We start from the raw sequence: 57,671 nt of genomic DNA on the forward strand, positions 1-57,671 counted from the left end.
TGCTGCCGAAGATGGAGGGCTGTCTGCGGGCCGTCCGGGGCGGCGTACGCGGAGCACATGTGCTCGACGGCCGGGTGCCGCACGCGGTGCTGCGCGGCGCCCTCGGCGAGACGGGCCACGGCACCACCGTGGTGCCGGACCGCAGCCCCGTGACGCCCCACCGCTGACGCCGATTCCGGTCACAGGCTCCGCGCGAGGATCCGCGCATTGCGCCGGGGATCCAGCGACTCCGCCCAGGACGGAGGCGCCAGGCGCACGGCCGTGGGGACGAATCCGTACCGGAGGAACAGGCCGCCACCGCCGGTCGTCGCCGTGAACAAGGCATCGAGCGACTGGGCGCGCGCCCTGGCCAGTACCGCGCGCAGGAGCGCGGCTCCCACACCGCTTCCCTGCCTCCGCCCGGACACGCAGAAGTTGTACACGACGCCCACGGATCCGCGGCCCTCCCCCGGCGCGGCGGAGTGCACGCGCAGGCCCACGCAGCCCTCGACGGTGCCGTCGCGGGCCTCCGTCACGAGGAAGTCGGCCGCGTGGGCGGCGTAGAGCGAGACGGGCCGCTCCCGCAACGCGCCCGAGCGCACGAAGGGCCCGGACAGCGCGGCGAGTTCGGCGGCGTCCTCCGGACGGGCGGTGCGCACGTGGAACATCGGCGCACGGCGTACGACCACCGCCGACGTAGCGCTCACGACGCCGACTTCCCGGTCGCCTCGCGGCCGTCGACGTACGTCGCCACCACCTCGATGTCCCCGATACGCGAAGCGCCCACCCGCCGGGGGTCGTCGCCGAGCACCACCAGGTCGGCGCGCTTGCCCGGGGTGAGGCTTCCCACGCTGTCCTCCAGGCGGCAGGCGAACGCGCCCGCGACCGTGTACGCGTACAGGGCCTCGTCGACGGTGATGCCCTCGTCCGGGCCGATCACCTGGCCGGACCCGGAGGCCCGCTCGACCATGAACTGGACGGCCCGCAGCGGAGATCCGTCCGTGACGGGGCGGTCGGAGCTGCCGACGAGGGGGATGCCGTGGTCCAGGAACGCCCTGCCGCGGTAGAGCCAGGGCGCCCGCTCCTCGCCCATGATCGCCGCGTAGTCGTCGCCGAAGGAGCGCAGGAAGTGGGGCTGGACGACCGCGCTGACGCCGAGTCGCGCGAAGCGCGGGAGCTGGTCGGGGCGGATCAGACCCGCGTGCTCGATGCGGTGACGGGCGCCGGGGCGGGGGCGGAGCCGCTGGGCCCGCTCCAGGGCATCCAGGGCGATGTCGGCCGCGCGGTCGCCGATCGCGTGGACGGCGAGCTGCCACCCGGCCAGGTGGCCGTCCACGATCGTGTCCGCGAGCACCTCCGGGTCGTCCTGCACCTCGCCCGCGTGGTCCAGCCCTTCGTACGGGCTGCTGAGCGCGGCGGTCCGGGCCATCATCCCGCCGTCGGTGAAGACCTTCAGCGCGCCCACCGAGAGCCGGTCGTCGCCGAACCCGGTGCGCAGGCCCAGGTCGAGGGCCCGGGGAATGCCGTCGGCTTCGTGCGCCGCGACCGTACGCAGCCGGTCGGCGGACACCATCAGCTGGACCCGCAGCGGCAACAGACCCTCTTCGCGGGCGAGTTGATAGGCGCCCAGCTCGACCGGGCTGTGGCCGAAGAGGGTGCCGCCGATGCCCGCCTCGGCGCAGGTGGTGACGCCCTCGGCCAGGCAGGTCCGGGCGGCGCGCCCGATCGCCTCGGCCAGGTCCGCCTGGGAGTGCGGCAGACGCAGCGCGCGGGCGGCGCCCATGGCGGCCTCGGCCAGGAAGCCGTTCTCATGCGGAAGGCCGGCCGGGAGCAGCTCCAGGACGGCGGAGTTGACGACGCAGCCGTGGCCGGAGTCGTGCAGCATGAACACCTTGCGCCCGTGGCTGACCCGGTCCAGTTCGGCGGCGGTCAGATGGCGGCCCAGGGCCCGCTGGTCGTAACCGGCGATGCTCACCCAGTCGCCGGGCTCGCCCCGCCGGGTGACGGTCTCCTCCACGAGGGCGAGCACCTCCTCGACCCGTGTGCACCCCGCGATGCTCGGAGTGTTCCGCTTGAAGCCCGTCCAGGCCAGGTGCACATGGGCGTCGATGAACCCGGGCAGTACGGTGGCGCCCTGAAGGTCGATCACCTCGCGGGCGGGGAGGGAGGTCACGGCCTCGTCCAGGCCCACGATCCGGCCCCGCCACACGCCCAGGTCGTGGGCGACGGGATGGTCGGGGTCCATGGTGACGAACCGCGCGTTCGTCAGTCTGGTGCAGAGCATCGGTCAGGGTTCTCCTGATGTGAACGCAACCTTAGGTTAGGCTCGCCTAATTGTCAGGAGCTTATCTGTGTCCCTTCCCTCTCACAAGGAGACGTTCATGCGCCTGGGCACGTCCGGCAAGGAGAGCACCTTCGTCGAGTTCGGACTGCCCGGCACACCCGGCACCGACGAGTTCTGGGCGGCGGCGGGGACACCCGCGTCCTTACCCGCCGACGGCGGCGGCTGGGTGACCCTGTTCCTGTGGCGCGGGTCCCCGGCGGTCCTCGGCTTCGAGAGCTGGTCGGAGCCGGTACCCCTGCGCCGGTGGGGCGACACCGACTGCTGGTACGCCGAGGTGCGCATGCCCGCGCGGCTGCGGGTGACCTACCAGTTCCTCGTGGACGACGCGGCGCACGCCGATCCGTTCAACCCGGTCGGCACCGGTGGCGACCGGTCCATCGCCGCGACCCCGGACGCCCCGGCCCAGCCACACTGGCCAGCCGTCGGCGCCACGGACGTCCTGCCCCTCCCCCGCACCCGGATCCGCTGGAGCAGCGAACGGCTCGGCGGGCGGCGCACCGTGCGCGTCCACCCGGTGGGCGGCGGCGGGCCCGTGGTCCTGCTGCTCGACGGGGACGACTGGCTGTATCTGCACCCGGCCATGACGGCGTTCGACGCGGCCCACGCCGGTGGCGAGATGCCCGCCGTCACGCTCGTCTTCCTCCCGGCCACGGACCGGGAGGCCGAGTTCGCGTGCCGGCCCGAGCTGTGGGAGGCGATCCGGGACGAACTCCTGCCGCTGGTCGCGGAGTCCGGCGTGCCCGCCGACCCGGACCGGCTGGTGGTCGCCGGGCAGAGCCTGGGCGGGCTGAGCGCGGTGTACGCGGCGCTGGAGTTCCCGGACCTGGTGTCCCGTATCGCCTGCCAGTCGGGGTCGTTCTGGTGGACGCCCGGCGCCGCGGAACTGCCGGACCCCTTGGGCGGCCCGGTCGGCGGCACCCTCGCCGCGCGCCTGCGGGAGCGCCCTGACCTGTCCGGTCTGCGCGTCGCGTTCGACGTGGGGGAACACGAAACCGCGATGCTCCCCCACTGCGCGCTGACCGAGACCCTGGCCGAACGCGGCGGCGCGACCGTACGGGTCTCGCGGTCGGCGTCCGGCCACGACCGGGCGGGCTGGCGGCAGGCCCTGCTCAGGGACGTCGCCTGGGCGCTGGGCTAGGCGCGTCCTGGGCTCACCTCGCCACCGCCGCGCAGTACCCCTCGTCGGTGGCGAGGAGACGGCGATGGGTGTCCTCGGCGGTGATGACGCCGTCGTCCAGCACGAGGACCCGGTCGGCCGCGTCCAGGAGGGCCGGGCTGCTGGTGATGACGACGGTGGTGCGGCCCCGGCGCAGCTTCGCCACGTTGCGCGCGATGAGCTGTTCGGTGACCGCGTCGACCGCCGTCGTCGGATCGTGCAGGACGAGGACGTCGGTGTCGGCCGCCAACGCCCGTGCCAGGGACAGCCGCTGGCGCTGGCCGCCCGAGAGGTTCGCGCCGCGGTCGCGGACGCCGTAGTCGAGCCCTTCCCGGTGGAGGGCGACGACATCGGTCAGCATGGACGCCTCGACGGCCTCGGGCACCATCCCGCTGGTGCCCGACGGGTCGATGTTCGTGCGGAGGGTGCCCGCGAAGATCTCCCCGTCGTACGGGTTCACCAGCAGGTACCCGCGGACCTCCTCGATCGACAGGTCCGCCAGTTCCTCCCCGCCGACCCGCACCACGCCCTCGTACGCGCCGGGCGGGACGTTGACGGCCAGGACCGACGCCAGGTCGGCCGCCGCGCGCGGCTGGTAGGGGGCGATGGCCACGAACTCGCCCGCGGCCACCGTGAACTTCAGCCTGCGCAGGGAGCCGTAGCGGACGCAGTCGACGTCGAGGTCCCCGCCCGCGGCCGGGTGCCCCGGCCCGGGGGCCGTCACCGGCGGCGCGGCCAGCACCAACGCCATCCGCTCGGCCGAGGCGCGCGCCATCATCACGTACTTCGGCATCTCAGAGAACAGCTTGAGGGGTTCCATGATGAACTGCGCGAGCCCCACGGCCATGACGAGTTCCCCGATGTTGATCCGGCCGCTCCACGCCAGCGAGCCCGCCGTGAGGGTGACGGCGGCGGCGAGGACCGCGTTGAGGGCCAGCGCGGTGCCCGCGTAGACGCCGTTCACCTTGGCGACCGTGATGGCCTGGTGCTTCGCCTCCGTGCTGACCTTGCGGTAGGAGCGGAACGCCGCGTGGTTGCCGCCGAAGCCGTGCAGCGGGCGCAGGCCCGTGATCAGGTCGGCCACCTTGGCGCCCGCCCGCGCCACCCGGGCCTGCTGTTCGCGGGTGCTGGAGCCGATCCGCTTGGACAGCACGCTCAGGACCGACAGGATCGCGACGGTGCCCACGATCACCAGCAGGCCGAGCCGGACGTCGGCCAGGCCCAGCGCGACCGCCGCGACCAGCACCGCGACCAGCGAGCTGATCAGCAGCGGCACCACCTCGATGATGTCGGCGGTCTGGTCGGCGTCCTCGGTGGCGATGGTCAGCACCTCGCCGGACTTGAGGTCCATGTCCCTGGCCACCGGCTGGAGTCCGCAGCCCGCGACCTTCACCCGCCAGCGGTGCGCCTCGGTGGTGTTGGCCTTCTGGAGGATGCGCATCCCGAACCGCCACGACAGCGACACCGTCGTGATGATCACCGCAAGCGCGGCGATCGACAGGCCGAGCGCGCCGAGGTTCCGGTCCCGCATCGTGTGTTCCACGATCAGGCCGAGCGCGATGGGGAAGGCCGTCTCACCCGCCTGGTACAGGCCCATGAGGACGGTGCCCCCGGCCATGGCGCCGATGTTGCGGCGCAGGGCGGTCCGGAGGATGTCGGACCCCGGCCGGGGCCGCTGGGTGTCAGGAGTGGTCATCGAGGACTCAGGCATCGTTGTGACGGGCATCGAGGTGGCGAGCCATCGCTTCCGGGGTTCGCAGGGTGAACAGGTCTCGGATGGTGATCACGGGGCCGTACTCCCGGCGGAGCAGCCCGATCAGCCGCACCGCCAGCATGGAGTGTCCTCCCAGGGACACGAAGTCGCTCACCGCGCTCACCTCATCGTCGTCCAGGTCCAGTGCCTCGGCGAAGAACTCGCACACCACGGTCTCGGTCCCGGTCTCGGGCCCCCGCTCCCCCACCGTGGTCAGCGCGCCCAGCGGCTTGGCCTCCGGCAGTGCCTTGGTGTCAGCCTTCCCGTTGACCGTCAGCGGGATGCTGTCGACCTGGGCGTAGTGCGTCGGCCGCAGGAAGTCCGGCAGCCCGGCGCCCACCTCGGACGCGACCGCCGCCAGCTCCGCCCCCTCCAGCACCAGATAGGCGGCCAGCCGGTACGCGCCGTCGACCTGCGGATCGGGCTGGGCGACCGCGGCGACGAACCGCACCGCCGGGTGTGCGGCGAACGCGGCCTCGACCTCGCCCAGTTCGACCCGGTGCCCTCGGATCTTGACCTGCTGGTCGGTGCGGCCCAGGTACATCAGGTTGCCGTCGGGCCGCCGGATCACCAGGTCCCCGGTGCGGTACATGCGCTCGCCGGGTGCGCCGAACGGGCACGCCACGAAGCGGTGGGCGGTCTGGGCGGGCTGCCCGAGATAGCCGCGCGCGATGCCGATGCCCGACACGTACAGCTCGCCGGGGACCCCGTCGGGAAGCGGCCGCAGCCACGGATCCAGTACGTAGACATCGGTGTTGTCGATGGCCACACCCACCACCGGGTCCTCGCATTCGAAGGTGCCGACGCCGAGGGTGTTGATGGTGTACTCGGTGGGTCCGTACAGGTTGTAGCCGACCGTCCCCTCGGTCTCGGCGAGCCGCTGCCACAGCGTGGGCGTGACGGCCTCGCCGCCCAGCAGCACCAGTGGCGGCCGTCGCTCCGGGTTGTCCAACAGGCCCTCTGCGACGAGCTGTTGGGCGTAGGTCGGGGTCACGTTGATGACGTCGATGCCGTGCTCCAGGCAGTACTCGACCAGCCGGGGCGCGTCACGGCGCAACTCCTCGTCGCAGATGTGCACCTCGTGGCCGTCGGCGAGCCACAGCAGCTCCTCCCACGACATGTCGAAGGCGAACGACACGGTGTGCGCGATCCGGAAGACCCGGTGGCCGTGCTCGGCCAGCACCGGTTCGAAGATCCGGCGCTGGTGGTTGATCAGCATGTTGGTGAGCCCGGCGTACTCGGTCACCACGCCCTTGGGCTTCCCGGTCGAGCCGGAGGTGTAGATCGTGTACGCGGGGTGCCGCAGCCGGTCCGGGTCGTCCGGCGCGAACGTCACGTACGGCTCGGCGTCCGGCAGCGGACGGTCCAGCTCGATCAGCTCGCCCGTCAGGCGGGGAGATACGGCGCTCACGGTGAGGAGCACCTCGGGGCGGGCGTCCGCGACGATCGCGGCGATCCGCTCGTCCGGGTGGTCCAGCTCCAGCGGCACATACGCGGCGCCGACGCGCAGCACGGCGAAGAGCGCCACGATCGAGTCGAGGGAGCGCGGGATCGCGAGACCCACGGTCGTCTCGGGGCCGATGCCGCGCTCCGCGAGCACACCGGCCACGGCGCGGCTGCGGTCCCGCAGTTCGGCGAACGTCATGGTCGAGCCGTGGGCGACGAGCGCCACCCGCCGCGGGTCGCGGTCCGCCGCCTGGTCGAACCGGTCGACCACGGTGTCCGTGCCGATGTCCGTCCGCTCCCCCCGCGCGGGCTCCGGTCCCAGGCCGCGCAGCGCGCCGACCGGCCCGGTGGCCCGGGCCAGGTCTTCGAGCACACGCAGATAGTCGCCGAGGAGGCGGTGGGCGTTCGCGCTGTCCTCGTCGCGGTACTCCAACTTGACCGTGAGCCGGTCGCCGGGGGTGACGACCCAGGTGAACGGGTAGTGGGTGGAGTCGTCGGCCTTCACCGAGGTGATGCCGTGCCGGGCGTTCATCTCGGCGAACCGGTCCATGTCCAGGAAGTTCTGGAGCACGAACAGGTTGTCGAACAGGGTGTCGTGCCCGCTGGCCCGCTGGATCTCGCCGAGCCCCAGGTGCTCGTGCTCCATCGCCTCGACCCTGGCGGTCTGCACGGCCGACAGATACGCGCCGACCGTGTCGTCGGGCCGGGCCCGCGTCCACTGGGGCACGGTGTTCAGGAGCACGCCGACGATGCCGTCCAGGCCCTCGCCCTCCCGGCCGGAGACGGTCACGCCGAACACGGCGTCGCCGCGACCCGTATGGGCGCCGAGCAGCAGGCCGAACGCGCCGGTCAGCACCGAGTTCAGCGTGACGCCGTACGCCCTGGCCGCGTCCCGCAGCAACTCCGACAGCTCGGCGGACAGCGTGTGCACGAGCGTGGCCGGGAGGCCGTCGGTGAGGGACGGCGCCGCTCCGGCGAGCAGCGTCGGGCCGGGGAGCCCAGCCAGGTGCTCCGCCCAGAAGCGCTCCGATACGGCGGGGTCCCTGGCGTCGAGCGCCCGGGCGTGGTCCTCGAAGCTCGGCGTGGCCGGGGTCGGCTCGGGCAACTCGCCCGCCAGGACGGCCTGGTAGGCGTCGAACAGCTCCCGCAGCACGATCTCGCGGGACCAGCCGTCCCACAGCAGCAGGTGGTAGCTGAGCAGCAGCCCGTCACGGTCGTCGGGCAACCGCACCACGGTCAGCCGGATCAGCGGCGGCTCCCCCGGATCGAATCCGGTGTCGCGGTCCCCGGCGCGCAGGGCGTCGACTTCCGCGTCCGTGGCGAGTGAGACCGTACGGACGTCGACTCGCCGTCCCGCTCCCAGGACCTGGACCGGGTTTCCGTCGTCGTCGGTGGCGAATCCGGCACCCACGACCGGATACCGCGCGATCACGTACGCCATCGCCTCGGCCAGCGCGTCGGTGTCCAGGCGCCGGTCGAAGGTGAACCAGCTCTGCGCGACATAGTGTCCGGCCGGGCCCGCCATCTGCGCCTGGAAGAACAGGCCCCGCTGGAGCGGGGTGACGGGCGCTGTGCGCTCGGCCGTCACGGAGGCGTCCGCGAGGTGTTCCAATGCGCTCCGCCAGTGCTCGGCGATCTCGTCCGGGATGCCCGCGGCGAGGGTGAAGTCCGCGTGCAGGCTTCCGGTGGCCGCGTCGGTCCAGGCGTTGACCTCGACGGCGTACGGGCTGCCCTGGTCACCGCCGATGACACGCGGCGCCTGGGACTCGTCGCCCCGGCCGAGGTAGTTGAACAGCACCTGCGGGCGGGCGTTCAGCAGCGGGGCCGTCTGCGGGTTGAGGTATCTGAGCTGCCCGTAGGCGAGGTGTCCGCGCTCGTCCGGCTGGCGTTCGGCCACCTCGTACGCCGCCGCGACGGGGTCGGTGTGCGCGCTGAGCCGTACGGGCGCGATGGAGGTGAACCAGCCGACGGTGCGGGTGTAGTCGTGGTGTTCCAGCGCCGGGACCCGGCCGTGCCGCTCCAGGTCGACGGCGAGATCGGCGGGCGACGGCTGGACGCGGGTCAGCGCGGTGCGCAGGGCGCCGCACAGCAGCTCGGTGAGACCGACGCCGAGGGCCGCGGGCGCGGTGCGCGTCACGCGGTCGCTCACCTCGGGCGCGAGCACGACGATGGTTTCGCGCAACTCGCCTATGGTCGGCAGCAGTTGGGGCGCCTGGAGCGCGTTCACCCACGTCCCGAGGCCGTCGATGTCCTGGACGGACCGGAGGGTCAGCGCTTCGGCGTACTCGGCGTACGACGTGGTCGGCGGGGCCAGAGGCGCCCCGCGCAGGGCGGTGGCCAGGTCGTCCAGCAGGATCAGCCAGGACACCGCATCGACGGCGAGGTGGTGCGCGGTGACCACCAGGGTCCGGCTCGCCTCCTGCCACGAGAACGCGACCACGTTCCCGGACTCGGGGTCGAGCCGTCCGGCGGCCTCGTTCGCCACGGCTGTGGCGTCGGTGGTGTCCGTCGTCACGACGGTGATCTCGGGGGCGGGCTCGGTACGCAGGGCCCACACCCCGTGCTCGACGCGCAGCCGCAGCCGGAGGGCCGGGTGTGCGGCCACGATGGCGTTCGCGGCGCGCTCGACGTCGGCGAGCCCGGTGCCCTCGGGTGCCACCAGCGTTCTGGCCTGGGCGAACCGGGCGAGCGATCCGCCCAGTTCCCGCTGGCGCAGGATGATCGGCGTCGGCGGGAGCGGGCCGTCCGCGCGGCGGACGGAGGCGGGAGCTTCGGCCTTCGGGGTACGCGTTCCCAAGTGCTCGGCGAGTGCGCGCGGTGTCCGGTACAGGAACACGTCCCGTGGCACGATCGGCAGACCGAGCGCCCTGGCCCGGTTGATCACGGTGATGGCGACGATGCTGTCGCCTCCGGCGCGGAAGAAGTCGGTGTCAGCGTCCACGGCGGAGCCAGGCAGGCTCTCGGCGAAGATGTCGACGAGCACGGGCAGTGCGGCCACAGCAGCGTCTTCGTCCGCGAGTGCGTCGTGGCTGGTCGCGCCCCGCGGCGGAGCCGCATTCGGATACAGTCCCGCGCCCCTTCGGGCGCGCTCGATCAGGGCCTTACGGTCCAGCTTGCCGTTGACCGTCAGCGGCAGGGCGTCGACCGGCAGCACCCGGGCTGACACCATGTGCACGGGCAGCTTCGCGGACAGCGACTCGGCAAAGTCACCCGGCACCCGGCCCACGACATGGGCGACCAGATGGTCGCCGCCGTCCGCCACGGTGACGGCCACGTCGACCACGCCGTCGAGCCCCCTGACCGCCGACTCCACCTCGCCCAACTCGATGCGGAAACCCTTGAGTTGGACCTGGTCATCGGCGCGGCCGGTGAACTCCAGCTCGCCGTCGAGGGTGCGGACGGCGAGGTCGCCCGTGTGGTACATACGGGAGCCGTCGCCCGCGAACGGGTCGGCCACGAACCGGCCCGCGGTGAGCCCCGGCCTGCCCAGATAGCCGAGCGACACCTGATCGCCGGCGACGTAGATGGCGCCCACCCGGCCCGGTGGCACCGGCCGGAGCCGGTCGTCGAGCAGATAGGTGACCAGGCCGGGGATCGGGCCGCCGATCGGGCTGACGTCGCCACCGGCGCCGAAGTCCTCGTCGGTCAGCACCCGGTGGGTGACATGGACGGTGGTCTCGGTGATGCCGTACATGTTGACCAGCTCGGGCGATCCGGTGCCGTGCCGCTCGACCCAGCCGCGCAGCCGCCCGAGGTCCAGTGCCTCGCCGCCGAAGATGATCCGGCGCAGTGCGGGCAACGGCTCGTCGGCATACCGGTCGGCCTCGATGAACTGGTAGAACGCCGACGGGGTCTGGTTGAGCACGGTCACCCCGCGTTCGCGGACCAGCCGGTGGAAGTCGACCGGCGAGCGGGTCAGCCCGTATTCCGGCACCAGCAGCTCACCCCCGTGCGCCAGCGCGCCCCACAGCTCCCACACCGCGAAGTCGAAGGAGAAGGAGTGGAACTGGACCCATACGTCCTGCGGGCCGAAGTCCATGTCGGACCGCGTGTTCGCGAGCAGCGACACCACGCTCGAGTGCGGGACGACGACGCCCTTGGGCCTACCGGTCGATCCGGAGGTGTAGATCACGTACGCGGGGTCGTGCCAGGTGGCCTCCGGCCCGGGCTCGGTGATGGCCGGTGGCCGCTCGTCCCCTTGCACCAGCACACGGGCCGCCACGCCTGCCCGGGTCAGCAGCCGGGTGAAGCGGTCGCGCTGCTCACGGTCCACCAGGACGACCTGCGGGGCGGCATCGGCGAGGAGGTACTCCAGCCGGTCGTCCGGGTACGCCAGGTCCAGCGGTACGTACGCGCCGCCCGCGCTGACGATCGCGACCAGGGCGACGACCTGCTCGACGGAGCGCGGGACCGCGACGGCGACCCGCCGGCCCGGCCCGACCCCGGCCGCGCGCAGGGCCGAGGCCAGCGCGTTCTTCGCGTCCGCCAGTTCGCCGTAGGTCAGTGACCGGGTGCCGCCGTCGAGATCGCACCGGGTGACGGCGGTGGCGGCCGGGTCGCGGCGTGCGGCGGCGTCGAACAGCGCGCCCAGGGTCGTCGGGGTGACCGGCGACGCGGGACGCCGGGCGTCGCCCTCCGGCGCCAGGTCGTCGACCGGGGTGTCCGGCCGAGTGAGCAGGCCGGTGAGGGTCCGGGTGAACGTGCGCAGGACCGCCCGGGCGGTCGCCTCCCGCAGGAGTTCGCCGTCGTAGATCAGGTTGAAGCGCGGACGGCCGTCGAGCGCGCGCTCGACCACCAGCGTCAACGGGTAGTGCGGGGCGCCCTCGTTGACGATGTCGGCGATGACCAGCGTGTCGCCGGGCCGTCGCAGCGCGGCCACCTCGGTCGCCACGTCGAACACCACCAGGGTGTCGAACAGCGTGCCCGCCCCGGCCTGACGGCCGATCCTCGCCAGCGAGACATGCTGGTGCGGCAGCACCGCGCTCTGGTGTTCCCGCACGGCGGCGAGCAGCTCGCCGGCCGTGGTGGCACCGGCCCAGCGGGCGCGCACGGGGATCGTGTTGATGAACAGACCCACCATGTCCTCGATGCCGGGCACCTCCGCGTCCCGCCCGGACACCGTGGAACCGAACACCACGTCCCGTCCGTGCAGAATGCCGCCCAGCGTCACCGCCCAGGCGCTGTGCACGGCCACGCTCAGCGGCACCCCGGCCGCCCGGACGGCCGCGTCGATGTCGTCCTCCGGCACCATGGCGGTATCAGCGAACCGGTCGGACGGGGTGTGACCCTCGGCGATCAGCGAGGGGCCGGGCAGTTCGGCGAGCTGATCGCGCCACACCCGGTCGCTCTCGTCGTCGTCGCGTCCGGCGAGGTGGCGTACGTAGTCGGGGAAGCCGCCGCGCGGGTACCCGGTCCCCGGCGCGTGGTATTCGGCCAGCAGCGCACGGAGCATCGGCGGCACCGACCAGCCGTCGGCGATGATGTGGTGCACGGTCTGCACCAGGATGTTCCGGCCGGAGCCCCCGCGGATGAGCGTGTAGCGCATCAGCGGTCCGGTGGCCAGGTCGAATCCGGCGCGGCGGTCCCGCTCGGCCAGGGCGCGGACCTCGTCGTCGGTGATGCCGGGACGGTCCAGCGTGGTGAAGGGCGCCTCCGCACCGCTCTCCAGTACGGAGACCACGCGGCCGTCGGCGAGGGCCGTGAACCGCGCGGCCAGGTTCGGGTACAGCGTGAGCAGCCGGGTGGCCGCCGCCGCGAGCCGGTCCGCGTCCACCTCGCCGTCCAGCGTCAGCAGCTGCTGCTCGACGTACGCGCCCGCCGAGTCGTCGTAGACCGAGTGGAAGTACAGGCCCTCCTGCAACGGGGTCAGCGGCAGGATGTCGCGCAGCGCCGGGCCGTCCAGGGCGTCGACATCGGCCTGGGTCAGCGCCACCGGGGCGAAGTCACTGGGCGAGTGGCCGCCCCGGTCGAGCGCGGCGAGCCCGGCCAGGGCGCCCCGGAAGTACTCGCCGAGCGTCGCGATGTCCTCGTCGGTGAACATCCCGTCGGGCCAGGAGATGGTGGTGACGAGTTCGTCGTCGCCGGACGAGGCGGGTTCGGTGATCGCGTTGAACTCCAGGGCGCGGGGCAGCCGCATCCTCGGGTCGCGCTTCTCGCCCAACTGACCGGTGGCACCTGTGAGTTGCCAGTCGCCGGAGGCGCCCGCGTCGAAGCGGCCCAGGTAGTTGAAGAGCACCTGCGGGGCGGGCGCGTCGAACTCGGTGCCGTGCAGATAGCGCAGGGCACCGTAGGAAAGGCCGTTGCCCGGCACGCGGGCGAGGTCTTCCTTGACCGCCTTGAGCGCCGCGGCCAGGTACGCGGGCGCGGTGAAGTCGGCTGCCGCGCCGGGGTCCACGGTCACCGGGAACAGGGTGGTGAACCAGCCCACGGTCCGCGACAGCTCCGGCTCGAATCCGGCGGCGTCCGCCACGAAGCGTCCTTCGCGGCCGTGGCCCTCCAGTTCGATGTGCGCGAACGTCTGGTCCTGTCCGAGGTCGCGGCGCCACCGGGCGAGGGCGACGGCGAGCGCGGTCAGCAGCACATCGTTGACGCCCGCGTGGAACTTCGCGGGAATCTCGCCCAGCAGCGCGGCCGTGACCTCGGGGTCGAGCGAAACGGTCCGCACCCGCTCCCGGGCCACGGTGTCGGCCCCGGACAGCGCGCGCCTGCCCACGGGTCCGTCCGCGCCCGGCAGGGGACGGCGGTAGTACGCGGGGTCGGCGTCGAACGCGGTCTGCTCCAGCAACTGCGTCCAGCGCCGGAACGACGTGCCCACCCCGGGCAGCTCGATCGGCGCGCCCGAGGCGAACTGCCGCCACGCGGTGGCCAGGTCGTCCATGAGGACGCGCCAGGACACTCCGTCGATCACCACATGGTGGACGACCACGACCAGCTGCCGTGACTCGCGTCGCCAGACGGCACGCAGCATCACGCCGCCCGCCGGGTCCAGCCCGTCGGTGGCGAGTGCGACACATTCGTCGAGTGGCCGGTCGCTCTCCTGCCACGCGACGGCCTGACCCGCCTCCGGGATGTCGAAACTCCAGCGGTCGCCGCGCACCAGCCTGGCGCGCAGCATGTCGTGCCGCCCGATCACGGCGGTGAGGAGAGCATCGAGGGCGTCGGCGGTCAGGTCCGCGGGGGTGTTCAGCACGACCGACTGCACGAAGCCGTCGATCGCGTCCGTGGTCTCGGCGAGCCACTGCACGATGGGCGATCCCACGACGGCACCGGTCGCGACATCACCGTCGTCCACGGTGGCGGTGTCCTCATCGAGCGCCACCGCCGCCAGCGCTCCCACGGTGCTGTGGGTGAAGATGTGGCGTGCCGTTAGGTGCAGGCCCGCGTCGCGCACCGCGCTCAGCAGCGAGATCGCCAGCAGGCTGTCCCCGCCGAGCTGGAAGAAGTCCTGGTCGACGCCGACCTCGTCCAGCCGCAGCACCTTGGCCACCGCCGCGCACACCACGCGCTCGTTCTCGGTGGTGGGCGGGACGAGCGAGCCCCGCCCGATCTCGGGCTCCGGCAGCGCGCGGCGGTCGAGCTTGCCGTTCGCGGTGAGCGGGAACTCCTTCATGACGACGACGTGGGCGGGCACCATGTACTCCACCATGTGCTCGGTGGCCCACGCCCTGACCTCGTCCGCGCGCAGCTCCTCGCTCCCGGCGGCCGGGATCACATAGCCCACCAGGTAGGTGCCGCCCGCCGCGTTCTTCTTCGCGACGACGCAGGTGTGCCGTACCCCGGGGTGCTCCGCGAGACCGACCTCGACGTCCTCGATCTCCAGCCGCATACCGCGGATCTTGATCTGGTTGTCGGCCCGGCCGAGGAAGTCCAGCGATCCGTCCGGGGCGAACCGCGCGAGGTCACCGGTCCGGTACAGCCGGGATCCGTCCGTCGCGAAGGGGTTGGCCACAAACCGGGACGCCGTCAGCCCGGGCGCGCCGATGTACCCTCGCCCCAGCAGGAACCCTCCCACGTACAGTTCGCCGCCGACCCCGACCGGGACCGGGCGCAGTTCGTCGTCCAGTACGTACAACTGGGTGTTGGGGTTGGCCTTGCCGATCGATGTCGACAGCCGCTCCGCGGCGCCCCGGTAGATGACGTGCGAGACGCCGATCGTCGTCTCGGCCGGGCCGTAGCCGTGGTACAGCGGGATGTCGAGCCGGGTGCGGAACCGCTCGTACAGCTCCGGGGTCAGCACCTCTCCGCCGCACCACACGTGCCGCAGGCTGTCCAGCCGTCCGGAGTCACCCGCGATCTCCAGCAGCACGTCCAGCATGGACGACACCAGATAGGTGAAGGTGACGCGCTGCTCGGCGATCACGCTCAGCAGATGGTGCGGGTCGCGTTCGCCGCCGGGGCGCAGGACCACCAGTCTGCCGCCGGACGCCAGCGGCAGGAAGATCTCGTTGATGGAGATGTCGAACGACAGCGGCGCCTTGAACAGGGACGCGTCGTCGTGGCCGAAGCCCAGGATCTCGTTCACCTGCCACAGCAGGCGTTCGCTGATCGCCTCGTGCCGGATCATCGCGCCCTTGGGCCGCCCGGTCGAACCGGACGTGAAGATCACATAGGCCAGTGCGCTGCCGTCGACGGTGACCCCGGTGTCCTCCGCGGGGCGGGAACCGAAGCGCCAGTCGCCGAGGTCGACGGCCACGGCCTCCGGTTCGCCCGGGGCGTGTTCGCCCGAGTCGTTGAGCTGCATCACGACCCCGGCATCGGCGATGACGACGGCGCGGCGCGCGGCGGGCCACTGCGGATCGAGGGGGACGAACGCGCCCCCGGCCTGGAGGACGCCGAGCAGCCCGATCACCATGTCGGCGGAGCGGCCGAGGGAGATGCCGACGACCTGTTCGGGGCGGAGTCCGCGGTCGAGCAGCTGGCGGGCAAGACCGCCCGCCAGGTCGGCCGCCTCACGGTAGGTCAGCGAGCGGTGCTCGTCGACGATGGCGATGGCGTCGGGCCTGGTCCGCGCCTGCTCGTGGAACATCTCCACGATGGTCGGGCGGACCCGGTCGGCGTGGGTGTCGTTCCACTCGGCCAGGGTGTTGAGCCTCGCCGCGACGCTGGACGGGCCGATGGTGCCGAGGGGCCGGTCCGGGAAGTCGGCCAGGTCGTCCAGCGCGAGCTGCGCGTCGGCCGGTACGACGCCCTCCGGGAGGGTGATGCTCCGGCCGTCCGCGCCGACCTCCCATTCGCCGGGCGTGGCACCGCCGTTGGCGACCCATCCGAGGACGTCGGCGAACAGGGTGGCGGGGGTGAGGTCGATGCCGTCGGGGCTGCGGCCCGTCGCCCAGTACGACAGCCCGATGGCGCACGCCGCGGCGATGGTCCGGTCGGAGAAGTCACCGGTCCGGCGGCGTACGTCGGCAACGCGCGTGGGAGAAAGCCGTACGCGACGCGCGCTCGGTTCCCTCATCGAAGACTCGGCCATCGAAGACATCGAAGACTCAGCATTCCTTCCGCGTCATGAAAACCTCATCTGAATCCGGGGGCTGAATCCGGGGGATCCCGGGGGCGTCCCGGTGGCCTAGCTGCCTTCGCGCCAGGCCCGCCACAGCCGCGCGTACCGCCCGCCCAGGGCCACCAGCTCCTCGTGCGTCCCCTGCTCCACCACACGTCCCGCGTCCAGCACCGCGATCCGGTCCGCCGCCATCGCCTGGGTCAGCCGGTGCGCCACGAACAGCGTGGTCCGGCCCGAACAGGCGGCCAGCACGGCCCGGTCCAGTTCGGCGGCGCCCTCGCTGCCCGCCTCCGCGGTCGACTCGTCCAGCACCACCACCGGCGCCCGGCCCAGCACCAGCCGGGCCAGGGCGATCTGGGCGACCTTGGTGACGTCCAGCCGCTCGCCGCCCTCGCCGACCATGGTGTTCAGCCCGTCGGGCAGCGCGTCGACCCATCCGTCGGCGCCGACCGTGCTCAGCGCGTCCATCAGCTCGGCGTCGGTCGCCTCGGGCGCGGCCAGCCGCAGGTCGTCGGCGAGCGGACCGGAGAACACGTGGGTGTCCTGCGTCAGGATGCTCACCAGGGCCCGGGCCCCGGCCTCGTCCAGACCGGCGAGGTCGGTCGGCCCGATGTGCACCGATCCGGCCTGCGGGGTTCCGATGCCCGCGATCAGCGCGGCCAGGGTCGACTTGCCCGCGCCCGTCGCGCCCACCAGCGCGAGCGAACCACCGGCCGGGATCGTCAGGCTGACGTCCCGGAGGACGGTCTCCTCGGCGTCGGGATAGCGGTACGTCAGCCCCTTGACCGCCACCGGATGCGGCACGGCGTCCGCCGGGGCGACGGCCGCGCCGCCCACCAGCCGGTCCTCCGCGCCCTCCCCCAGCACCCCGACCAGCCGGGTCAGGCTCGCGCCCGACTTCTGCGCCTCGTCGAAGGTGAACATGATGGAGCCCAGCGGGGTGAACAGCCGGTGGAACATCAGCGGGGCCGACGACACCTCGCCCAGACTGGCGGCATCGGCCTCCAGCAGGGCGTACCCCACCACGATGATCAGGACCAGCCCGATGAACTCGGCGCGGTTCTCCCTGCCGACGAACCGGCCGAAGAACCGGAACACATCGATGCCGAGGTTCCGCACCCGCCACGACTCGCTGGTGACCTTCTCGCGGAAGGCGCCCTCCAGGCGGTACGCCCGGACCGTGTCGATCCCGTTCAGGCCGCTGATCAGCGCCTGCGCGCGGTCCGCCTGCGCCGCCCGCTGCTTCTGGTAGAGCGGGGCGGAGCGGGGCAGGTACCAGCGCAGGGCCAGCGCGTACGCGGGCAGCGCCCCGGCGCCCGCCAGGCCGAGCCGCCAGTCCAGCCCGAACATGCCGACCGTGGCGATGACGACCAGCACGCCCGCCGAGAACACCGTGGGGACGGCCGTGCGGATGCCCTTGGACAGCACGGCCACGTCGTCACCGACCCGGGACAGCACGTCTCCCCGGCCGACCTGTTCGATCCGTGCGCTCGGCATCCCCAGCACCGCGCGGACGGCGCCTTCCCGCAGCCGCGCGAGCAGATCCGCGCCCAGCCGCCCGATCAGATACGTCGACACCGCGGTGGGCCGCCGCGCCCAGCAGCGGGGGGGGCCCCCATCAGCACCCCGATCGTGACCAGGGCCGAGCGCGGTTCGCCCTCGGCCACCCCGTCGACCACCCGGCCGAGGAGGAGCACCGGAAGCACCTGGAGCGCCGCCCCGGCCACCGTGGTGAGCACGGTGGCGGCGGTCAGCCAGGGCACCTCGCGGCAGTGCGCCGTGACCCATCGGGTGGCCACGCGTCCGGTGGCCGTGCGCAGGGTGGCCGGGGCCGGGGTGGCACGCGCGTCGGTGACGCTCACCCCCGGCCGGCCGACGTGACGAGCTGGTCGATCGCGTACGGCAGGGACAGCAGGGTGCTCTGGGACATGGCCGCGCCGACGGCCGGGCCCTCGCTGTCCAGCAGGTACGACACCTTGCCCTTCTTCACGGCGTCCAGGTTGGTGAACAGCTTGAACTTCTTCAGCGCCCGCTGGTCCGCCTTGTCGTTGATGACGAAGACGCGGTCCACGTCGACCAGGTCGACGCGCTCGGGGGAAAGGGCGGTGAAGAACTTTCCGTCCGCGACCTTGTCGATCTCGGTCTGGTAGCCGAAGCCGATGCCCGTCACCAGCCGTCCGCGCACATCGGTGGAGGTGAACGGCGCCACCGAGTTCTCGTACCAGGACAGCGCGACAGCCTTCTGGTCGGCGAACTTCGGATGCGCCTTCTTGGCCGCGTCGAGCTTGTCCTGAATGCCCTGCACCAGCTCGGTGCCCTTGTCCTCCTGGCCCAGCGCCTTGGCGATCTGCACCGCATTGTCCTGCCAGGGGGCGCTGAACGGCTCCTTCTCGCCCTTGGTGCGGCCCACGGTCGGGGCGATCTTGGAGAGCTTGTCGTAGGCGGCCTTGTCGATCTCGGAGTACACCGCCACGATCAGGTCCGGCCGCAGGGCGGCGATCTTCTCGTAGTCGGGGCCGGAGTCGCCGTTCTTCATGACGACCTCGGGCCGGGTGTCGCCCCACTTGTCCTTCACCCAGGGCCACTGGGTGTTGATGTCGGGCTTCTTGCCCGCCGGGTTCGGGTACTGGTCGACCATGCCGACCGGCTTGACGCCGAGCGCCAGCATGGCCTGGTCGTCCGTGTAGCCCAGGGAGACCACCCGCTTGGGCGCCTGGCTGACCTTCGTGGATCCGAACGCGTGCTCCACGGTGACCGGGAAGTCGCCGGAGGCGGCGGCCGGGGCGTCGTCGTTCGACGTGTCCGCCGAGTCGGAACCACATCCCGCGAGGAGGCCGACGCCGAGGGCCGCGGCGGAGAGTGCCGCCGCTAACCGCCGCCCGGGCGTCATACGCGTCGTTCTGTGGAGGAGCATCCGGAATCCCTTGCTGTCGCGCTGTCCGTTACGCCCCGTCTCAGGGCAGACACACTTTATCCCGGCAAGTGAGGCTAGCCTAGCCTTACTTGCGCATTCCTTTACGGGATCTGGTCGAGCTGAACGTGGGTGCGGCCGATCGGCACGATGAGCGGCCGGTCGCCCACCGGGTCGTCGACCACCGCGGCACGCAGGCCGAACGCCTCGTCCAGCAACTCGGCGGTGATCACATCGCGCGGATGCCCCTGCGCCAGGATCGAACCCGCCCGCATCACGATGAGGTTGTCGCTGTACCGCGTGGCCAGGTTGAGGTCGTGCAGCACCATGACCACGGTGCAGCCCGACTCGTGCAGGTCGTCCACCAGGTCGAGCACGTCGATGGCGTGCGCCAGATCCAGGTAGGTGGTCGGCTCGTCGAGGAGCAGCAGATCGGTGCCCTGGGCCAGGGTCATCGAGATCCACACGCGCTGCCGCTGCCCGCCGGACAGCGAGTCGACCGGGCGGTCCGCCAGATCCGACACCCCGGTCATGGCCAGCGCACGCTCCACGACACCGGCGTCGTCGGACGACCACTGCCGCAGCCAACTCTGGTGCGGATGACGGCCCCTGGCGACCAGGTCGGACACCGTCAGCCCCTCCGGCGCTACCGGCGCCTGCGGCAGCAGCCCCAGCTTCTTGGCCACGTCCCTGGTCCTGAGCTTGACGATGTCCTCGCCGTCCAGCACGACGGTCCCCCTGGACGGCTTGAGCAACCGCGTCAGGGTGCGCAGCAGGGTTGATTTCCCGCAGCCGTTGGGGCCGATGATCGTGGTGATCACGCCCGGCGGGATCGCCACGTCCAGGCCGTCGATGACGTTCCGGCCGCCGTACCCGACCGTGACGTCCTTGGCCGCCAGCCGTGCGAGGCCCTGGGCCCCGGCCTCGGTCTCGGTGATGCACTCGGTGCTCACAAGCCCCCCTGTATGCGGGTTTACCAACGTATTCATCATCTACCGCAGGTTCGCCCGCACCAGCAGATAGACGAGGAAGGGGCCGCCGATCGCGGCGGTGACCACGCCCACCGGGAGAGCGATCGGCAGCGCCGTGCGCGCCACCAGATCCGCGCCGATCAGCAGCAGCGCGCCCACCAGACCGGAGGCCACCATCGGCGGCGTCGGACATCGGGCCAGACGCATCGCCACCTGCGGCGCCACCAGTGCGACGAACGGGACCGGGCCCGCCGCGCTCACCGCCACACCGGCCAGCAGCACCGCGCACAGCAGCAGGACGGCCCGCACCGCCGTGTACCGGACGCCCAGGCCCGCGGCGACCTCGTCGCCCAGGTGCATCGGCTTGAACTGGAACGCGGCACACGACGCGACGACCAGGAGCACGAGCGTGCACCACAGCGCCGTACGGACCTCGCCCCACGACCGGTCGTCCAGCGAGCCGACCAGCCACGCCTGAGCGCGGGCCACGTCCTTGATGTCGGCCGTGACCAGCAGCCATGTCGTGATCGCCTCCATCACGGCGCTCACCGAGATGCCGATGAGGATGAGCCGGAGCCCGTCGATGCCGCGCCGCCACGCCAGGAAGTACACCAGCAGCCCCGTGCCGAGCCCGCCCGCGAGCGCCGCCGCGGACAGCCCCACGGTGCTTTCGACCGCCGCGGCGGCCCCGCCCGACACCGTCACCAGAAACACCGAGACCGCCCCGGCGCCGCCGGTGATCCCCAGAATGTCCGGGCTGGCCAGCGGATTGCGCGCGATGGACTGCGTCAGCGCCCCGGACACCCCCAGCGCGATCCCCACGACGAGCCCGGCCAGGGCACGTGGCATCCGCAGGTCCATGATGACGAACTGGTCGACGCGCTCGCCCCCGCCGAGGACCGTGGCGATCACCCGGGACAACCCGATGGGGAACTCCCCCACGCCGATGGACAGGCAGAACACCAGGAAGGTCGCCGCCACCAGCAGCAGCGTGACGCCTACCAGCCAGGGCCGCCACACGAACGACACCTGGCCGAGCCGCACACCCGGCGCGACCACCGATCGCTTCACTTCTGTTCCGCTCATGCTTCCTTGAACTTTCCGCGCCACACCAGAACCGCGAAGAACGGGGCGCCCAGGAGCGCCACGACCACACCCGCCTCCAACTCCCCCGGGCGCACCACCAGACGGCCCACGATGTCGCAGACCAGGAGGACGACGGCCCCGAGCAGACCCGCGTACGGCACCAGCCAGCGATAGTCCGGCCCGGTCAGATACCGCGCCACATGGGCCACCATGAGCCCGAGGAACGCGATGGGTCCGCACGCCGCCGTCGCCGCGCCCGCCAGCAGGGTGATGGCGACGATGCCGACGGCCCGGCTCAGCCCGATGTTCACGCCGAGGCCCCGCGCCACGTCGTCCCCGAGGTTGAGCAGGTTGATGGCGGGCAGCGTTATCAGTGCCAGCACCAGCCCGACCGCGATGAACGCGGTCACCGGCCAGATGACGTCGAATCCGACACCGGCCACGGAGCCCGCGTTCCAGAACCGCAGCGCGTTCAGCGACTTCTGGTCCGAGAGCGCGACCGCCGTGGTCATCGCCGCCAGGAACACCGTGATCCCCTGCCCGGCCAGGGCCAGCGTCAGCGGATTGCCGGCGCCCCGGCCGATGCTCGCCAGCCCGAACACCACGACACCGGCGACGGCCGCGCCCAGGAAGGCGAACCAGACGTACTGAAACGGATCGGAGAGCCCGAACACGGCGATCACCGACACCACGGCGAACGAGGCGCCGGAGTTCACCCCCAGCAGCCCCGTGTCCGCGATCGGGTTGCGCGTGTATCCCTGGATCAGCGCCCCGCCGACCCCCAGCGCGATGCCCGCCACGATCGCGAGCACCGTCCGGGGCACCCGCACGGTGCGCACGATGAGCCTGATCTCGGTGAGCCGCTGGTCGGGGTCCGGCCCGGCGAACAGCCCGTGCCACACCTCGGCCGGGCTCAACGCGCGTGCGCCGACGGCCAGCGACAGCGCCGCCACGGCCACGAGGACCACGACGAGCGCGCCGAGCCCCATCCCCCGCCGCCGACGGACCTCTGTGGCGCCCCCGGATACGGGGCGTTCGATTGCAGTCGTGCCCATGTCTCAGTACGTCATCCCTACCGCGCCGTGCTGCCGACTCCGTCGGCGACCGGCCGGGCCTGACGGGAAGCGGAGGTGACGCCCCGGTCGAGGAGCGAGTCCAGGATCTCGCCGACCCTGATCGCGGTGTTGGACAGCAGGGACGAGGTGATGCCGTGGGTGTGCTCCGTACCGCCCTGGAGGTAGATGCCGCAGCGCAGACCGGGATCCGTCGCGATGCGGTAGTCGCGCTCGACGCGCACCCGGCCCTCGTCGTCGCGGAGGCAGCGGTCGGCGACCTTGCCGAGGAGGTCGAGGGGGTCGACTTGGCCGTACCCGGTGGCGAAGACCACGACGTCCGCGTCCAGGAATGTCTCCTCGCCGGTGACGAGGGACCTCACGGTGGCACGGACCTGGGCGGGGGTCTCCTTGACGTCGGTGAGCCGGGACACGTTGAGGAAGCGCAGCCGCTCGGCGCCGAGGACCTTCTCCCGGTAGCTCTGCCGGTACAGGTCGTCGATGAGGTCGATGTCCACCACGGAGTAGTTGGTGTTGCCGTGGTAGTCCATCAGCTGCCGCTTGACGTCCTCGGGCGCGGCGAAGTAGTCGTCGACCGCCTCGGGGTCGAAGATCCGGTTGGCGAAGCCGCTGTCGTCGGCGGGGCTGTAGCCGTAGCGGGAGAAGACCGCGCAGACCTCGGCCTCGGGGAAGCGGCGGTGGAGGTACGCGACGTTCTCGGCGGCGCTCTGCCCGGCGCCCACGACGATGAACCGGGAGGGCGACGTGCCCTCCAAACCGTCGGCCTTCGCCAGCAGTTCGGAGGTGTGCCAGACCCGGTCACCGCGCTCCACGCCCTCCGGCATGAGCGGGCGCAGCCCGGTCCCGATGACGAGGTTGCGGGCCCGGTGGACCTCGAGCCCCTCCTCCGACCGGACCGTCACGTCCAGGTACTCCACGGCCCCGTCACGGACGACGGGCGCGACGCCGACGACCTCGTGGCCGTAGGACACCATGTCCTCGACCTTGGCCGCGGCCCATTCGAAGTAGTCGTGGAACTCCACCCGCAGCGGGAAGAGGTTCTTGTGGTTGATGAAGTCGATCAGCCGGCCCTTGCTCTGCAAGTAGCAGAGGAAGCTGAACTCGCTGGCCGGGTTCCGCAGCGTCACCAGGTCCTTGAGGAAGGACACCTGCATGGTCGCGTCGTCGATCAGCATGCCACGGTGCCAGCCGAAGCGCGGCTGCTGCTCGAAGAAGTGAGCGCTGATCGCCTCGTGTCCGCCGACGCGTGCGTTGTGCTCGTCGAGTGCGATCGCCATGGCCACGTTGGACGGCCCGAAGCCGATGCCAATGAGGTCCCGGACCGGTAAGTCGCGGACCGGCAATGCGTCACCAGGAAGAACCCGTGACATGTCACTCCCATCGTGCGGGGCAATCGCCTGTCAGGCGTGCGGAAGGTGCGAAGGGCGGGCACGCCGACGGAACGACACGCCCACAACTTAGGCGAGCCTAAGCTAAACCAGTGAGGCTGTCGATAGGTCACGACGGGGAATCGGATGTCCGCACTCGCCAACTAAGAGATCACATAGGTCCGTTGCGAAATAAGGTAAGCCTTGCTTTACTTTCCCCTGGTCATCCCCTGCTTCGAGGAGGAACCCCATGCGGGTCGTCATGTTCGGTTACCAGACCTGGGGGCACCGCACCCTGCAAGCCCTCCTGGACTCCGAACACGACGTCTTACTGGTCGTGACGCACCCCAAGAGCGAGCACGCGTACGAGAAGATCTGGAGCGACTCCGTCGCCGACCTCGCCGAGGAGCACGGCGTCCCCGTGCTGATCCGCAACCGCCCCGATGACGACGAGTTGTTCGAGCGCCTCAAGGAGGCCGACCCGGACATCATCGTGGCGAACAACTGGCGCACCTGGATCCCGCCGCGCATCTTCGACCTGCCGCGCCGCGGCACGCTGAACGTCCACGACTCGCTGCTCCCGAAGTACGCCGGGTTCTCCCCGCTGATCTGGGCCCTGATCAACGGCGAGTCCGAAGTGGGCGTCACCGCACACATGATGAACGACGAACTCGACGCCGGTGACATCGTCCGGCAGGAGGCGGTCCCGGTCGGGCCGAAGGACACCGCCACCGACCTCTTCCACAAGACCGTCGACCTCATCGCCCCGGTCACGATCGGAGCGCTCGACCTCATCGCCACCGGGCAGACGGAGTTCGCCCAGCAGGACCGGTCCCAGGCGAGCTTCTTCCACAAGCGGTCCGTCGAGGACATCCGCATCGACTGGACCTGGCCCGCGGAAGACCTCGAACGCCTGGTGCGCGCCCAGTCCGAGCCGTACCCCAGCACCTACGCCTTCCACAAGGGCAAGCGCCTCGAGATCCTGGCCGCGGTCGTGTCCGAGGGGCGGTACGGCGGCACTCCCGGCCGCATCTTCTACCGCGAGGGCGACGGCGTGGTGATCGTGGCCGGAGCCGACGCCCGCACCGGCCGCAACCACGGCCTGGCCATCACGCGCGTACGCACGGAGGAGGGCCACGAGCTGGCCGCCACCGAGTACTTCACCTCCATGGGCGGCTACCTGACCAGCCACCCCTGAGTTCGGGCACTTCGGGAGGGGTCCCGGGACCGCCGCGTTACAAACTCCGGGCAGCAACCCCTTGGAGAACCGGAGGTTCCATTGATGAGTACGGGCATGCGGCGGCGCGCCGCAACGACGGCCGCGACGCTGACCATGGCGGGCGCGCTGGGAGTCGGCCTGATGACGCCGGTGGCGTACGGGGCCGGGCACGGGCCCTGTTACGACGGGCGGTGCACCATCACCGTGTCGAAGCCCGGGACCATCAAGGTCAACAGCCATAAGTTCGGGTTCGGGAAGCTGAAGGTCACCCACATCAGCTCCCGGACCGTGAAGTTCTCGGCGACCAGCGGTGGTACGCGCCTGGGCGGCAGCACCAGTCCGGGCGGGACCGTCAAACTCAACAACCTGAAGATCTGGGTGAAGTCGGCATCCGGCCACAAGGCCAGGCTCGCCCTGTTCCCGACGCGGTACTAGATCCCCGACAGGCGTGGCCCCGTACCCGCTCGGAGCGGGTACGGGGCCATGTGCGCGGTGCGGTCAGAGGTCGGCCGCGGCGCTGTGCAGGTTCTTGGCGGCCAGGGCGAGCCCCTCGGTCTGGGAGTAGGCCGCGTCCTCGTGCTCGATGTTCACGGCCATGTCCGGGTTCACCTCCGCGAGGGCGCGCAGGAACTCGGTCCAGTAGGCGGTGTCATGGCCGAGGCCGACGGCGACGAACTTCCACGCCGGGTTCTCCGGCCAGGCGTTGCACCAGAAGCCGTAGCCGGTGGGCACCTTGCCGGGGGCGTCGGCGGGCACGCGGGTGAACGACGAGTCCAGTACGCCGCGGATGTCGGCGCCGGGGCAGAGCGTCGCGTCCTTGGCCGCGGCGTGGAACACCAGCGGGCCGAGCCACTTGATGGAGGCCACGATGTCCATGCCCTGCCACATCAGGTGCGAGGGGTCCATCTCCGCGCCGACGTTGGTGGCGCCGGTCTCGTCGACCAGCCGCTTCAGGGTGACCGGGGAGAACACCAGGTTGTGCGGGTGCATCTCGACGGCGACCCGGACGTCGTTCTCCCGGGCCAGCGCGTCGATCTCCTTCCAGAACTCGACGGCCACGCCCCACTGGTAGTCCAGGACGTCCATGTAGACGCCGTCCCACGGGTTCACGACCCAGGAGGGGTACTTGGCGTCGGGGTCGGAGCCCGGTGTGCCGGACATGGTCACCACGTGCTGCACCCCGAGCAGCCCCGCGAGCCGGATGGTGCGGCGCAGGTCGTCGGCGTGTTTCGGGCCGACCCCGGGCAGCGGGTTGAGCGGGTTGCCGTTGCAGTTGAGGCCGGTCAGCTCCATCCCGCGGTCGGCGAAGGTGGCCAGGTACTCCTCCCGTGCGGTGGCCGAGGACAGCAGCAGGTCGACCGGGCAGTGCGGGGCGGGGATGAAGCCGCCGGTGTTGACCTCCACGGAGGTCAGACCGTTCCCCTTGAGGATGTCGAGGGCCTCGGTGAGCGTGCGGTCGTGCAGACAGGCGGTGTAGGCGCCGAGCTTGAGAGCCATGGGGGTGTCTCCTCTCGTATGGGGGTGGTCAGGAGGTGGCCGGGATGGTGACGGCGGCGCCGTCGTGCTGGGAGGACTCGACGATGGCCCGGATGATCTCCATGGTCCGCAGCCCGTCGGCGAAGGTGGCGCAGGCCGGCAGCGGGTCCGCGACGCCCGCGACCTGGTCGAGGAAGGCGCGCGCCTGGTAGGTGAACATCTCGGCGTTGCCGCCGCCCACGCCCGGCGCCTCCATCGGGTAGCCGCCCTTGAAGTACGGCATCTGCGGGCCCGCGATGATGTGGCGCGCGCCGCGGGTGCGGGCGTCCGGCTGGGCGTCGTCGAAGAGGTACTCGGCGGGCCGGTGCTGGTCGAACGCCGCCCGGCCGCCGAGCCCCACGATGTCGAAGCCGAGCCCGTTGGGCAGGCCGAAGGCGGTCCGCGACAGCGAAAAGGTGCCCACGAGACCGGATTCGAAGCGCGCGGTGAAGGACGCGGTGTCCTCGTTCTCGACCTCGCCGAACTCATCCGAGACGGGCGCGGCGTTGTGGCCGACGACCGCGCCCAGCGGCAGCGGGCGCTTGGGGATCTGCGTCGACAGCGAGGCGCCGGAGACCGCGGCGATGGGACCGGCGATGTACTCGGCGGTGTCGATCACGTGCGCGCCGACGTCCCCGAGCGCGCCGGAGCCGGGTCCGCCCTTGAAGCGCCAGCTCAGCGGGCCGTTCGGATCGGTGGCGTAGTCACACCAGTAGCGGCCGCTGAACAGCGTGAGGTCGCCCAGCTCACCGCGCTGGACATGGTCGCGGACCGCGGAGATGGCGGGCGAGCGCCGGAAGGTGTATCCGACGGCCGTCACGACATCGGCGGTGCGCTCCAGCTCGGCCATCGCGCGGGCGTCGTCGAGTGATCCGGCCAGGGGCTTCTCGCACAGCACGTGCTTGCCCGCGGCGACCAGGGCCTCGGCGATCGGGCGGTGCAGATCGTTGCCGACGACGATGCTGACGGCGTCGATCGTCGGGTCCTCGGCCACCGCCTCCCAGCTGGGGAGCGCCTTCTCGTAGCCGTACCGGCGGGCGGCGTCCTCGCCGAGTGCGACGTTGGCGTCGGCTATGGCGGCCAGCCGGACCGGCGGCAGGCCGGCCGCGAAGACCGTGTTGACGTTGCGGTAACCGGCGGCGTGGGTGCGGCCGGCCATGCCGGCCCCGATTACCGCGACGGAAAGGGGCTTGCCGGACGTGGCCATGGGTGTGCCTTTCAGCGTGTGGGGGTGGTCAGGTCGACGTGGAGTGGTGGTCAGGCGGTGGTGGTCAGGCGGCGGACTGGCCGCGGAAGTGGGCCTCGATGGCTTCCATCGAGCGGCCTCGCGTCTCGGGGACGGTGCGGAGGTAGTAGAAGATGGTGGCGGTGTTGACCGCCGCGAAGAGCAGGAACGTGACACCGCCGATCGCGGCGATCAGCGGCGGGAAGGCCAGGGTCACCACGAAGTTGGCCGTCCAGGTGCCGAACACGGCCATGCCCATCGCGAATCCACGCAGCCGGAGCGGGAAGATCTCGGAAAGCATCAGCCAGAAGACGGTCGCGACACAGCCCTGCATGAACAGCAGGAACATCAGCATGGACGCCAGGACGAGGTAGCTGCGGGCGGCCGATTCGGGCAGGACCAGGAAGCAGAAGGCGATCAGCACCAGCGACACGGTGACGCCGATCTGTCCGGTGAGCAGCATCGGGCGCCGCCCGTACCGGCCCAGCAGCCACATGCCGGTGGAGACGGCGAGCACCGCGACGACACCGTTGGCGATGGTGGCGGTCAGCGCGGCCTGGGTGCCGAGTCCGGTGTCCAGCAGGATCGTGGGCGCGAAGTACATGATGGAGTTGACGCCGGTGAGCTGGGTCAGCGTGGCGAGCGCGAAGCCGAATATCACCAGGCGCCGTACCCACGGTGTGCGCAGATCGCCCCAACTGGCCCGGGGTTCTTCGGCGTCGGCCATGACGCGCCGCTTGATCTCGGCGAACTCCGGCTCGACCACCTCCGGGTCACGGATGAGGCCCAGGGTGCGGGCCGCGTCGTCGAAGCGGCCGCGGGAGGCGAGCCAGCGCGGTGACTCGGGTACGAACAGCATGCCGATCCACAGCAGCACGGCCGGGATCGTGGCCAGCGCGAGCATCCAGCGCCAGACGCCGCCTTCGCCCATGGTCTTCGCGATGACCGCGTTCGAGGTGTAGGCCAGGAGCTGGCCGGTCACGATCATCAGCTCGTTCTGGGTCACCAGGCGGCCGCGGTGTGCGGCGGGGGCCAGTTCGGCGATGAAGACCGGCACGGTGGCGGACGCGCCGCCGACGGCGAGTCCGAGCAGGATCCGGAAGAGCACCATCACCACGAGGTCCGGTGCGAGCGCGGTGCCCAGGGCGCCGATGAAGAACAATATGGCGAGCCCGAGGATCGCCCGTTTGCGCCCGTAGCGGTCGGACAGCCGCCCGCCGTACAGGGCGCCGAACGCGGCCCCCGCCACGAGCGAGGACGCGACGATCCCCTCGGTCAGGGGGTTGAGTCCGAGTCCGCCCCGCTCGGCCGAGAGGGCCATGAAGGGCAGCGCGCCGGAGATGACGCCGGTGTCGTAGCCGAAGAGCAGTCCGCCGAACGTGGCGATGATGGTGATGACGCGCAGTCTTCTGTAGACCTCCGGCGAGGCGTGGTCCGTGACTGCGGTGCCTTGTGCGGGGGCCTGGGGCGTGTCGTCCCTGACGTCCATGGCCACCTCCTACGGGTTGGTGTGCGGGTGCGGGAGCCAGCCGGGTTCAGGTGCTGCAACCATGAGACCTTAAAGCGCTTTAAAGACGCCTGGGCCAGTACGATGCCCTCCGCAGAAATGTCATGTCAATAGGTTGTCACTACGGTGTTACGCGACCCGATTGGCCACGGCTCGTCACCGGTTGCCCTTCGCGGCGAACGTGGCGACGGTGTGCACGTTGGCCTTGTCGACGAACGCCGGACCGGTCAGAACTGGTTGCTCACCGCCGCCGCTGAAGTTGCCGTTGTTCTTGTAGAGCCATAGGGCGTCGATCGCCAGGTAGCCCTGGAGGTAGGGCTGCTGGTCGACGGCGAACTGCACGCTGCCCTTCTCGATGGCGGAGATGAGCTGCTTGTTGAGGTCGAAGGTCGCGACCTTGGCCTTGCTGCCCGCGTCGGACGCCGCCTGCGCGGCCGTGAGGGCGAACGGGGCGCCGAGCGTGACCACTTCGTCGATGGCCTTGTCCTGCCTGAGCTTGGCGCCGATCGTCGACTTCACCGAGGGCATGTCGGTGCCGTTGACGTAGAGGATGTCGGTCTTGCCGTGGAAGGCCTTCTTCACCCCGGCGCAGCGCTCTTCGAGGTTGACGTCCCCCTGGGCCTGGATGACGCACAGCGCGTGCTTGGCGCCAGTGGTGTTGATCTTGCTGCCGAGCGCCTGGCCGGAGACGGACTCGTCCTGACCGAAGAACGACAGCAGGCCCTGCTTCTTCCAGACGGACATCCCGGCATTGAAGCCGACGACCGGGATACCGGCCTTCTCGGCCCGGGCGACCACGGCCTTCAGGGCGTCCGGCTTGGCCAGGGTGACGGCGATGCCGTCGACCTTCTGGTTGATCGCGTTCCGCACCAGGTTGGCCTGGTCGCCCGCGTTCTCGTCGCTGGAGTAGACGAGCTTGACGTTGTCCTTGGCGGCGGCGGCCTGGGCACCCTTGCGGATGGTGTCCCAGAAGGTGTCGCCGGCGGGCGCGTGGGTGACCATCGCGATCGTCATGCGGGGAGTGGAGGCCTTGCCGGCGGACACGTTGTTGCCCGCCTCTTGGGCCTTCTTCCCGCCGGAGCCGGAACAGCCCGCGAGGACGAGGGCGGCCGACGCGGCCACGGCCACGACGGGGACGACTCTTCGGGAGCGGGAGAGGGAGAGAGAAACGCGGTTCATGGCTCGTGCACCTCACTGTGCGACTTACGGGAGGACGGGGTGGGGAGAACAGCAGACCGAAACCGGGCGCGCGCCGTGCGCTTCGCCGGGGTGACCAGAAGTGGCCCAGAGCGATTAAAGCGCTTTAAGTGCTGGTACTATCGACTCGTTTCGAGAGCGTGTCAAGGGCGTTGTGCGAGGAGATCGCTGTCCGGGAGGTACAGGTGGACGATGCCGATTCCGAGCGGCGCCAGAACGGCGGGAACAAGCGCCCCCGGCTCGAGGACGTGGCGGCCCGCGTAGGCGTGTCCACCGCGTCCGTCTCTTTGGTGCTGCGCGGGGTGTCCGGCCCCAGCGAGCGCACCCGGCAGCGGGTCCTGAAGGCCGCCGCCGAGCTGGGCTACCAGGCGGACCGCACCGCCAGCCTGCTCGCCAGCAGGCGCACCCGGCTGCTCGGCGTCATGGTCGACGTCCACAGCCCGTACCACGCCGAAGTGGTCGACTTTCTGCACACGGCCGCCGAGGAGGTCGGCTACGACCTCGTCCTCAGCACCCTCACCCGGACCCGCGACGAGCACACCGCCGTCGATACGCTGCTGGCCTTCCGCAGCGAGGCCCTGATCCTCCTCGGCCCCACGTCCCCGGCCGACACCCTCGCCGCCCTCGACCGCAAGGCGCCGGTGATCGTCGTCGGCCGCCGGATCACCGATGAGCAGCTGGACGTGGTCCGCACCGCGGACGACGACGGGGTCGGCCAGATCGTCGACCACCTGGTGGGACTCGGCCACCGTGCGATCACCTACGTCGACGGCGGCAAGGGCGTCATCGCCACCGACCGGCGCCGCGGCTACCGCACCGCCATGCGCCGCCACGGCCTGGACGCGCACATCAAGGTCCTGCGCGGGGACAACACCGAGGCGGCCGGTGAGCGCGCCGCCCGCCGCCTGCTCGACGGCACCACCCTGCCCACCGCCGTGGTGGCCTTCAACGACCAGTGCGCCATCGGCGTCCTGGCCGCCCTCTCCCGCGCCGGTGTCGCTGTCCCCGGCGAGGTGTCCGTGGCCGGATACGACGACGACACCCTCTCCCGGCTGAGCTGCTTCAACCTGACCACGGTCAGCCAGAACGCCGAGCAGCAGGCCCGGCACGCGGTGGCCGCCGCCGTCGAACGGCTCGATCAGGGCCGTAACGACCCCTGCGAGGTCGTCCTGAGCCCGCAACTCGTCGTCCGCGGCACCGTGGCCGAGCCCGCCTGACCCCCTCCGCACAAAAGGCTCCGCACAGAATGAGGGACCCCGTGCGCCGTGCGCACCGGGGTCCCTCATTGCCACGCGGCAGAGCGCCTCAGATCAGGACTGGGGGCGGCTGCCGTGGTTGGCGCCGTTCTTACGACGGGCCTTCTTCTTGCGACGTCGCTTCGACGACATGTCGCCCTCCTTCCAACGTTGCTCTACCTGTACCGATCACTTCGGTGTTCCACGTGGTGATCATGGCGCGCGTACCCAGCTCACCACGCGTCACCCCTCATTGTGAAGCACATCACGCCACGTTCACCCGATGTCCTAGCTTGCTAGGATGCTAGCATCGCGTTGTGGGTGATGAGGACGTCAAGCAGTTCAACGTGTACCTGCCGATCGGGCTGATCAAGCAGGTCAAATACCGCGCCATCGAGTCGGGCATGTCGTTGTCGGCGCTGGTGGCCGACGCGCTGCGCGCCTATCTCGACGACGCCGACGAATCCGGGCAGCAATCGAGCGAGCAGGAGACCTGACATGGCGACCGAAGGCATCGAGGCCGTGTTCCTGACGACGCACAACTGGGGCAAGGCGGCGAAGTTCTTCCAGACCCTCGGCTACGAGCTGGAGTTCGCGACGGACCACAGCTCCGGCCAACTCCGCAACGGCGACGGGCCGTACGTGTTCATCGCCGAGGTCCCCGAGGACCAGGAGCCCGAGACGCGGATCGTGCTGAAGGTGCCCGGCGCGGAGGCGTTCCGCCCGGATCCGGCTGCCGTCGAGGTGGTCACGCCGTTCGAGGACACGCATTACGGGACCAAGGAGCTGACCGTCCGCGACCCCGACGGGCGCGTGTGGAGCCTCCAGGCTCCCGCCGGGAACTGACCCACGGCGAAGGGGAACACCATGGCAGACGGACAGATCGAGCAGATCGAGGCGCCGGACAGCACCGCCGTGCGGACCGCACTCTGGCGGGCCATGCACGTCCGGGTCGACGCGCCCCCGCATGTGGTCGAGGACGAGATCGGGCTGCGGCTGGCAGACCCCGCGGACGACTGGCGGGACCGGCCGGACATGGACCCGCGGACCACCAGCGGGTTCCGGGCGGCCATGGTGGCGCGCGCCCGGTACATCGAGGACCTGATCACCGAGCAGGCCGGACGCGGTGTCGCCCAGTACGTCATCCTGGGCGCCGGTCTGGACACCTTCGCCCAGCGCAGACCGGAGATCGCCTCCCGGCTGCGGATCTTCGAGGTCGACCAGCCCGGCCCCCAGACGTGGAAACGCCGCCGCCTGGCCGAACTCGGCTATGGCATCCCGGAATGGCTGCACCTGGTGCCGTTCGACTTCGAGGCGGGCGGCTCCTGGCTGGAGCGGCTGGCCGCCGCCGGTTTCGATCCCGGGCAACCGGCGGTCATCGTCTCCACCGGCGTCAGCATGTACCTCACCAAGGACGCCACCACCGCCACCCTGCGCCGGATCGCCGGACTCGCCCCCGGTTCGACGCTCGCCATGACGTTCCTGCTGCCGACGGAACTCGTCGACGACGCCGACCGCCCCGGCCTCCGCGCGAGCGAGGAAGGCGCGCGAGCATCGGGAACCCCGTTCCTCAGCTTCTACGCCCCGCAGGAGATGCTGGCCCTCGCCCGCGAAGCCGGTTTCCGGGACGCCCGCCATGTGTCGGGGGCGTCGCACGCCGGGCGTTACTTCGCCGACCGCGCCGATGGCCTCCGCCCGTCGAGCGGAGAAGACCTGCTGGTGGCCACCGTCTGACGCCTCGTCAAGCGGACAGAAGCCGTGTCACATGGTCGTGAAAGACGTGGGACGCGGGGTGCGTGGGGGCGTCCGGCAGCACCAGGTGGACAGTGAGGGGCGGGGCGTCGGACACCGGGAGATACCGGATGCCGGGGTGGGGGTGGCTGTGTTCGGTGCCTTCGGCGGTGACCCCCACGGCGTCGCCGACCGCGATGGCGGTCAGCCACTCGTCGACGTTGGCGACGTCGAAGGTCCGCGGGCGCGCTCCGGACGGCCAGAGGTCGGCGGTGGTGGTGCTGGCGGTGGCGCAGAGCGCGACCGCACGCCTGGCGAGGTCGGCCAGCCGCACGGCCGGGAGGTGCGCCAGCGGGTCGGTCTCGGGCACGGCGGCCACGCGGCGTTCGCCGTAGAGGGGGAAGGAGCGCAGGCCGGTGCTCACCGACGGCTCCGTCCGCAGGAACGCCACATCGATCTGCCCGTGGCGCAGCGCGGTCTCCGGGTCGTCCCGGCGATGCACCTGTACCGGGGTGTCCGGATGGTCCTGGCGCCAGCCGCGCAGCAGTGGCACGGTGTGGCGGCCGAGCGCGGCCCAGGCGAATCCGACCCGCAGCGGGCCCGAACCGGTCGTGGCCTCGGCGAGCGCGCTCTCCACCTGGCTCAGGATGCGGTGTGCGTGTTCCCAGAGCCGTCTTCCGGCGTCGGTGAGGGCGAGGTGGCGGGTGGTGCGTTCGACCAGCTGGGTGCCGGTCCGGCGTTCCAGCTGGTCGAGGGTGCGGGATACGGCGGGCTGGCTGATGCGCAGGACCGCCGCCGCGTCGGTGAAGGTGCCTTCGTCCCCGATCGCGGCCAGGACACGCAGGTGCCGCAGCTCCACGTTCATAACCCTCGAGCATAGATGGCGCGCGGCGGACATTTCCCTCGCCGAGGGGCCGCGCGTAGCGTCCCGGCCATGAAGATCCTTCTGATCGGAGCAACCGGCAAGCTGGGTACGGCCGTTGGCGAGGCGCTGACCGGACGCGGCCATGAGGTCATCACCGTCGGGCGGACCGGCGGTGATCTGCGGTACGACATCGCGGATCCCGCGCAGGTCACGGAGGTGTACGAGCGCGCGGGGTCGGTGGACGCCGTGGTCGGCACGGCGGGCGACGTCCCGTACAAGCCGGTCCTGGAGATGAGCCCCGAGGACTATCGGTCCGCCTTCCACGGGAAGGTGCTGAACCAGATCGAGCTGGTGCGGCAGGGCGTCCCCCGTATCGCGGAGCGCGGCTCGTTCACGCTGATCACGGGGGTGCTGGGGCGCGACCCGATCCCGACGAGCAGTGCGGCGTCGATGGCCAACGGCGCCGTCGAGGCGTTCGTGCGCGCCGCGGCCATCGAGATCGCCCCGCAGCGGATCAACGCGATCAGCCCGACCGTCTTCACCGAGTCCCTGGAGAAGTACGGGGACTTCTTCCCCGGCATCCGGCCGGTCGACCTCGCCGAGGTGGCCCAGGCCTACGTCCGGTCCGTCGAAGGCGGCCAGACGGGGCGGATCTACACCCTGGAGTGAGGACTCAGCGCAGGTCAGGGGCCCGTCGTGTACGACGGGCCCCTTTTGCGTATGGCGCCGCGACTTCCGCGCGGGCCGCCACAACAACTTCGTGCCGGCTTATTGACGGCCCCGGAAGGCCCGCCTAGCGTGCTCGATGCAGATTGTTTGACAATCTGCACTGCGAACGACGGACCTCAGGAGGGACACGTCTCCATGCGCATCATCGTGGTCGGGGCCGGTGTCGTCGGATTGGCCAGCGCGTACCGCCTGGCCAGAAGCGGCTGCGAGGTGGTGGTCCTGGAGGCCCGGGACGCGGGGCAGGCCGCATCCCACGGCAACGCGGCCAAGATCGCCCTCGCCGAAAGCGGCCCCGTCCCGGCTCCCGGCGTCGTCCTCCAGTCGCTGCGGTGGATGCTGAAGCCGGAGAGCCCGCTGTACATCAGGCCCTCGCTCGCTCCGGGCTTCGTGAAGTTCATGCTGGGCATGGCCGCCCACTGCACCGACCGGGCCTTCCGGAACGGTCTTGAGACCCATCTGCGGCTGGCCGAGGGCACCATGGACCTCCTGGACGGCTGGGCCGAGGACGGCATCGGTTTCGAGATGCACCAGGCCGGTGTCCTGCTGGCCTTCGAGAGCCGGAAACGCTACGAGGAACAGCTGGGCGCGCTCGATGTCTTCGAGCACTTCGGCATGGTCCCGGAACGGCTGCACGGGGACGAGGTCCGCGTCCGGGAGCCCGCGCTGTCCCACCGGATCCGCCACGGCCTGTACTTCCCCGACGACCGCCAGGTGGAACCGGACTCCCTCACCCGTGGGCTGGTGGGGCGCTGCCGGGAGCTGGGGGTGGAGATCCACGAGCACACTCCGGTACGGCGCGTCCTGCGGCGCGGCGACGGGGTGACGGGCGTGCTGACCGACCAGGGTGAGGTCACCGGGGACACGCTGCTGCTGGCGGCCGGGGTGTGGACCGGGCGCGTGTCCCGCCGGCTGGGCGTGCCGCTGCCCATCCGACCGGGCAAGGGCTACAGCGTCGACTACTCCCCCGCCCCCGTCTCCTTGCGCACCTCGCTCACGCTGGAGGACGCCCGGGTCGCCGTGACGCCGCTGAACGGGATGGTGCGGCTGGCCGGGACGATGGAGTTCGGCGGCCTGGACGAGAAGATCAGGCCGCGTCGTATCGCCGCCATCAAGCGCGCCGCCACCGAGGCGTTCACCGACTGGGGCGCCCCCGCGGGCGAGGCGGCGCCCTGGGCGGGGCTGCGGCCCATGACCCCCGACGGGCTGCCCGTCATCGGGCGGCTCGCCCCGCTGGACAACGTCTACGTCGCCTCCGGCCACGGAATGCTGGGACTCACCCTGGCCCCCGCGACCGCGGAGATCATCACCGAGGCCATCACCGGTCGGCGCACTCCCCCGGTGGCGGAAGCCGTCTCCCCCGGCCGTTTCACCCGCGGATGACGCCACCGTCCCGCCCGCCCGGGCGAGGATGGGGCACGTCGGGGCGGACATCCGCCGTCAGCACAGATCGAGGGGTACTCATATGGCTCAGCCGGACGCAACTTCGGCAGCAGGTCCGTACAGCGGGCGCTGCGGCCGGTCAGCGGCGGCACCCGCAAGGAAGAGGTCGTCGAGGCGATCCGCCGCGCGCTGCTGGCCGGGGAACTCGCCCCGGGCCAGCGGGTGAAGGAGGTCGAACTCGCCGCCGTGCTGAACGTGAGCCGTCCGACGCTGCGGGAAGCCCTGCACGCCCTCATCCACGAGGGGGCCCTGGTCCAGGAGCCGTACAAGGGGATCCGCGTCGCGGAGACCAGCCCCGAGGTGCTGCTCGACCTCGCGGACGTCCGTGTCTCCCTGGAGACCATGGCCGCGCTCCGGCTGGCCGAGGACCCTCAGGGCGCGGGCGTGGCGGCCCTGCGGCAGTCCCTGGACGACCACGAAGCCGCCGTGCGGCGGGCGGATCCGGTGGCGGCGGACCTCACCCACCTGGAGTTCCACCGCACGCTGTGGCTGGCGTCGGGCAACGCGATGCTGACCAAGATCTGGCCGTTGGTCGCCGCCCAGATCCGGATGGCCATGACGGTCGACCAGCTCACCCGTGACGACCCGCAACGCGACCTCGAACTGCACCGGCGGCTGGTCGAGGTCATCGAATCCGGCGACGCGACACGTATCCGCGCCGAAGTGGACCTGCACATCCGGTCGAGTGCGGAAGAACTCGTCCACCTCATGCGAACCCCCCAGAAGTCCCCCGAACAGTCCCAGGCCTAAGGAGATTCCATGCATGCCCCGCAGTTCACCGGCATCCTCGCCGCCGTTGTCACACCGCTGACCGCGGACGGATCCGCAGTGGATGCCGAGGGTGTCCGGCGCCAGACCGAACACATCGTGTCCGGCGGCATCAGCGGTCTGGTGCCCGGTGGCAGTACGGGTGAGTTCACCACCCTGAGCACCGCGGAGCGCAAGCGCGTGACCGAGCTGTACGTCGAGGCCGCCGCGGGGCGGGTCCCGGTCGTCGCGGGCACCGGCGCGCTCAGCACCGCCGAGACCGTGGAGCTGAGCGCACACGCCGAACAGGCGGGCGCGGCGGCCGTGATGGTGGTCCCGCCGTTCTACGACACCCCGTCCTGGGAGGAGTTGCTGGCGCACTACGGCGCGGTGTCGCAGGCCATCGGTATCCCGGTCATGTACTACAACATCCCCGCCGCCACCGGCGTGGATCTGACCCCCGAGCAGTTCGCGCGGCTGGCCGGGGAAACCGGGGTGACCTCGTTCAAGGACACCGGTGGCGACTTCCCGCGCTTCACCGCCGTGACGCAGCACCACGCGCGGGACATCACCGCGCTCAACGGCTGGGACACCCTCACTTTCGCCGCCCTCGCCGGTGGCGCCACGGCGGGTGTGTGGGGCACCGCCAGTGTGATTCCGCGCCTGTGCGCCGACCTGTACGACGCCCTCGCCGTCCGGGGCGATCTGAAGGCCGGGCGGGAGCTGTGGGCGAAGATCTTCCCGATCTGCCAGTTCCTGGAATCCCACAACTACGCCTGTGCCATCAAGACCGGTCTCGATCTCATCGGCCACAGCGCGGGACCGACCCGGTTGCCCGTGCTCCCGCTGGCCCCGCGCCACCGCGACGAACTCCGCGCGCTGCTGGTCGCCGCGGGCGAGTCCGTCACCGAGGACACCATGGCCGCCCGATGACGTACGCGCCACGCATCCACACGATCGACGTACACGCCGAAGGGGAACCCGGGCGCGTCCTGATCGGCAGCCATCTGCACGTCAAGGGCGCCACCATGGCGGAGCGGCTCCAGTACTGCCGGGAACACCTCGACCCCCTGCGCCGGCTGCTGCTCCGCGAACCGCGCGGCTACCCCGGCATGTGCGGCGTCCTGGTCCTGCCGCCCGCCGATCCCGCCGCCGACTTCGGTCTGGTGGTGCTGGAACAGGGCGGCTTCCGGCCCATGTCGGGCTCCAACCTCATCTGCGCGGTGACGGCGCTGCTGGAGACCCAGGCGCTGCCGGTGGCCGAACCGGTCACCGAACTGACCGTGGACACCGCGGCCGGACTGGTCACGGCCCGTGCCGAGGTGTCGCGGGGCAAGGTCACCCGGGTCACGTTCGCGAACGTGCCCGCCTTCGCTGTGGCCCTGGATCACGTCCTGGACCTGCCCGAATACGGTCGGGTGCCGGTCGACATCGTCTTCGGCGGCCAGTTCTTCGTACAGGCCGCGGCCGCCGATCTGGGCATCCCGCTGGAGCCCGGCCAGGCAAAGGCCATCACCCGGGCCGGTGCCGTGCTGCGGACCGCCGCACAGCGGGAGTTCCCGGTGAGCCATCCGCTCCGCCCCGGGATCGACCACGTGGCGCTGGTGATGCTCCACGGCCCGTCGCCGACTCCCGGAGTATCGGGCCGCAACGCGGTCGTGCTGCCCAACGGGGAGGTGAGCCTCACCGATCCGGACACCTGGACCGGGTCGCTGGACCGCTCGCCGTGCGGCACCGGGACCTGCGGCCGCATGGCCGCCCTCCACGCCCGGGGACAACTGCCGCTGGAGACGCCGTTCGTCCACGAAGGCATGCTCGGCACCACCTTCACCGGCACGCTCAACGGAACCACCCGGGTCGGCCCCTACGAGGCCGTGCTCCCGTCGATCAGCGGCCGCGGCTGGATCACCGGATTCGCGCAGTACGTCCTCGACGAGAGCGACCCGTTCCCGCAGGGTTACGTCCTCGGTGACCTGTGGGGCCGTCAGGCCCCGGAATTCGACCCCGGAACCCGCCCCGAACCCATCCCCCAGGAGCACTGATGGCAAGCGCAGGACAGCAGTTCATCGCCGGGAAGCGGCGCCCCGGCGGATCCGCGGAACAGATGTCCGTCACCAATCCCGCCACCGGCGAAGTCCTCGCCACCGACACGCTCGCAAGCCCCGAGGACGTCCACGAAGCGGTCACCGCCGCACGCCATGCCTTCGGCGACTGGTCCCGCACCACCCCCGCGGAGCGGGCCGAGGCCATGCTGCGGTGGGCGGACCTCCTCCAGGCACGCGGCGAAGAACTCGCCGCCACCGAGTCCCGCATCGGCGGCAAGCCGATCAAACTGGCCCGCGGCTTCGACATACCCGGCGTCATCGACAACGTCCGCTTCTTCGCCGGTGCCGCCCGCAACCTGGAGGGCAGGTCCGCCGGTGAGTACTCCGGCGAGCACACCTCCAGCATCCGGCGCGAACCCCTCGGTGTCATCGGCTCCATCGCCCCATGGAACTACCCGCTCCAGATGGCGGCGTGGAAAGTGCTGCCCGCCGTCGCCGCGGGCAACACCGTGGTGCTGAAGCCGTCCGAACTGACCCCGCTGACCTCGGTGATGTTCGCCGAGGCCGCCGGGGAAGCCGGTATCCCCGACGGTGTCATCAACGTCGTCACCGGCACGGGCGCCACCGCCGGACACGCCCTCGTCAGCCACCCCGACATCGCCATGGTCTCCTTCACCGGCTCCACCGCCGTGGGACGCCAGGTCGCCGCTACCGCGGCCGGGGACGTCAAACGCGTCCACCTCGAACTCGGTGGCAAGGCACCCTTCGTCGTCTTCGAGGACGCCGACCTGGAGGCCGCCGCACGCGGCGCAGTGGCCGGGGCGCTCATCAACAGCGGCCAGGACTGTACGGCCGCCACCCGGGCCTATGTCCACCGCACCCGGTACGAGGCGTTCGTGGCGCGGGTCGCCGAACTCATGGACGGCGTACGGCTCGGGCCCGTCGACGACCCCGACACCGACATGGGCTCGCTGATCTCCTTCGGCCAGCGCGACCGGGTGGCCGCGATGGTCGACCGCGCCAGGGAGGGCGGCGCCACCGTCGTACGCGGCGGACGGATCCCCGGCGGTCCGCTGTCCCGGGGCGCGTACTACGAACCGACCCTGATCACCGGGGCCGCCCAGGACTCGGAGATCGTCCAGCAGGAGATCTTCGGCCCGGTCCTCGTCTGCCTGCCATTCGACACGGACGACGACGCCATCCGGCTGGCCAACGACACCCCCTACGGGCTGGCCGCCTCGGCCTGGACCGGCAGTGTCTTCCGGGCCCAGCGCGCATCCCGCGACATCCAGGCGGGCTGTGTGTGGATCAACGACCACATCCCGATCATCAGCGAGATGCCGCACGGGGGATACAAGGCCTCCGGCTTCGGCAAGGACATGTCCGCCTACTCCTTCGAGGACTACACGAACGTCAAGCACGTGATGTCCGAAACCACCGGCGCACCGCGGAAGTCCTGGCACGACCTGGTCTTCACGAGCGGCTGAGCCCACCGGCGCGGACACCGCGCCCACCATCCCGAGCGGGGGCGGCCTCCCGGCCAGGAGGCCGTCCCCTCGGACACACAGGTCCCGCGGCCCACCACACCTCACGCCAATGAGACAGGGCCGCTGAATCCCCTGGGAGGATTCGTGACTACCCTAACCGCCCCGTCGGACGGGGCGAAAAGCCCCGACGGCAAGCTCCACCGCAGCCTCGGCCTGTGGCAGCTCACCCTGCTCGGGGTCAGCACCCAGATCGGCTCGGGCTGGCTGTTCGCCGTCCTCTCCTCGGCCTCCGTGGCCGGTCCCGCCGCCGTCCTCTCCTGGATCATCGGCGCGGTCCTCTTCATCATCGTCTCCCTGACCTGGATCGAGCTGGGCACCCTCTTCCCCCGCTCCGGCGGCATCGTCCGCTACCCCGCCCTCTCCCACGGCGCGTTCGCGGGGTGGGTGACGGGCTGGGGCTACTGGATCGGCACCGTGTGTCTTCCGGCCGTCGAGGCCCAGGCCGTCCTGACGTACCTCGGTGGCCGCTACCCGCATCTCCAGCTGGTCCGGATCGACAGCGGAACGACCGTCCTCGACTGGCCGGCCGGAATCCTGGGCGGCATCGCCCTCCTGCTGATGTTCTTCGTGCTCAATCTCTTCGGAGTCCGGCTGCTGGCCAAGGTCAACACGTGGGTGACGGTGTGGAAAGTGGTGGTTCCCGTCGCCACTTTCATCCTGCTGTTCTCCGCCTTCAAGGGAAGCAACTTCCATGCCCACGGCGGTTTCCTCCCCACCGGCCCCGGCGGCATCGTCCACGCCCTGGCCATCGGCGGCATCGCCTTCGGCTACCTGGGCTCGCGCCAGGTCCTCGACTACGGCGGTGAGGCGCGCAACCCACGGCGCGACATCCCTCTCGCCGTCATCGGATCCATCCTCATTCCCATGGTCATCTACCTCGGGCTACAGATCGGCTTCCTGGGCGCTCTCGACTGGCAGGACGCGGGCCTGGTCCCGGGCGACTGGGCGGGGCTGACCAGCAGCGACTGGGCGTCCTCGCCCCTGTTCTCCGCGCTGGGCGCCGCCGGGTTCGGCTCGTTCGCCACCGTGCTGCTCATCGACGCCGCCGTCTCCCCCGCCGGAAACGGCTGGGTCACCCTGGGCAGCGCCGCCCGCGCCTCCTACGCCTTCGGCGTCGACGCCTACGCCCCCGCGCCCCTGGCCAAGGTCAACCGGTACGGCATCCCCTGGATCTCGCTGATCACCGCACTCGTCGTGAGCGCGCTGTTCCTGCTGCCCTTCCCCAGCTGGTACCAGCTCGTCTCCGTCGTCTCCGCCGGGCTGGTGCTCAGCTATCTCATGGGCAGCGCCATCCTGCCCGTCCTGCGCCGCACCGCGCCGGACCTCCCCAGCACCTGGCGGCTGCCCGCCATCCGGCTGTGGGCACCCACCGGCTACGCCGCCGGGCTGTTCATCGTCTACGCCGCCGGGTTCTCCGCGCTCGTCCAGCTGCTCATCATCACCTTCGCCGGACTGGCCGTGTACGGCGCCTACACCTCGGTGCGCAGCGGCTGGGTCCGCCGCGGCACGGGGTGGACCCTGTCCACCGCGTTCCTCGTGGCCTGGATCGTGGTCACCGTGCGCGGAGGCTGGTTCATGCACATCGGCGGGGCCCAGCGACCGGACGGCTGGGACTTCCCCTGGTACATGGGGGCCATGGTGGCGACCGTGGCGCTGTTCCTCGCCGCGCTGAGAGCGGCCAGCACCGCGGAGGGACGGCGGCATCTGGACGCCGGTGTCTGGCTGATCGCCACGCTCCTCGCCGTCCTGACGGTCTCCCATTACGGTGCGTTCGGCCCCCTCGCCACGCCACCGCTGGGCGAGCCGTACGACCTGCTCGCCGTCGTCGCCCTCGCGCTGGTCAGCTACCAGTGGGCCGTGCGCAGCGGCTTCCGCACCGAGCAACTCGACCGGGCCCTCGCGGAGGAGTGCCCCGCGCCCCCGAACCGCCCTGCGGCCGATATGGTAAATCCGCATTCGGGTGGGTAAGTGGCATGGTGTGCGCTGGCTGAGCAACTTCCGGACAGCGATAGCGTTTGCCCTGGTGGGGCCGCTGATCGTTTCCCTGCTGCTGGTGCCGTTCCGTACCGCCTTCCCCCGGACCGACTCGTCTCTCGTGCTGGTGGCGGTGGTGGTGGCCGTGGCCGCCCTGGGGTACCGGAGCGCCGGAGTGGTCGCGGCGCTGTCGGCCACCATCTGGTTCGACTTCTTCCTGACCCGTCCGTGGGGGGCGCTGTCCGTCACCAGCGCCCAGGAGGCTTGGACGGCGGCTCTGCTGCTCGCCATCGGTCTCGCCGTCTCGGAGCTGGCGGTTCGCGCCCTCAGCCAGCGAGACCGGGCGCGGTCGGCGCATGACCGCCTCAAGCTGCTGCACGACGCGAGCACGGCCATCGGCGCCACCCTCGACGCGGAGCGGACCGCGCAGGAGCTGGCGCAGGTGGCGGTGGGCCGGTTCGCCGACTTCGTCACCGTCGATCTGGCGGTGTGCGTCCTGGCCGGGGAGGAGATGCCCTCGGAGGGTGTCACACACGTGCGCCGGGTGGCCGTCGCCGGGGTCCGCCGGGACCATCCGCTGCTCCCCGTGGGCGGGCCGCCCCGGCTTGCCCTGTGCGATCCGGTGGCCCGTGGTTCGCCCTGCGGGCGGGCGAGGATCGAACCCGATCTGCGGGCCTGCGTCGACTGGCAGGCGCTGGTCCCCGAGCCCGCCGGGGCGGTGCTGGACCACGGCATGCGCTCGCTGATCACGGCTCCGCTGCGGGCGCGGGGCAGTGTGCTGGGGATGGTGGCCTTCTGGCGTACGCAGGACACCCGGCCCTTCACCGACAGCGATCTGTCCGACGCCGGGGAACTGGCCGCCAAGGCCGTCGCGGCCATCGACAACGCGCGCCGTTACACACGTGAGCGGGCCACCGCCCTGGCGCTCCAGCGCAATCTGCTGCCCCGGCATCTGCCCCAGCAGACGGCCGTCGACGTGGCGTCCCGCTACCTTCCGGCGGATTCGCGGGCCGGAGTGGGCGGCGACTGGTTCGATGTGATCCCGCTGTCCGGCAGCCGCGTGGCACTCGTCGTCGGGGATGTGGTCGGCCACGGCATCAACGCCTCCGCCACCATGGGACGGCTGCGCACCGCCGTACGCACCCTGGCCGATGTCGACCTGCCGCCCGACGAACTCCTCACCTACCTGGACGACCTGGTCATCCACCTCACCGATGACGAACGGGACACCCCCGAAGAGGACACCGACACCACCGGCGGGGTGGGAGCGACCTGTCTGTACGCGGTCTACGACCCGGTCGCCCGGCACTGCGCGCTGGCCTCGGCCGGTCATCCGCTGCCCGTCCTCGTCACCCCCGGCGGCCGGGCCGATCTGATGTGCGGCTTCACCGGCCCGCCCCTCGGAGTGGGCGGCCTCCCGTTCGAGACCACCGAGCTGGACCTGGCCGAGGGCAGCACCCTCGCCCTGTACTCCGACGGTCTGGTGCGCGCGAGCGACCGCGACATCGACGCGGGGCTGACCAAGCTGTGCGACGCGCTGTCGGTGCCGGACGCATCACTGAACACGGCGTGCGACACCGTGCTGCGCACCCTGGCCGCCGACCGCCCGGCGGACGACATCACCCTGCTGCTCGCCCGTACCCGCGCCCTGACCCCCGACCGGGTCGCCGGCTGGGACATCGCCGACGACCCGGCCCTGGTCATACAGGCCCGGAAGCTGGCCGTGGAGCAGCTCGACGCATGGGGGCTGTGGGATCTGACCTTCATCACCGAGCTGCTGGTCAGCGAGCTGGTCACCAATGCCATCCGCTACGGCGCAGTGCCGATCCACCTGCGGCTGATCCGCGACCGCAAGCTGATCATCGAGGTGTCCGACGCCAGTAGCACCACACCCCATCTGCGGCGCACCCTCGCCTACGACGAGGGCGGCCGCGGGCTGGTGCTCGTCGCCCAGCTCAGCCACAACTGGGGCACGCGCCAGACCACCGCGGGAAAGACCATCTGGTGCGAGCAGAAGCTGCCGGTCACGGAGTGAGCGGCGGAACGGGTACGGCTCCCCGCACCTTTTCCCGATCATCACTCTGCGCAGGTTCCCGGCGATCGATTAGGCTCGGCGGATGGCGAAGTACTTCGATGTGCACCCCGACAATCCTCAAGCCCGCACGATCAGCAATGTGGCCGACAGGATCCGCTCCGGCGCGCTTGTCGCCTACCCGACGGACTCCTGCTTCGCGCTGGGCTGCCAGATGGGCAACCGCGACGGCATCAGCCGGATCCGGTCGATCCGCAATCTCGACGACCGTCACCACTTCACCCTGGTGTGCCAGGATTTCTCGCAGCTGGGTCAGTTCGTGCACATCGACAAGGATGTGTTCCGGGCGATCAAGGCATCGACGCCCGGCAGCTACACCTTCATCCTCCCCGCGACGAAGGACGTGCCGCGGGCGCTGCCGCATCCGAAGAAGAAGACGGTCGGGGTGCGGATTCCGGACCACACCGTCACTCAGGCGCTGCTCGCCGAGATCGGTGAGCCGCTGCTGTCCAGCACCCTGCTGCTGCCCGGCGAGGACGAGCCGATGACGCAGGGCTGGGAGATCAAGGAGCGGCTCGACCATGTGGTGGATGCCGTGGTCGACTCGGGAGACTGCGGTACCGAGCCGACCACGGTCATCGACTTCTCCGACGGTGAGGCCCAGATCGTACGCCGGGGAGCGGGCGACACCGCGCGGTTCGAATAGGACTTAATCGTCGATGCACTTGGGGTACTTCGAACCCCGGTTGCAGTCGTGGTAGTCGTACTTGCTGACCCGGAACTTCTTCTCCTCGCCCCCCTTGGCGGGATCGACGACCAGATAGAACTTCTTCCCGTCCTTCACCTTCTCGGTGACCTTCCCCTCCGGGCCTTTCTCGAAGTCCTGCGCGCACCCGGTGAGTGCGAGGGCGGTCACGGCCACGAGAGCGAGGGCGGGGGCGAGGCGGCGTTGCATGTGGTGCTCCTGATCGACTTGAAGACGAGGGCAGTCTAAGGTCATCCGCCGCCCCGCTGAGCAGGCAGGGTCCGGCGATCACACCCCCTTCACACACGGCGTCCCGGCACCGGCCGAATCGGGGCCTCGCGGGCTTCCGTTGGAGGGTGGACCGGCTGCCGGGTGTGCGGGCGATCCACCGGGCCATGCGCCGTTCACTCGGCATTTGCCCCGGGATGCGCGTACTTGACGCCGGGTGCGGCATCGGGCTGGAGGTGACGCGCCCGGCCCGGGGCTCACCACCGCCCGCCGTCCGGATGAGGCGTAAACCTTCGGTTGACTCAACTGCCCCTTCTGTCAGATCTCTTGACGCCCCACCACCTCGGCCTTAGCTTCGGCGTTTATAAATGCAGACCGAGTACGCACATGTAGACAGTCTCGGGGGCCAGGATGAGATCCGACCGGGCGCGGACCGTGCTCACCCTTGTGGTCTCGGGGACGATGCTGGTGACCAGCGCGTGTGCCGTGGCGAACAGCGATGCCGCCGGTGATGCCGGGAGCGCGGGCGGCGGCACGCTGCGGGTGGTGCTCACCCAGGAACCCCCGACGCTGGAGCCCTGCGAGTCGTCGCTGACCGCGACCGGAGTCGTCGTCCGCTCGAACGTCACCGAACCGCTGGTGGAACGGGACCCCACATCGGGCAGGCTGGAACCGCTGCTGGCGACCGGCTGGCGGCAGACGAAGCCCACGACGTGGACCTTCGGCATCCGCTCGGGCGTGACCTTCCAGAACGGGCGGCCCTTCACCGCCAAGGACGCCGCCTTCTCCATCGAACGCGCCGTCAACTCCGACCTCGCGTGCAACGTGGACGGCTATGTCTTCGGCGACGAGAAGATCGACGTGCGCGCCGTCAGCCCCACCCGGCTGACCGTCACCACCCGGAAGGCCGACCCCATCCTCCCGCTGCGGCTCAGCTTCATCGAGATCGTGCCGCGCACCACCAGCACCGGGGCCAAGGTGCGCATACCGGTCGGCACCGGCCCCTATGCCGTCAGGAAGTGGGAGACCGGGGTTTCGATCTCCCTCGCCCGCAACGAGACGTACTGGGGCAAGGCCCCCGCCTACCCCCGCGCCAGATATGTGTGGCGCAGCGACGCGAGCGTCCGGGCCGCGATGATCGACAAGGGCGAGGCCGACATCGCGACGGCGCTGGACCCCGTGGACGCGACCAAGGACAGCACCGTCGCCTACCCCAACAACGAGACGACCGCCCTGCGGCTGGACGGCCGTGAGGCGCCGCTGAACGACATCCGGGTGCGCAGGGCGATCGGCATGGCCGTCGACCGCACGGGCATCGTCGACGCGCTGCTCGGGGGACTCGCCAAGCCCGCCGCGCAGCTCGTCCCGCCCGGCGTGGTGGGCCACAACGACGGCCTCGCCACCGCCCCGTACCGGGTGGCCGCGGCCCGCGCGCTGGTCGGGCGGGCGGCCGCCGACGGCGTCCCGGTCAAGCGGCGGATCACCCTCGTCGCGCGCAACGGCCAGTTCGCCGGGATCGCGGAGGTGGCCGAGGCGCTCCAGTACCAGATGGCGCGTATCGGGCTGAACGTACGGATCCGGATGGCGGACACCGCCACCCACCTCCAGTACCAGCTGCGCCCGCTCCCCCGCGGTGTCGGGCCGATCGCGCTGCTCATCATGCACGGCAACCAGGCCGGGGACGCCGCCTTCACCACCAGTCAGTACCTGCTGAGCGACGGCCCCCAGTCCACCTTCGGCACCGCGCGGCTCGACCGCCGCATCGCCGCGGCGAACGCCCTGTCCGGCAAGGCCCGCCAAAAGGCCTTCGCCGAGGTGCTGGCCTACCAGAACGAGAAGGTGGCGCAGTACGCCTACCTGGCCCATATGCGCGGGCTGCTCGGGCTGTCGCCCTCGGTGCGGTACCGCCCGGACTCCGCCACCGGGGACGAGATGCGGCTGGCCGAGGTCCGCCCGGTGAAGGCGGGGAACCACTGACATGGCGTCCTTCCTGCGCAAGCGCATCATCTCCAGCGCGATCCCCCTGGTGTTCGTGGTGCTGGGCGTGTTCTGTCTGGCCCGCCTCACCGGCAACCCCGTCGACCTCTACCTCCCCCTGAGCGCCACCCCCGAGCAGCGCGCGGAGTTCTCCGCCGCCCACGGCTTCGACGACTCCGTCCCGGTGCAGCTGTGGGACTACCTCGGCAATGCCGCGCGGCTCGACTTCGGCGTATCGCTGCGCACCGGGGAGCCCGCCGACGCGATGGTGCTGGAGGCGTTTCCCGTCACCCTCCAGCTCGCCGGGATGACGATGCTGCTGGCAGTCCTCGGCGCCCTGCTGGTCGGCAGCCTCGCCGCCTACCGGCCCCAGTCGGCCGTCGACCGGCTCGCGGGGCTGCTGTCGATGACCGCGGCCAGCATCCCCGACTTCTGGTTCGCCATCATGGGTGTGCTGGTCTTCGGAGTGGCTCTGGACTGGCTGCCGACCTCCGGCACCCTGGGCGGTCCCGAGGTGTGGGTGCTGCCGCTGGCCACCTTGCTGATCCGCCCGTTCGGGGTACTCGTCCAGGTGGTCCGCGGCAGCATGGTCGGCGCGCTGTCGGCTCCTTACGTCAAGGTCGCCCGCAGCAAGGGCGCCGATGCCACGCGCGTGGTGTTCGGGCACGCCCTGCGCAACGCCATTACGCCCGTCCTGACCGTCGCCGGGGATCTCGCCGTCGGCCTCGTCAACGGCGCGGTGGTGGTGGAAACGGTCTTCGGCTGGCCCGGGATCGGCAAGCTCATGATCGACTCGATTCTCCAGCGCGACTTCGCGGTGTTGCAGGCCGCCGTCCTGCTCACCGCCGTGACGATCTTCGCGCTGAACATCCTCGTCGACGTCTGCCACGCGCTGATCGACCCCCGAGTGCGCCAGGCGGTGCCGGCGTGAGCGAAGGAGCCACCATGTCCGCGCCCGACGACCGCACTTCGCCGGCGGCCACCTCACCGCGTACCCGGCCGCCCCGCTGGTGGCGGCTGCTCGGCAGGGACCGGGGCGCGGCCGCCGCGGCCGTCGTCCTGGCCCTGGTGTTCCTCGTCGCGCTGTTCGGCCGGCTGTTCCTCGGCGACCGGGCGGTACGGCAGGATCTGCGCGCCTCGCTGCGTCCGCCCTCCCTCGACCACGGTTTCTACGGGCTGCTCGGCACGGACGTCCTGGGCCGCAGCGTGCTGGCGCGGCTGGTGGACGCCGCCGCGACGACGCTGTCCATCGCGGTGCCCGCGGTGCTGTGCTCGCTGCTGATCGGCTCCGCCCTGGGGCTGTGGGCCGGATACCACGGAGGCATGCGGGAGAACGTCGCGATGCGCGTCGCCGATGTCATCCTCAGCTTTCCGTCCCTGCTGATCGCGGTGGTCGTGCTGTACGTGTTCACGCCCAGCGCGATGAACATCGTGCTGATCCTCGCCGTCGCGCGCATCCCCGTCTATCTGCGCACCGCCCGCGCGGAGGCGGCCGAGCTGAGGAGCCGTCTGTTCGTCGACGCGGCCCGGACCTTCGGCACGCCCGCCTCGGCCATCATCCGGCGGCACCTCCTGCCGATCGCGCTGCCGACCCTGCTGACCGTGGCCACGCTCGACTTCTGCTTCGTCATGCTGACCGAGTCGTCCTTGAGTTTCCTCGGCATCGGCATCCAGCCGCCCGAGGTGAGCTGGGGGCTGATGGTGGCCCAGGGGCGCCAATACCTTCAGACGGCCTGGTGGATCGCGGTGCTGCCGGGGCTCGCCATCATGCTCACCACGGTGTCGGCCACGGTGCTCGCCGCCTGGGTGCGCCTGGCCACCGACCCCGGCCAGCGGTGGCGGCTGACGCTGCCCCGCAAGCGGCGCGGCGAGCGGGCCGCCGTACCCCCGGAGATGATCGCGTGAAGCCGTCCGCCCTCCCCTCGCCCACCGCGACGGGCCGCCCCGCACTCGAGGTCGAGGGGCTCCGCGTCGATCTGCACACCCCCTCCGGCACGGTCCGCGCCGTGGACGGCGTCGGCTTCGGCGTGCATAAGGGGCGCACCCTGGCGCTCCTCGGCGAGTCCGGCTGCGGGAAGTCGATGACCGCACTGTCCATCGCCGGGCTGCTCGACCCGGTGGCCGAGGTGACGGGCGGCTCGGTACGGGTGTCCGGCACCGAGCTGGTGGGGCTGGGCCGGGCCGAGCGCAGAAAGCTGGCCGGTCCCGTGCTGTCGATCGTCTTCCAGGACGCGCTGGCCGCGCTCAACCCCGTGCAGCCGGTCGGCCGCCAGCTCGCCGAGCCGTTCCGCATCCATCGCGGGCTGTCACGCCGCCAGGCCGCGGAGAAGGCGGTCGAGCTGATGACGCGTGTCGGCATCCCCGAGCCCCGGCTGCGGGCCCGCTCGTATCCGCATCAGTTCTCCGGTGGCATGCGCCAGCGGCTGCTGATCGCGATGGCCGTCGCCCTGGATCCCGATGTGCTGATCGCCGACGAGCCCACGACCGCGCTCGACGTCACCGTGCAGGCGCAGATCATGCGGCTGCTGCGGGACCTCCAGACGGAGCGGGACATGGCGCTCGTGCTGATCACCCACGACCTGGCGGTGGTCGCCCGGCACGCGGACGACGTCGTGGTGATGTACGCGGGCAACGTGGTGGAGGCCGGCCCGGTGCGAGAGGTGTTCTCCCGCCCCCGCCACCCCTACACCAGGGCGCTGCTGGACTCCGTACCGGAACACGCCGTCCGGGGGCGTCCGCTGCCCGCCGTCCCCGGCAGTCCGCCCGAACTGAGCGCGGTGCCGTCCGGCTGTGTCTTCCAGGCCCGGTGCCCGCTGGCCGACGACCGCTGCGCCCGGGAGCGCCCTGCGCTGGAGCCCGTGGGCGCCTCGCGCTCGGCCGCCTGCCACTTCTCCGAGGAGCTCGACCGTGGCTGAGAACCCCGGAACACCCCTGCTCGACGTCCGCGGCGTGACGAAGTCGTTCGGCCACGGTCGCCGCCGGCTGACCGCGGTCGACGGAGTCGACATCCGGGTCGAGCGCGGACAGACCCTCGGCCTGGTGGGCGAGTCCGGATGCGGAAAGTCGACCCTGGCCCGGGTGGTGCTCGGGCTGGAGCGGCCGGACGCGGGATCGGTGCGCTTCGACGGCACCGATCCGTTCACCCTGAAGGGCAGGGAACTGCTGGCGTGGCGGCGCCGGGTGCAGATGGTGTTCCAGGACCCGTTCGCCTCGCTCAACGCGCGGATGTCCGCGGCCGACCTCGTCGGCGAGCCGTGGCGCACCCACCGCGACATCGTGCCCACCGCACGGGAGCGGGACCGCCGGGTCCATGAGCTGCTGTCCCTCGTCGGACTGCGGGAGAGCGACGCCCACCGCTACCCGAACGAGTTCTCCGGCGGGCAGCGGCAGCGCATCGGCATCGCCCGTGCGCTGGCCCTCGAACCCGACCTCATCGTGTGCGACGAACCGGTGTCAGCGCTGGACCTGTCGGTGCAGGCCCAGGTGCTCAATGTGCTCTCCGAGCTGCGGGAGCGGCTCGGCGTCTCCTATGTGTTCATCTCCCACGACCTGTCCGTGGTCCGGTACGTCTCCGACCGGGTGGCGGTGATGTACCTGGGCAAGGTCATCGAACACGGCCGCGCCGACGATGTCTTCGACCGGCCGCTGCACCCCTACACCGCCGCCCTGATGTCCTCCGCTCCCCGGCTGGAGGTGTCCGGGGCGGCACACGATACGGAGATCCCGCTGCGCGGGGAGATCCCCTCCCCGTACGGCATTCCCTCGGGCTGCCGGTTCCGGACCCGCTGCTGGAAGAGCGAGCCCCGCTGCGCCGAGACCGCCCCCGCGGCCATCAGCCGCGAACCCGCGGCGCACACCGGGCGCGAGCCGCATGAGGCCCTGTGCCACTTCCCGCTCGACGGCTGATGCCGGTCAGGGGTGGGCCGGACGTCCCGATGCGAACGTCCGGCCCGCCGCTCCTGCCATGGACGGGGACGGTCAGGAAGGGTTGTCCGCGTGGGTGAGGGTCGTCCAGGCGTTGAAGTAGTTGTCGGTGCCGGACGGGCGGTGCGCCTCGGTGTACTTCTGGGTGTTGGACATCGCGATGCCGAGCCGGTTGTGGAGGGCGTTGAAGCCGACCTCGGTGACCTCGTCGAGGCCCTTCTTGACCGAGCCGCCGCACAGCCAGGACGGCACGGTGGCGCCGTTCTCGTAGGTGGTGTGGAAGCCCAGGGTCTGGCGCAGCCGCTCCTGGATCTTCGGGTAGAGGTCCTGGCCCTGGATGCGGCTGGTCTCGGCGATGTCCGCGATGGAGGCGATGCCCCATCCGGTGTGCCCGAAGTCGCGGCAGGTCTCCTGGGAGAGGCCGTCGGTGAAGGTGCTCTGGCCCTGCCAGTACTTGACGATCTCCGCCTCGGTGTCGATGCTGCTGTTCGCGGGCGGCTCGGGCAGATCGCCGTCGGCGGTCAGGTAGACATACGCGGGGACGCGGGCGAGGTAGGTGCTGACGGCCTTGTCGTAACTGGTGCGGTCCTCGATGAAGACGGAGATGCCGATGGCCGCCTCGGTCATGACCAGTTGCCAGTTGCCGTTCTTGGTCTCGGCGCCGCTGATCACCTCGGGCAGGTACACGGTGCGCAGCATGGTGGCGAAGCGGCCGGAGTTCGCCCAGCCGCCGTCGTAGGTGTACTTGATGATCTCGGCGGCGCGCGGCCAGGTGGATCCGGACCAGCCGCTCTGGAGCGGGGCGTTGCTGTTGGTGTGATCGGTGATGGTCGCGGACCACGCGTCCATGATCTCGATCGCCTTCTTGGCGTATCTGGTGTCCCGGGTGAAGTACCAGGCGAGCGCCTGGGTGTAGGCCGCGATGGCGTCCTGACGCTCCTCGGTGCAGCCGTTGTTGGGGTTGGACGACGATCCGCATTCCACGATGGCGCGGGGCTTGGGGTTACGCGACAGTGAGGCGTAGGAGCTGGCCATCATGTTGTCGTACGCGGCCTTCCAGGGCTGCTGCCCGGCCTGCACCTTCGCCCGGGCATAGTCGAGCTGGCCCCGGCTCACCAGCACCCCGGGGTGGGTGAAGGTGGTCGGCGCGGCGCTCGCCCGCGGGGCCGGGCCGGTGAGCTGAAGGCTCAACAGCCCGGCCAGCAGGGCGAGCACACTGAGCAGCGCGGTTCTGGTTCTGGATCTGAATCTGGTTCCGGCTCGTGCCATCCGTTGACCTCTTCCATGCTCGTTGGCCTGGACCAGAGGAATAGTCGTGGGCATGTCAACACTTGTCAATGCTCGCGTATGTGGCCGGTGTTCATCTCCTTGTCCATAAAAGGTCAGTACGACCAGGTGGCGCGGGTGTCCCTGTCAGGATTCCCCGGTGCCGGTGTCCATCTCACGGGCCAGGGCCACGGTCAGAGCGCGGAAGATGCGCACTTCGGGGTTGGTGTCCGTGGTGCGGGTGGCGAGGACGCTGTGGGCGCGGGGGGCGTCCAGCACCGGTACGTACCGGGCGCCCGGCCAGCGGTAGTAGCGGGCGAAGGACGCCAGCCCCGATCCGGCGCCACGGCCCGCCGCCACGCTGGTGAGGATGTCCTGGGGTGTGAGGGCGTAGTCGGGTGCGCGGTGTTCGCCGGTCTCGAAGTACAGGTAGTCGGTGAAGGTGCGCGGGGTGTGCGGGGGCAGCTGAAGGTAGGGCAGGTCGATGACGTCGGCCAGCCGGACGCCGGTCGCGGCGGCGTCCGCGAGGGCGGAGCGGGCCGGGACCGCGACGATCCGCTGTTCCGCGGTGATGAGGTCCACCTCGATGCCCTCGGCCTCGAAGGCGGGCCGCACGAAGGCCACGTCCACCCGGTCCTCGCGCAGCGCGCTGATGTGTTCGGTGAAGGTCAACTGCACGAGTTCCAGCGGCACTTCGGGCCTTGCGCGGCGGAAGGCGCTGACGGCGGCGGGGGTGACCTCGGCCGAGCCGTGGCCCATGATGCCCACCCGCAGGGTGCGCATGCCCCTCGGCGGGGCGAGGGCGGCCTCGGTCACGTCCTCGACGGCCGCGTTCGCTGCGGCGAGCAGGGTGCGGGCGTGGGAGACGAGCCGCTGTCCGGCGACGGTCGGCACGACGGGACCGCTGCCGCGGTCCAGCAGCCGGGCGCCGAACTCCCGTTCCAGCTGCTGCACATGCTGGGTGACCGCGGCCGGCGACAGGAACAGCCGCGAGGCGGCCCGGCCGTAGTGCTCCTCCTCGACGACCGCCAGGAACGAGGACAGCTTGCGCAGATCCATACCGGCCACGATACGACCGTATCGCGCGTGGTCACGACGGCATTCAGGATTCCTGAACGGAGGCGGCGCCGGGCGCCGGACGGCCCGTACAACGGTGAGTATGAGCAAGTACGCCGCCACGACCGCTCCATCCTCGACCTCCGCTCCCGCCCCGCCGCCGGACGCCACAGCCCCCGCGCCACGGCACTGGCTCAGGGCGGGCTGGGTGATGACGGCCTCCGGCTGGAGCGCCAACCAGTTCTCCGCCCTGCTGGGCGCCTACCGCAGCGATCTGGGTCTGACCACGGCCGATACGACCGCCCTGTTCGGCATCTATGTGCTGGGCCTGATCCCCGGCCTGCTGCTGGGCGGGCCGCTCGCCGACCGGCGGGGCCGCCGCCCCGTCGTCTTCCTCGCGCTGGGCTCATCGGCGCTGGCCACCTGCCTGCTGATGATCGGCCCCAGCGCCTCCGCGTTCCTGTGGCCCGGGCGCTTCCTGACCGGGATCGGCGCGGGTGCCCTGCTGGCGGCGGGCAGCGCCTGGATCAAGGAGCTGTCCTCGCCCCCGTACGGCGCCGCGCCCAACCCGGGGGTGGCGGCCCGCCGTTCCGGCCTGTTCCTGTCCGCGGGCTTCGCGACCGGCGGTCTGGCCGCTTCCCTGATCGCCCAGTGGGCCCCGCACCCCATGGTCACCGCCTACGTCCCGCATCTGATCCTCTCCGCCGTCGCCGCGCTGTGCGCCGCCCGGGCCCCCGAGTCCTCCCCGGCCCACTCCGGTGCGGAATCGGCCGCTCCCGCATCCGTCGCACCGGACGAGCGGCGCGCCCCGGCGCGCGAGTTCCGCCGGATGGTGGCCCCGGTGGCGCCGTGGGTGTTCATCGCCCCGGCGGTGGCCTTCGCCACGCTGCCCGGGCTGGTCGACGGCGACCTGAAGGGCTGGGAGACCGTCTACGCCGGTGTGATCACCGCCGTCACCCCGGGCGCGGGCATCATCGTGGCGCCGTTCGCGCGGTCGCTCGCCGCCCGGCACCGGGTCGCCACGGGCGCCATCGGACTGGCCGCCGTCGCCCTCGGACTGCTGGTCTCCGCGCTCGCCGCGGCACAGGCCCAGCCCGTAATCGCGCTGCTCGCCTCGGTCGTGCTCGGCGCCGGGTACGGCCTGTGCGTCGCGTACGGCCTGACCGAGGTCGCCGCCCTCGCGCCGCCGCACCAGCTGGCGCGCCTGACCTCGTACTTCTGGACGATGGCCTACCTGGGCTTCCTCGCCCCCTACGTCATCACCCTGTTCACCGGGGTCTTCTCCCCGCCCGCGATCCTCGTCGGCGCTGCCGTGCTGGCGGTGGTCACGCTCACGGCGGTCACCGTCCGCGCCGAAAACTAGGGTGGCCCCGACACAGCCAGCGGAGAGGCGAACCGGTGAATACGGAATCATTGCCCGAGTCCTTCTATCGGCACCTGGGCGGCGGTCGATACGCGTCCAGTCCCGCCACGGCGGGGCCGTGGAGCCCGAAGACGCAGCACGGCGGCCCTCCCTCCGCGCTGCTGGGCAGGGCGCTGGAACGGCACGCGGCCCGGGAGGGGTTGCGCATCGCCCGCATCACGCTGGATCTGCCGCGCCCGGTTCCCGTGGGCGAGCTGGAGGTCCACGTCCGTACGCTCCGCTCGGGCGGGCGCACCGAGCTGCTGGAGGGCGAGCTGACCTCCGACGGCAAGAGCGTGCTGGTGGCACGGGCCTGGAAAATCGCCGCCAGCCCGGCCGGCACCCCGTCGCTGCGGCCGGTTCCGGCCCCGCCCGAGCTGCCGGAGGCGCAGCCCGCACGGACGATGGCGGGCGCTCACCTGGACGGCTACCTCTCCGCGATGGAGTGGCGGTTCGAGCCGGGGAAGGCGTTCGACACACCCGGTCCGGGCACGGCCTGGGCGCGGCAGCGCATTCCGCTGGTGGCCGGCGAGGAGGACACCCCCCTGACCCGCGCCCTCACGCTGGCCGACAGCAACTGGGCCGTGGCCTTCGAACTCGACCATCAGCAGGGGTTCGTCATCAACACCGACATCACGCTGGCGCTGCACCGGGAACCCGTCGGCGAATGGTTCTGCATACGCGCCGCCACCGCGGCCAGCCCCCATGGGTCCGGGCTGGCCCTCGGGCAGCTCGACGACGAGGCCGGGGACTGCGGTCGCATCCTCCAGACCCTGCTGGTCGCCGACCGCTGACGGGCACCCGTCGTCCACTCTCCGCAATCCGCACCCGCTCGGCCGCCTCCGGACAGGGGCCGCCCTTGTGCTCGGGCACGCCCGGTCACGTACCATCCGGGCATCGCGGGGCCCGCCATTTCCCACGGCTCGCCCCGCCACCCGTCAGCAAGGAGTTCTCATGTCCAAGCCGCCGCTGCCGCCCGAGGCCGTCGCCCTGCTGCGCCGCCCCAATCCGGCCGTCATGGCCACCGTGCGCTCGGACGGCACCCCCGTGTCCACTCCCACCTGGTACGCGTGGGAGGACAGCCGTGTCCTGGTCAACCTGGACGACGGCCGGGTACGGCTGAAGCATCTGCGCCGCGATCCGCGGGTGACCCTCACCGTCATGGACAAGGACGACTGGTACACCCATGTCACCCTCATCGGACGTGTCGTCGAGACGCGTGAGGACGAGGGCCTGGCCGACATCGACCGCATCGCCCACCACTACATCGGCAGCCAGTATCCGGACCGGGTCCGCGCCCGGACCAGCGCCTGGATCGAGGTCGAGCGGTGGCACGGGTGGGGTTCGATGAAGGACAACGACCAGGCTTCCGCGTAAGCCGTCGAACGCCCCGGCCCCAGGCCCGTCCGGGGCCGGGGCGGGGTCATTCGTATCAGGCGGTGGCGGCCTCCCTCAGGCGTTCCGGGGACGCCGTCGCCCCCTCCGCGTCCTCCGTGATGCCGAGCTCCACCCGTGCGCGGTCCACCATCCGGCGGGCGTGCCGCAGCCCGATGCGGTCCAGCACGCAGGCCAGTTCGGCGAGATCGGCGGCCGTCCCGTCCCGGTCACGCCCCAGCCGGGCCAGGGACTTGACGAGCCCCAGCCTGGCGAGGGCCTCACCGCGCGGCTCGCTCATGGTGCGGAACTCGGTCAGCGCCTCCTGGTAGATGTCACGCGCCTCCGCGTAGCGGCCCGCGCGGTAGAGCACATTGCCGCGCATCTTGTGGTTGTAGGCCAGCGCGCTCATCAGGTTCATCGTGCGGCACGTCACCTCCGCCTCGGCGAGCAGCTCCAGCGCACGGTCCGCGTCGCCGTCGCGCACCGAGACGATGTCGGCCAGACCGCGCAGCGCCCAGGCGTGTCCGCGCCGGTCGTCGGCCTGCGCGGCGATCGCCGCGGACTCCTCGAACATCGCGTACGCCGTGTCGTAGGACCCGGTGTTGCGATGCATCTGGGCGATGCCCTCCAGCGCCCATACGGTGTGCCGCGCCTCGCCACGTTCCCGCGCCTCGGCGAGGAGTTGCTCGTGCAGCGCGCTCACGGCTTCGTAATCCCCCTGGATACGGCCCGTCTCCGCCAGGCCCGCGAGCGAGTAGCCGCGGGCGAGGATGTCCCCGCCGTGTTCGCCGAGTTCGGCCGCGAAGCCGAGCAGCCGCCACGCCAGCGTCAGGGCGCCCCGCTGCCGGGCGAGCGTGCCGCCGCTCCACAGCGCCCACGCCATCGCCCCGGCGTCCCCCGCCGTACGGGCCGCCCGGTAGCTGGCCTTCCACTCGCGGTCGGCATCCGCCACGTGTCCCAGTCTGCGGTGGGCCTCGGCCACCGCGAGCCCCACGCGTGCCGTCTCACGCGGGCAGCCGCTCCGCTCGGCCGCCCGCAACTGCTCGGTACCCGCGGCCAGTACGTCGACCAGCGATGAGTTCACGGACAGGGTGGTGGTGAGG

At 71.2% G+C, this 57,671-nt stretch carries 43 protein-coding genes and 2 pseudogenes (1 of these 45 cut by a window edge); 25 read left to right on the plus strand and 20 right to left on the minus strand.

The window, feature by feature from the left end; all coding sequences use genetic code 11:
• A pseudogene (locus SSOG_RS55365) lies at window positions 1–167 on the plus strand (acetylglutamate kinase); the annotation flags it as partial.
• 12 nt (window positions 168–179) lie between these two features.
• Here the strand turns inward: SSOG_RS55365 and SSOG_RS00980 are convergent.
• Both SSOG_RS00980 and SSOG_RS00985 read right to left on the minus strand, forming a co-directional pair.
• Window positions 180–647, minus strand: a complete 468-nt coding sequence (locus SSOG_RS00980; protein ID WP_050799715.1) for a GNAT family N-acetyltransferase — start codon at window positions 645–647, stop codon at window positions 180–182.
• Window positions 648–682: 35 nt separating this feature from the next.
• Entirely contained in the window at window positions 683–2,263 is a 1,581-nt protein-coding gene (locus tag SSOG_RS00985) for an amidohydrolase (RefSeq protein WP_009712313.1), read from the minus strand.
• Between the two features lie 97 nt (window positions 2,264–2,360).
• Between SSOG_RS00985 and SSOG_RS00990 the strand changes: the two genes are divergently transcribed.
• Complete coding sequence (locus tag SSOG_RS00990) at window positions 2,361–3,461, plus strand: alpha/beta hydrolase-fold protein (protein WP_009712314.1); 1,101 nt, start codon at window positions 2,361–2,363, stop codon at window positions 3,459–3,461.
• A 13-nt stretch (window positions 3,462–3,474) separates the two neighbouring features.
• On the opposite strand, the gene SSOG_RS00995 is transcribed toward SSOG_RS00990, so the two are convergent.
• The 8 genes and pseudogenes from SSOG_RS00995 to SSOG_RS01030 form a co-directional block, all read right to left on the minus strand.
• Window positions 3,475–5,175: an ABC transporter ATP-binding protein gene (locus SSOG_RS00995; protein WP_009712315.1), complete on the minus strand. Its 1,701-nt coding sequence runs from the start codon at window positions 5,173–5,175 to the stop codon at window positions 3,475–3,477.
• A gap of 7 nt (window positions 5,176–5,182) precedes the next feature.
• Entirely contained in the window at window positions 5,183–16,132 is a 10,950-nt protein-coding gene (locus SSOG_RS01000) for a non-ribosomal peptide synthetase (protein ID WP_009712316.1), read from the minus strand.
• A 111-nt stretch (window positions 16,133–16,243) separates the two neighbouring features.
• Window positions 16,244–18,039: pseudogene (locus tag SSOG_RS01005) on the minus strand (ABC transporter ATP-binding protein).
• Complete coding sequence (locus SSOG_RS01010; protein WP_039936257.1) at window positions 18,036–19,091, minus strand: iron-siderophore ABC transporter substrate-binding protein; 1,056 nt, start codon at window positions 19,089–19,091, stop codon at window positions 18,036–18,038. The pseudogene SSOG_RS01005 and the gene SSOG_RS01010 overlap by 4 nt, the downstream one beginning before the upstream one ends.
• 101 nt (window positions 19,092–19,192) lie before the next feature.
• A complete protein-coding gene (locus SSOG_RS01015; protein WP_009712319.1) occupies window positions 19,193–20,041 on the minus strand; it encodes an ABC transporter ATP-binding protein in 849 nt (282 codons plus the stop codon).
• 39 nt (window positions 20,042–20,080) lie between these two features.
• Window positions 20,081–21,145: a FecCD family ABC transporter permease gene (locus tag SSOG_RS01020; protein ID WP_009712320.1), complete on the minus strand. Its 1,065-nt coding sequence runs from the start codon at window positions 21,143–21,145 to the stop codon at window positions 20,081–20,083.
• The gene (locus SSOG_RS01025) at window positions 21,142–22,200 is read right to left on the minus strand and encodes a FecCD family ABC transporter permease (RefSeq protein ID WP_009712321.1); all 1,059 of its coding nucleotides are present in this window, start codon (window positions 22,198–22,200) and stop codon (window positions 21,142–21,144) included. Before SSOG_RS01025 ends, SSOG_RS01020 begins: the two co-directional genes overlap by 4 nt.
• Window positions 22,201–22,217: 17 nt before the next feature.
• Window positions 22,218–23,588, minus strand: coding sequence for a lysine N(6)-hydroxylase/L-ornithine N(5)-oxygenase family protein (locus tag SSOG_RS01030; protein WP_039936259.1), 1,371 nt, complete (start codon window positions 23,586–23,588; stop codon window positions 22,218–22,220).
• A 247-nt stretch (window positions 23,589–23,835) separates the two neighbouring features.
• Here SSOG_RS01030 and SSOG_RS01035 point away from each other — a divergent pair, with 247 nt between their 5' ends.
• Together SSOG_RS01035 and SSOG_RS01040 are read left to right on the plus strand one after the other, a co-directional pair.
• Window positions 23,836–24,783: a methionyl-tRNA formyltransferase gene (locus SSOG_RS01035; protein ID WP_009712323.1), complete on the plus strand. Its 948-nt coding sequence runs from the start codon at window positions 23,836–23,838 to the stop codon at window positions 24,781–24,783.
• 84 nt (window positions 24,784–24,867) lie between these two features.
• Window positions 24,868–25,239 (plus strand): hypothetical protein, encoded by a 372-nt coding sequence (locus SSOG_RS01040; protein ID WP_009712324.1) that lies wholly within the window; start codon window positions 24,868–24,870, stop codon window positions 25,237–25,239.
• A 63-nt stretch (window positions 25,240–25,302) separates the two neighbouring features.
• Here the strand turns inward: SSOG_RS01040 and SSOG_RS01045 are convergent, their stop codons facing one another.
• The 4 genes from SSOG_RS01045 to SSOG_RS01060 form a co-directional block, all read right to left on the minus strand.
• On the minus strand, window positions 25,303–26,301 hold the full coding sequence (locus tag SSOG_RS01045) for a sugar phosphate isomerase/epimerase family protein (protein WP_009712325.1): 999 nt from the start codon (window positions 26,299–26,301) through the stop codon (window positions 25,303–25,305).
• 28 nt (window positions 26,302–26,329) lie between these two features.
• Window positions 26,330–27,526: a Gfo/Idh/MocA family protein gene (locus SSOG_RS01050; RefSeq protein WP_009712326.1), complete on the minus strand. Its 1,197-nt coding sequence runs from the start codon at window positions 27,524–27,526 to the stop codon at window positions 26,330–26,332.
• Window positions 27,527–27,590: 64 nt separating this feature from the next.
• The gene (locus tag SSOG_RS01055) at window positions 27,591–29,033 is read right to left on the minus strand and encodes a sugar porter family MFS transporter (RefSeq protein WP_009712327.1); all 1,443 of its coding nucleotides are present in this window, start codon (window positions 29,031–29,033) and stop codon (window positions 27,591–27,593) included.
• 174 nt (window positions 29,034–29,207) lie between these two features.
• A complete protein-coding gene (locus SSOG_RS01060; RefSeq protein ID WP_009712328.1) occupies window positions 29,208–30,230 on the minus strand; it encodes a sugar ABC transporter substrate-binding protein in 1,023 nt (340 codons plus the stop codon).
• Between the two features lie 203 nt (window positions 30,231–30,433).
• On the opposite strand from SSOG_RS01060, the gene SSOG_RS01065 reads away from it, so the two are divergent.
• Window positions 30,434–31,465, plus strand: coding sequence for a LacI family DNA-binding transcriptional regulator (locus SSOG_RS01065; RefSeq protein ID WP_039936260.1), 1,032 nt, complete (start codon window positions 30,434–30,436; stop codon window positions 31,463–31,465).
• Window positions 31,466–31,558: 93 nt separating this feature from the next.
• Here the strand turns inward: SSOG_RS01065 and SSOG_RS58190 are convergent, their stop codons facing one another.
• Window positions 31,559–31,636 carry a 50S ribosomal protein bL37 gene (locus SSOG_RS58190; RefSeq protein WP_370443954.1) on the minus strand — a complete coding sequence of 26 codons (78 nt, stop codon included), beginning with the start codon at window positions 31,634–31,636 and terminating at the stop codon, window positions 31,559–31,561.
• Between the two features lie 164 nt (window positions 31,637–31,800).
• Between SSOG_RS58190 and SSOG_RS01070 the strand changes: the two genes are divergently transcribed.
• From SSOG_RS01070 to SSOG_RS01080, 3 genes are read left to right on the plus strand one after another with little or no spacing between them, the layout of a single operon-like run.
• A complete protein-coding gene (locus SSOG_RS01070) occupies window positions 31,801–31,980 on the plus strand; it encodes a ribbon-helix-helix protein, CopG family (RefSeq protein WP_009712330.1) in 180 nt (59 codons plus the stop codon).
• A 1-nt stretch (window position 31,981) separates the two neighbouring features.
• Window positions 31,982–32,329, plus strand: a complete 348-nt coding sequence (locus SSOG_RS01075; protein WP_009712331.1) for a VOC family protein — start codon at window positions 31,982–31,984, stop codon at window positions 32,327–32,329.
• A 21-nt stretch (window positions 32,330–32,350) separates the two neighbouring features.
• Window positions 32,351–33,217: a class I SAM-dependent methyltransferase gene (locus SSOG_RS01080; RefSeq protein WP_009712332.1), complete on the plus strand. Its 867-nt coding sequence runs from the start codon at window positions 32,351–32,353 to the stop codon at window positions 33,215–33,217.
• 7 nt (window positions 33,218–33,224) lie between these two features.
• On the opposite strand, the gene SSOG_RS01085 is transcribed toward SSOG_RS01080, so the two are convergent.
• Window positions 33,225–34,079, minus strand: a complete 855-nt coding sequence (locus SSOG_RS01085) for a LysR family transcriptional regulator (RefSeq protein WP_039936261.1) — start codon at window positions 34,077–34,079, stop codon at window positions 33,225–33,227.
• Between the two features lie 69 nt (window positions 34,080–34,148).
• Here SSOG_RS01085 and SSOG_RS01090 point away from each other — a divergent pair, with 69 nt between their 5' ends.
• The 9 genes from SSOG_RS01090 (at window position 34,149) to SSOG_RS01130 (ending at window position 45,299) form a co-directional block, all read left to right on the plus strand.
• On the plus strand, window positions 34,149–34,748 hold the full coding sequence (locus tag SSOG_RS01090; protein ID WP_009712334.1) for a short chain dehydrogenase: 600 nt from the start codon (window positions 34,149–34,151) through the stop codon (window positions 34,746–34,748).
• 51 nt (window positions 34,749–34,799) lie between these two features.
• A complete protein-coding gene (locus tag SSOG_RS01095) occupies window positions 34,800–36,188 on the plus strand; it encodes an FAD-dependent oxidoreductase (RefSeq protein WP_106516332.1) in 1,389 nt (462 codons plus the stop codon).
• A gap of 129 nt (window positions 36,189–36,317) precedes the next feature.
• A complete protein-coding gene (locus tag SSOG_RS01100; protein ID WP_063631526.1) occupies window positions 36,318–36,998 on the plus strand; it encodes a GntR family transcriptional regulator in 681 nt (226 codons plus the stop codon).
• A 9-nt stretch (window positions 36,999–37,007) separates the two neighbouring features.
• Entirely contained in the window at window positions 37,008–37,928 is a 921-nt protein-coding gene (locus SSOG_RS01105) for a dihydrodipicolinate synthase family protein (protein ID WP_009712337.1), read from the plus strand.
• On the plus strand, window positions 37,925–39,037 hold the full coding sequence (locus tag SSOG_RS01110) for a proline racemase family protein (RefSeq protein ID WP_009712338.1): 1,113 nt from the start codon (window positions 37,925–37,927) through the stop codon (window positions 39,035–39,037). The genes SSOG_RS01105 and SSOG_RS01110 overlap by 4 nt, the downstream gene beginning before the upstream one ends.
• A complete protein-coding gene (locus tag SSOG_RS01115) occupies window positions 39,037–40,527 on the plus strand; it encodes a gamma-aminobutyraldehyde dehydrogenase (protein WP_039936263.1) in 1,491 nt (496 codons plus the stop codon). The genes SSOG_RS01110 and SSOG_RS01115 overlap by 1 nt, the downstream gene beginning before the upstream one ends.
• A 144-nt stretch (window positions 40,528–40,671) precedes the next feature.
• Window positions 40,672–42,555 (plus strand): APC family permease, encoded by a 1,884-nt coding sequence (locus tag SSOG_RS01120; protein ID WP_050799716.1) that lies wholly within the window; start codon window positions 40,672–40,674, stop codon window positions 42,553–42,555.
• On the plus strand, window positions 42,548–44,596 hold the full coding sequence (locus tag SSOG_RS01125; protein WP_009712341.1) for a SpoIIE family protein phosphatase: 2,049 nt from the start codon (window positions 42,548–42,550) through the stop codon (window positions 44,594–44,596). Before SSOG_RS01120 ends, SSOG_RS01125 begins: the two co-directional genes overlap by 8 nt.
• Window positions 44,597–44,678: 82 nt before the next feature.
• Window positions 44,679–45,299, plus strand: a complete 621-nt coding sequence (locus tag SSOG_RS01130) for an L-threonylcarbamoyladenylate synthase (RefSeq protein WP_009712342.1) — start codon at window positions 44,679–44,681, stop codon at window positions 45,297–45,299.
• A gap of 3 nt (window positions 45,300–45,302) precedes the next feature.
• Here SSOG_RS01130 and SSOG_RS01135 read toward each other — a convergent pair whose 3' ends face one another.
• Window positions 45,303–45,548 (minus strand): hypothetical protein, encoded by a 246-nt coding sequence (locus tag SSOG_RS01135; protein ID WP_039936264.1) that lies wholly within the window; start codon window positions 45,546–45,548, stop codon window positions 45,303–45,305.
• A 429-nt stretch (window positions 45,549–45,977) separates the two neighbouring features.
• Here SSOG_RS01135 and SSOG_RS01140 point away from each other — a divergent pair, with 429 nt between their 5' ends.
• Genes SSOG_RS01140 through SSOG_RS01160 form a run of 5 tightly spaced genes read left to right on the plus strand, consistent with a single transcriptional unit; the run spans window position 45,978 to window position 51,449 of the window.
• A complete protein-coding gene (locus tag SSOG_RS01140; RefSeq protein ID WP_009712344.1) occupies window positions 45,978–47,543 on the plus strand; it encodes an ABC transporter substrate-binding protein in 1,566 nt (521 codons plus the stop codon).
• Between the two features lies 1 nt (window position 47,544).
• Window positions 47,545–48,474 (plus strand): ABC transporter permease, encoded by a 930-nt coding sequence (locus SSOG_RS01145; RefSeq protein ID WP_009712345.1) that lies wholly within the window; start codon window positions 47,545–47,547, stop codon window positions 48,472–48,474.
• 14 nt (window positions 48,475–48,488) lie between these two features.
• The gene (locus SSOG_RS01150; protein WP_009712346.1) at window positions 48,489–49,448 is read left to right on the plus strand and encodes an ABC transporter permease; all 960 of its coding nucleotides are present in this window, start codon (window positions 48,489–48,491) and stop codon (window positions 49,446–49,448) included.
• Window positions 49,445–50,458 (plus strand): ABC transporter ATP-binding protein, encoded by a 1,014-nt coding sequence (locus SSOG_RS01155; RefSeq protein WP_009712347.1) that lies wholly within the window; start codon window positions 49,445–49,447, stop codon window positions 50,456–50,458. The genes SSOG_RS01150 and SSOG_RS01155 overlap by 4 nt, the downstream gene beginning before the upstream one ends.
• Window positions 50,451–51,449, plus strand: a complete 999-nt coding sequence (locus tag SSOG_RS01160; RefSeq protein WP_009712348.1) for an ABC transporter ATP-binding protein — start codon at window positions 50,451–50,453, stop codon at window positions 51,447–51,449. Before SSOG_RS01155 ends, SSOG_RS01160 begins: the two co-directional genes overlap by 8 nt.
• 72 nt (window positions 51,450–51,521) lie before the next feature.
• Here SSOG_RS01160 and SSOG_RS01165 read toward each other — a convergent pair whose 3' ends face one another.
• Together SSOG_RS01165 and SSOG_RS01170 are read right to left on the minus strand one after the other, a co-directional pair.
• Window positions 51,522–52,736, minus strand: a complete 1,215-nt coding sequence (locus SSOG_RS01165) for an alginate lyase family protein (protein ID WP_009712349.1) — start codon at window positions 52,734–52,736, stop codon at window positions 51,522–51,524.
• A gap of 144 nt (window positions 52,737–52,880) precedes the next feature.
• The gene (locus tag SSOG_RS01170; RefSeq protein WP_039940431.1) at window positions 52,881–53,792 is read right to left on the minus strand and encodes a LysR family transcriptional regulator; all 912 of its coding nucleotides are present in this window, start codon (window positions 53,790–53,792) and stop codon (window positions 52,881–52,883) included.
• A 100-nt stretch (window positions 53,793–53,892) separates the two neighbouring features.
• Between SSOG_RS01170 and SSOG_RS01175 the strand changes: the two genes are divergently transcribed.
• From SSOG_RS01175 to SSOG_RS01185, 3 genes are all read left to right on the plus strand, one after another.
• Window positions 53,893–55,152 carry an MFS transporter gene (locus tag SSOG_RS01175; protein WP_245606183.1) on the plus strand — a complete coding sequence of 420 codons (1,260 nt, stop codon included), beginning with the start codon at window positions 53,893–53,895 and terminating at the stop codon, window positions 55,150–55,152.
• Window positions 55,153–55,187: 35 nt separating this feature from the next.
• On the plus strand, window positions 55,188–55,985 hold the full coding sequence (locus SSOG_RS01180; RefSeq protein ID WP_009712352.1) for a thioesterase family protein: 798 nt from the start codon (window positions 55,188–55,190) through the stop codon (window positions 55,983–55,985).
• A gap of 160 nt (window positions 55,986–56,145) precedes the next feature.
• Window positions 56,146–56,568 (plus strand): PPOX class F420-dependent oxidoreductase, encoded by a 423-nt coding sequence (locus SSOG_RS01185; protein WP_009712353.1) that lies wholly within the window; start codon window positions 56,146–56,148, stop codon window positions 56,566–56,568.
• A gap of 55 nt (window positions 56,569–56,623) precedes the next feature.
• On the opposite strand, the gene SSOG_RS01190 is transcribed toward SSOG_RS01185, so the two are convergent.
• Window positions 56,624–57,671: the 3' portion of a tetratricopeptide repeat protein gene (locus tag SSOG_RS01190; protein ID WP_009712354.1), read on the minus strand. Its footprint extends 38 nt past the window's final position; 1,048 of the gene's 1,086 nt are visible here — the last part of the coding sequence; the start codon falls outside the window, past its right edge; it ends in the stop codon at window positions 56,624–56,626.

It is taken from the genome of Streptomyces himastatinicus ATCC 53653, assembly GCF_000158915.1.
GTDB classification, from domain to species: Bacteria; Actinomycetota; Actinomycetes; order Streptomycetales; family Streptomycetaceae; genus Streptomyces; species Streptomyces himastatinicus.

Excerpts from the sequence above, each read along its gene's own strand:
- SSOG_RS00980 (WP_050799715.1), bottom strand. The coding sequence starts at position 647 with ATGTTCCACGTGCGCACCGCCCGTCCGGAGGACGCCGCCGAACTCGCC.
- SSOG_RS00985 (WP_009712313.1), bottom strand. The coding sequence starts at position 2,263 with ATGCTCTGCACCAGACTGACGAACGCGCGGTTCGTCACCATGGACCCC.
- SSOG_RS00990 (WP_009712314.1), top strand. The coding sequence starts at position 2,361 with ATGCGCCTGGGCACGTCCGGCAAGGAGAGCACCTTCGTCGAGTTCGGA.
- SSOG_RS00995 (WP_009712315.1), bottom strand. The coding sequence starts at position 5,175 with ATGACCACTCCTGACACCCAGCGGCCCCGGCCGGGGTCCGACATCCTC.
- SSOG_RS01000 (WP_009712316.1), bottom strand. The coding sequence starts at position 16,132 with ATGAGGGAACCGAGCGCGCGTCGCGTACGGCTTTCTCCCACGCGCGTT.
- SSOG_RS01010 (WP_039936257.1), bottom strand. The coding sequence starts at position 19,091 with ATGCTCCTCCACAGAACGACGCGTATGACGCCCGGGCGGCGGTTAGCG.
- SSOG_RS01020 (WP_009712320.1), bottom strand. The coding sequence starts at position 21,145 with ATGAGCGGAACAGAAGTGAAGCGATCGGTGGTCGCGCCGGGTGTGCGG.
- SSOG_RS01025 (WP_009712321.1), bottom strand. The coding sequence starts at position 22,200 with ATGGGCACGACTGCAATCGAACGCCCCGTATCCGGGGGCGCCACAGAG.
- SSOG_RS01030 (WP_039936259.1), bottom strand. The coding sequence starts at position 23,588 with ATGTCACGGGTTCTTCCTGGTGACGCATTGCCGGTCCGCGACTTACCG.
- SSOG_RS01035 (WP_009712323.1), top strand. The coding sequence starts at position 23,836 with ATGCGGGTCGTCATGTTCGGTTACCAGACCTGGGGGCACCGCACCCTG.
- SSOG_RS01040 (WP_009712324.1), top strand. The coding sequence starts at position 24,868 with ATGAGTACGGGCATGCGGCGGCGCGCCGCAACGACGGCCGCGACGCTG.
- SSOG_RS01045 (WP_009712325.1), bottom strand. The coding sequence starts at position 26,301 with ATGGCTCTCAAGCTCGGCGCCTACACCGCCTGTCTGCACGACCGCACG.
- SSOG_RS01050 (WP_009712326.1), bottom strand. The coding sequence starts at position 27,526 with ATGGCCACGTCCGGCAAGCCCCTTTCCGTCGCGGTAATCGGGGCCGGC.
- SSOG_RS01055 (WP_009712327.1), bottom strand. The coding sequence starts at position 29,033 with ATGGACGTCAGGGACGACACGCCCCAGGCCCCCGCACAAGGCACCGCA.
- SSOG_RS01060 (WP_009712328.1), bottom strand. The coding sequence starts at position 30,230 with ATGAACCGCGTTTCTCTCTCCCTCTCCCGCTCCCGAAGAGTCGTCCCC.
- SSOG_RS58190 (WP_370443954.1), bottom strand. The coding sequence starts at position 31,636 with ATGTCGTCGAAGCGACGTCGCAAGAAGAAGGCCCGTCGTAAGAACGGC.
- SSOG_RS01075 (WP_009712331.1), top strand. The coding sequence starts at position 31,982 with ATGGCGACCGAAGGCATCGAGGCCGTGTTCCTGACGACGCACAACTGG.
- SSOG_RS01080 (WP_009712332.1), top strand. The coding sequence starts at position 32,351 with ATGGCAGACGGACAGATCGAGCAGATCGAGGCGCCGGACAGCACCGCC.
- SSOG_RS01085 (WP_039936261.1), bottom strand. The coding sequence starts at position 34,079 with ATGAACGTGGAGCTGCGGCACCTGCGTGTCCTGGCCGCGATCGGGGAC.
- SSOG_RS01090 (WP_009712334.1), top strand. The coding sequence starts at position 34,149 with ATGAAGATCCTTCTGATCGGAGCAACCGGCAAGCTGGGTACGGCCGTT.
- SSOG_RS01095 (WP_106516332.1), top strand. The coding sequence starts at position 34,800 with ATGGCGCCGCGACTTCCGCGCGGGCCGCCACAACAACTTCGTGCCGGC.
- SSOG_RS01105 (WP_009712337.1), top strand. The coding sequence starts at position 37,008 with ATGCATGCCCCGCAGTTCACCGGCATCCTCGCCGCCGTTGTCACACCG.
- SSOG_RS01110 (WP_009712338.1), top strand. The coding sequence starts at position 37,925 with ATGACGTACGCGCCACGCATCCACACGATCGACGTACACGCCGAAGGG.
- SSOG_RS01115 (WP_039936263.1), top strand. The coding sequence starts at position 39,037 with ATGGCAAGCGCAGGACAGCAGTTCATCGCCGGGAAGCGGCGCCCCGGC.
- SSOG_RS01130 (WP_009712342.1), top strand. The coding sequence starts at position 44,679 with ATGGCGAAGTACTTCGATGTGCACCCCGACAATCCTCAAGCCCGCACG.
- SSOG_RS01135 (WP_039936264.1), bottom strand. The coding sequence starts at position 45,548 with ATGCAACGCCGCCTCGCCCCCGCCCTCGCTCTCGTGGCCGTGACCGCC.
- SSOG_RS01140 (WP_009712344.1), top strand. The coding sequence starts at position 45,978 with ATGAGATCCGACCGGGCGCGGACCGTGCTCACCCTTGTGGTCTCGGGG.
- SSOG_RS01145 (WP_009712345.1), top strand. The coding sequence starts at position 47,545 with ATGGCGTCCTTCCTGCGCAAGCGCATCATCTCCAGCGCGATCCCCCTG.
- SSOG_RS01150 (WP_009712346.1), top strand. The coding sequence starts at position 48,489 with ATGTCCGCGCCCGACGACCGCACTTCGCCGGCGGCCACCTCACCGCGT.
- SSOG_RS01165 (WP_009712349.1), bottom strand. The coding sequence starts at position 52,736 with ATGGCACGAGCCGGAACCAGATTCAGATCCAGAACCAGAACCGCGCTG.
- SSOG_RS01170 (WP_039940431.1), bottom strand. The coding sequence starts at position 53,792 with ATGGATCTGCGCAAGCTGTCCTCGTTCCTGGCGGTCGTCGAGGAGGAG.
- SSOG_RS01175 (WP_245606183.1), top strand. The coding sequence starts at position 53,893 with ATGAGCAAGTACGCCGCCACGACCGCTCCATCCTCGACCTCCGCTCCC.
- SSOG_RS01185 (WP_009712353.1), top strand. The coding sequence starts at position 56,146 with ATGTCCAAGCCGCCGCTGCCGCCCGAGGCCGTCGCCCTGCTGCGCCGC.